46 protein-coding genes and 1 tRNA gene (1 of these 47 running past the window's edge) are annotated in these 46,355 nt (G+C 43.7%); 3 read left to right on the forward strand and 44 right to left on the reverse strand.

The window, feature by feature from the left end:
* The 7 genes from cydC to MHH50_RS30525 all read right to left on the reverse strand — a co-directional run.
* On the reverse strand, positions 1 to 298 hold the 5' end (the start) of the coding sequence (cydC, locus tag MHH50_RS30495) for a thiol reductant ABC exporter subunit CydC (RefSeq protein ID WP_076305870.1). It extends 1,454 nt beyond the left edge of the window; 298 of the gene's 1,752 nt are visible here — the first part of the coding sequence; its start codon is at positions 296 to 298; its stop codon lies beyond the left edge, outside the window.
* Positions 295 to 2,061 carry a thiol reductant ABC exporter subunit CydD gene (gene cydD, locus MHH50_RS30500; RefSeq protein WP_340033827.1) on the reverse strand — a complete coding sequence of 589 codons (1,767 nt, stop codon included), beginning with the start codon at positions 2,059 to 2,061 and terminating at the stop codon, positions 295 to 297. The genes cydC and cydD overlap by 4 nt, the downstream gene beginning before the upstream one ends.
* A complete protein-coding gene (gene cydB / locus MHH50_RS30505; RefSeq protein ID WP_076278208.1) occupies positions 2,061 to 3,077 on the reverse strand; it encodes a cytochrome d ubiquinol oxidase subunit II in 1,017 nt (338 codons plus the stop codon). The genes cydD and cydB overlap by 1 nt, the downstream gene beginning before the upstream one ends.
* Complete coding sequence (locus MHH50_RS30510) at positions 3,064 to 4,467, reverse strand: cytochrome ubiquinol oxidase subunit I (RefSeq protein ID WP_076124303.1); 1,404 nt, start codon at positions 4,465 to 4,467, stop codon at positions 3,064 to 3,066. The genes cydB and MHH50_RS30510 overlap by 14 nt, the downstream gene beginning before the upstream one ends.
* A 222-nt stretch (positions 4,468 to 4,689) precedes the next feature.
* Complete coding sequence (locus MHH50_RS30515; RefSeq protein WP_036677829.1) at positions 4,690 to 4,917, reverse strand: cold-shock protein; 228 nt, start codon at positions 4,915 to 4,917, stop codon at positions 4,690 to 4,692.
* A 92-nt stretch (positions 4,918 to 5,009) separates the two neighbouring features.
* Entirely contained in the window at positions 5,010 to 5,210 is a 201-nt protein-coding gene (locus MHH50_RS30520; RefSeq protein ID WP_019914582.1) for a cold-shock protein, read from the reverse strand.
* Positions 5,211 to 5,629: 419 nt separating this feature from the next.
* Positions 5,630 to 6,877, reverse strand: coding sequence for a trypsin-like peptidase domain-containing protein (locus tag MHH50_RS30525; protein ID WP_076124305.1), 1,248 nt, complete (start codon positions 6,875 to 6,877; stop codon positions 5,630 to 5,632).
* 388 nt (positions 6,878 to 7,265) lie between these two features.
* Here MHH50_RS30525 and MHH50_RS30530 point away from each other — a divergent pair, with 388 nt between their 5' ends.
* Entirely contained in the window at positions 7,266 to 7,472 is a 207-nt protein-coding gene (locus tag MHH50_RS30530; protein WP_036677826.1) for a hypothetical protein, read from the forward strand.
* On the opposite strand, the gene MHH50_RS30535 is transcribed toward MHH50_RS30530, so the two are convergent.
* From MHH50_RS30535 to rpsF, 21 genes are all read right to left on the reverse strand, one after another.
* Complete coding sequence (locus MHH50_RS30535) at positions 7,441 to 8,247, reverse strand: MBL fold metallo-hydrolase (RefSeq protein WP_036677825.1); 807 nt, start codon at positions 8,245 to 8,247, stop codon at positions 7,441 to 7,443. The two genes, MHH50_RS30530 and MHH50_RS30535, sit on opposite strands and share 32 nt — an antisense overlap.
* A 14-nt stretch (positions 8,248 to 8,261) precedes the next feature.
* Positions 8,262 to 9,002 carry a two-component system regulatory protein YycI gene (yycI, locus tag MHH50_RS30540; protein ID WP_036677823.1) on the reverse strand — a complete coding sequence of 247 codons (741 nt, stop codon included), beginning with the start codon at positions 9,000 to 9,002 and terminating at the stop codon, positions 8,262 to 8,264.
* Between the two features lie 38 nt (positions 9,003 to 9,040).
* Complete coding sequence (yycH, locus tag MHH50_RS30545) at positions 9,041 to 10,333, reverse strand: two-component system activity regulator YycH (RefSeq protein ID WP_076124306.1); 1,293 nt, start codon at positions 10,331 to 10,333, stop codon at positions 9,041 to 9,043.
* The gene (gene walK, locus MHH50_RS30550) at positions 10,330 to 12,159 is read right to left on the reverse strand and encodes a cell wall metabolism sensor histidine kinase WalK (protein ID WP_036677817.1); all 1,830 of its coding nucleotides are present in this window, start codon (positions 12,157 to 12,159) and stop codon (positions 10,330 to 10,332) included. The genes yycH and walK overlap by 4 nt, the downstream gene beginning before the upstream one ends.
* The gene (gene yycF, locus MHH50_RS30555) at positions 12,159 to 12,890 is read right to left on the reverse strand and encodes a response regulator YycF (protein ID WP_076124308.1); all 732 of its coding nucleotides are present in this window, start codon (positions 12,888 to 12,890) and stop codon (positions 12,159 to 12,161) included. The genes walK and yycF overlap by 1 nt, the downstream gene beginning before the upstream one ends.
* A gap of 191 nt (positions 12,891 to 13,081) precedes the next feature.
* Positions 13,082 to 14,629, reverse strand: a complete 1,548-nt coding sequence (locus tag MHH50_RS30560; RefSeq protein WP_248548874.1) for a M23 family metallopeptidase — start codon at positions 14,627 to 14,629, stop codon at positions 13,082 to 13,084.
* A gap of 316 nt (positions 14,630 to 14,945) precedes the next feature.
* The gene (locus MHH50_RS30565; protein WP_339189048.1) at positions 14,946 to 15,590 is read right to left on the reverse strand and encodes a hypothetical protein; all 645 of its coding nucleotides are present in this window, start codon (positions 15,588 to 15,590) and stop codon (positions 14,946 to 14,948) included.
* Positions 15,591 to 15,780: 190 nt separating this feature from the next.
* A complete protein-coding gene (locus MHH50_RS30570) occupies positions 15,781 to 17,067 on the reverse strand; it encodes an adenylosuccinate synthase (RefSeq protein WP_076105178.1) in 1,287 nt (428 codons plus the stop codon).
* 211 nt (positions 17,068 to 17,278) lie between these two features.
* Entirely contained in the window at positions 17,279 to 18,640 is a 1,362-nt protein-coding gene (gene dnaB / locus MHH50_RS30575; RefSeq protein WP_036677807.1) for a replicative DNA helicase, read from the reverse strand.
* A 1-nt stretch (position 18,641) separates the two neighbouring features.
* On the reverse strand, positions 18,642 to 19,088 hold the full coding sequence (rplI, locus tag MHH50_RS30580) for a 50S ribosomal protein L9 (protein WP_036677804.1): 447 nt from the start codon (positions 19,086 to 19,088) through the stop codon (positions 18,642 to 18,644).
* Positions 19,085 to 21,091, reverse strand: coding sequence for a DHH family phosphoesterase (locus MHH50_RS30585; protein WP_076124313.1), 2,007 nt, complete (start codon positions 21,089 to 21,091; stop codon positions 19,085 to 19,087). The genes rplI and MHH50_RS30585 overlap by 4 nt, the downstream gene beginning before the upstream one ends.
* 11 nt (positions 21,092 to 21,102) lie before the next feature.
* Positions 21,103 to 22,020 carry a DUF2232 domain-containing protein gene (locus MHH50_RS30590; protein WP_076124314.1) on the reverse strand — a complete coding sequence of 306 codons (918 nt, stop codon included), beginning with the start codon at positions 22,018 to 22,020 and terminating at the stop codon, positions 21,103 to 21,105.
* Positions 22,021 to 22,026: 6 nt separating this feature from the next.
* Entirely contained in the window at positions 22,027 to 22,329 is a 303-nt protein-coding gene (locus MHH50_RS30595) for a MazG-like family protein (RefSeq protein WP_170914153.1), read from the reverse strand.
* A gap of 223 nt (positions 22,330 to 22,552) precedes the next feature.
* Positions 22,553 to 22,978, reverse strand: a complete 426-nt coding sequence (locus MHH50_RS30600) for a CBS domain-containing protein (RefSeq protein WP_036677795.1) — start codon at positions 22,976 to 22,978, stop codon at positions 22,553 to 22,555.
* A gap of 194 nt (positions 22,979 to 23,172) precedes the next feature.
* Positions 23,173 to 24,198 carry an LCP family protein gene (locus MHH50_RS30605; protein WP_076099795.1) on the reverse strand — a complete coding sequence of 342 codons (1,026 nt, stop codon included), beginning with the start codon at positions 24,196 to 24,198 and terminating at the stop codon, positions 23,173 to 23,175.
* 322 nt (positions 24,199 to 24,520) lie between these two features.
* Positions 24,521 to 25,465 carry a D-alanyl-D-alanine carboxypeptidase family protein gene (locus MHH50_RS30610; RefSeq protein WP_036677789.1) on the reverse strand — a complete coding sequence of 315 codons (945 nt, stop codon included), beginning with the start codon at positions 25,463 to 25,465 and terminating at the stop codon, positions 24,521 to 24,523.
* A gap of 84 nt (positions 25,466 to 25,549) precedes the next feature.
* Positions 25,550 to 27,268, reverse strand: coding sequence for an oligopeptide ABC transporter substrate-binding protein (opp4A, locus tag MHH50_RS30615; RefSeq protein WP_076191470.1), 1,719 nt, complete (start codon positions 27,266 to 27,268; stop codon positions 25,550 to 25,552).
* A 193-nt stretch (positions 27,269 to 27,461) separates the two neighbouring features.
* The gene (locus MHH50_RS30620) at positions 27,462 to 29,411 is read right to left on the reverse strand and encodes a DNA mismatch repair protein MutS (protein WP_340033828.1); all 1,950 of its coding nucleotides are present in this window, start codon (positions 29,409 to 29,411) and stop codon (positions 27,462 to 27,464) included.
* A 510-nt stretch (positions 29,412 to 29,921) separates the two neighbouring features.
* Positions 29,922 to 30,194, reverse strand: coding sequence for a 30S ribosomal protein S18 (gene rpsR, locus MHH50_RS30625; RefSeq protein WP_036651767.1), 273 nt, complete (start codon positions 30,192 to 30,194; stop codon positions 29,922 to 29,924).
* Positions 30,195 to 30,215: 21 nt separating this feature from the next.
* A complete protein-coding gene (gene ssb / locus MHH50_RS30630; RefSeq protein WP_036677780.1) occupies positions 30,216 to 30,722 on the reverse strand; it encodes a single-stranded DNA-binding protein in 507 nt (168 codons plus the stop codon).
* A gap of 48 nt (positions 30,723 to 30,770) precedes the next feature.
* The gene (gene rpsF / locus MHH50_RS30635) at positions 30,771 to 31,055 is read right to left on the reverse strand and encodes a 30S ribosomal protein S6 (RefSeq protein ID WP_036677776.1); all 285 of its coding nucleotides are present in this window, start codon (positions 31,053 to 31,055) and stop codon (positions 30,771 to 30,773) included.
* Positions 31,056 to 31,272: 217 nt separating this feature from the next.
* Between rpsF and MHH50_RS30640 the strand changes: the two genes are divergently transcribed.
* The gene (locus MHH50_RS30640) at positions 31,273 to 31,470 is read left to right on the forward strand and encodes a YjzC family protein (protein ID WP_036677774.1); all 198 of its coding nucleotides are present in this window, start codon (positions 31,273 to 31,275) and stop codon (positions 31,468 to 31,470) included.
* 366 nt (positions 31,471 to 31,836) lie between these two features.
* Here the strand turns inward: MHH50_RS30640 and MHH50_RS30645 are convergent.
* From MHH50_RS30645 to MHH50_RS30660, 4 genes are all read right to left on the reverse strand, one after another.
* Positions 31,837 to 31,927, reverse strand: a tRNA-Ser gene (locus MHH50_RS30645).
* Positions 31,928 to 31,970: 43 nt separating this feature from the next.
* Positions 31,971 to 32,183 carry a DUF951 domain-containing protein gene (locus MHH50_RS30650; protein ID WP_036677772.1) on the reverse strand — a complete coding sequence of 71 codons (213 nt, stop codon included), beginning with the start codon at positions 32,181 to 32,183 and terminating at the stop codon, positions 31,971 to 31,973.
* The gene (locus tag MHH50_RS30655) at positions 32,183 to 33,226 is read right to left on the reverse strand and encodes a mechanosensitive ion channel family protein (RefSeq protein WP_076282220.1); all 1,044 of its coding nucleotides are present in this window, start codon (positions 33,224 to 33,226) and stop codon (positions 32,183 to 32,185) included. Before MHH50_RS30655 ends, MHH50_RS30650 begins: the two co-directional genes overlap by 1 nt.
* A 21-nt stretch (positions 33,227 to 33,247) precedes the next feature.
* A complete protein-coding gene (locus MHH50_RS30660) occupies positions 33,248 to 33,493 on the reverse strand; it encodes a DUF3343 domain-containing protein (RefSeq protein ID WP_076124321.1) in 246 nt (81 codons plus the stop codon).
* Between the two features lie 119 nt (positions 33,494 to 33,612).
* On the opposite strand from MHH50_RS30660, the gene yyaC reads away from it, so the two are divergent.
* A complete protein-coding gene (gene yyaC / locus MHH50_RS30665) occupies positions 33,613 to 34,221 on the forward strand; it encodes a spore protease YyaC (protein ID WP_340033829.1) in 609 nt (202 codons plus the stop codon).
* Here yyaC and MHH50_RS30670 read toward each other — a convergent pair.
* The 12 genes from MHH50_RS30670 to rpmH all read right to left on the reverse strand — a co-directional run bounded on the left by MHH50_RS30670 (position 34,193) and on the right by rpmH (position 45,680).
* A complete protein-coding gene (locus MHH50_RS30670; protein WP_036677768.1) occupies positions 34,193 to 34,693 on the reverse strand; it encodes a DUF4446 family protein in 501 nt (166 codons plus the stop codon). The genes yyaC and MHH50_RS30670 overlap by 29 nt on opposite strands.
* 36 nt (positions 34,694 to 34,729) lie before the next feature.
* Positions 34,730 to 35,875 carry an aminotransferase class V-fold PLP-dependent enzyme gene (locus tag MHH50_RS30675; protein ID WP_076278203.1) on the reverse strand — a complete coding sequence of 382 codons (1,146 nt, stop codon included), beginning with the start codon at positions 35,873 to 35,875 and terminating at the stop codon, positions 34,730 to 34,732.
* 197 nt (positions 35,876 to 36,072) lie between these two features.
* The gene (locus MHH50_RS30680; RefSeq protein ID WP_340033830.1) at positions 36,073 to 36,915 is read right to left on the reverse strand and encodes a ParB/RepB/Spo0J family partition protein; all 843 of its coding nucleotides are present in this window, start codon (positions 36,913 to 36,915) and stop codon (positions 36,073 to 36,075) included.
* Positions 36,908 to 37,669: an AAA family ATPase gene (locus MHH50_RS30685; protein WP_036677762.1), complete on the reverse strand. Its 762-nt coding sequence runs from the start codon at positions 37,667 to 37,669 to the stop codon at positions 36,908 to 36,910. Before MHH50_RS30685 ends, MHH50_RS30680 begins: the two co-directional genes overlap by 8 nt.
* A gap of 178 nt (positions 37,670 to 37,847) precedes the next feature.
* Complete coding sequence (noc, locus tag MHH50_RS30690; protein WP_036677760.1) at positions 37,848 to 38,663, reverse strand: nucleoid occlusion protein; 816 nt, start codon at positions 38,661 to 38,663, stop codon at positions 37,848 to 37,850.
* A 414-nt stretch (positions 38,664 to 39,077) separates the two neighbouring features.
* On the reverse strand, positions 39,078 to 39,803 hold the full coding sequence (gene rsmG / locus MHH50_RS30695; protein ID WP_076218353.1) for a 16S rRNA (guanine(527)-N(7))-methyltransferase RsmG: 726 nt from the start codon (positions 39,801 to 39,803) through the stop codon (positions 39,078 to 39,080).
* A gap of 3 nt (positions 39,804 to 39,806) precedes the next feature.
* Complete coding sequence (gene mnmG, locus MHH50_RS30700; protein WP_036677754.1) at positions 39,807 to 41,693, reverse strand: tRNA uridine-5-carboxymethylaminomethyl(34) synthesis enzyme MnmG; 1,887 nt, start codon at positions 41,691 to 41,693, stop codon at positions 39,807 to 39,809.
* A gap of 39 nt (positions 41,694 to 41,732) precedes the next feature.
* On the reverse strand, positions 41,733 to 43,109 hold the full coding sequence (gene mnmE / locus MHH50_RS30705; protein WP_076124328.1) for a tRNA uridine-5-carboxymethylaminomethyl(34) synthesis GTPase MnmE: 1,377 nt from the start codon (positions 43,107 to 43,109) through the stop codon (positions 41,733 to 41,735).
* 109 nt (positions 43,110 to 43,218) lie between these two features.
* A complete protein-coding gene (gene jag, locus MHH50_RS30710) occupies positions 43,219 to 43,953 on the reverse strand; it encodes an RNA-binding cell elongation regulator Jag/EloR (RefSeq protein ID WP_036677749.1) in 735 nt (244 codons plus the stop codon).
* Positions 43,950 to 44,819: a YidC/Oxa1 family membrane protein insertase gene (locus MHH50_RS30715; protein WP_036677747.1), complete on the reverse strand. Its 870-nt coding sequence runs from the start codon at positions 44,817 to 44,819 to the stop codon at positions 43,950 to 43,952. Before MHH50_RS30715 ends, jag begins: the two co-directional genes overlap by 4 nt.
* A gap of 86 nt (positions 44,820 to 44,905) precedes the next feature.
* Positions 44,906 to 45,256 (reverse strand): ribonuclease P protein component, encoded by a 351-nt coding sequence (gene rnpA / locus MHH50_RS30720; RefSeq protein ID WP_036677842.1) that lies wholly within the window; start codon positions 45,254 to 45,256, stop codon positions 44,906 to 44,908.
* A gap of 289 nt (positions 45,257 to 45,545) precedes the next feature.
* Complete coding sequence (gene rpmH / locus MHH50_RS30725) at positions 45,546 to 45,680, reverse strand: 50S ribosomal protein L34 (RefSeq protein WP_036677745.1); 135 nt, start codon at positions 45,678 to 45,680, stop codon at positions 45,546 to 45,548.
* Positions 45,681 to 46,355: the final 675 nt, after the last annotated feature.

Raw genomic sequence — 46,355 nt, forward strand, 5'->3', positions numbered from 1 at the left:
AAATATTGTACAGGCGCACACGCATTTTAGAAAGAATCCGTAAAATGGTGTCATGCCCAATCAGCCGTTCCACGTAGTGAATGACTGCCCGGCTTGTTCCGAACGTACGTACACCGACAATCGGCACGTAGATCATCAGGATATTTTCGACCGGCGTAGACGCTTTTGAGATCAGAAATCCTGAAGTATACATCAATGAAGAGGCAGTAAAAATCGTCAACGCCCCAAGCACAATAATTAGCACAAAACGCCAAAAATACGACGATACATAGGGAGCAAACCATCCTTCACGTTTCAATGGATTCCCTCCAATTGCGACCCAATCAACTCATAATACGCACCCTTGCGGGCAAGTAACTCCTGATGGGTACCGATTTCTGCCACTTGGCCTTGCTTCATTACTACAATAATGTCCATATCGAGCATCCAGTGCAGGCGATGGGTAGCCAGAAAGACCAGCTTTCCTTCAAAAAGGGGCACCATCGTCTCCTTCAGCTCATATTCCGTTTCAATATCCAGATGCGCCGTTGGCTCGTCTAGAAGCATAATCGGACGGCTGCTAAGCAGTGCCCGGGCTAATGCCACCCGTTGCTCCTGGCCACCGCTGAACGAACGGCCGCCGCCACCAATCATCTCATCTAAGCCATGCGGAAGAGTATCCACCAAACCCGATAAACCCGTAGCTTTCACTGCCGCGGCAACAGCCTCCATAGAAGCCTCAGGGTAATAAAAACGTATATTATCAGCTAACGTACCGCTAAAAATATACGGACGCTGCGGGATATACGAGGTCTGTTTTCGCCAAGCCTCATCCGTTAATGCACTAACCGTAGTACCGTTAACCGTGATACTTCCTGAAGTAGGGTGTAAGAAGCCCCCTAATATATCCACTAAAGTAGATTTACCGGCCCCGCTCTCTCCGATAATCCCAATTTTGCTAGCTCCTTTAAATTGCAGGTTCAGCGCTTCCAGCGAAGAAAGCCCTGCTTCCTCATACTTCACGCTAACGTCATTTAATGTGAGCACGCTATTCTCATACCAAGTGAATATTTGTTCCGATGTTTTTGCTGCAGAACTGACAGATAGATCACCGTTAGGGACGATTACTTCAGCCTTCACCTCATCTTGATCTATAATGCTCTTCATTGCTTCAGCGGCTTCTTTCCCATCCAAAGTAGCATGGAAATCTGAACCTACCAATCTGACAGGCAGGAAATATTCCGGAGCCAAGATTAGAATCGTTAAGCCCGTAACCAATGTCATTTGTTCATTTACAAGCCGCAAACCAAGACTTACCGCTACAGAAGCTACTGACAGCATAGTGAAGAAATCCAGGGCGAACGATGACAAAAAGGCCACTCGCAGCGTACGCATGGTCGCCGAGCGATAACGATCGCTGACAGTAGCAATGCTGTCGCTATGACTACGGCTGCGTCCTAGAAATTTTAATGTTTCTAGCCCACGTAATGAGTCTACAAAATGATTAGATAATGTGCGATACGATTTCAATTGCCGATCCATTTGCTTACGGGCCGTCATCCCAATCAAAATCATAAAAACAATAATAATCGGCATAGTTACCGTAAGAATAATCCCGCTCGTAGTGTCCATCGTAAAGACGTAAATAAGCACCAAGATCGGTGTAACAGACATCCCTACCATTCTAGGAATGATCGCTTCCAGATACGTGCGGAATTTAGTTACCCCTTCCAGCACCAGTGTAACAAGATCCCCGGTTCCACGCCCGCCCACCATTCTAGGGCCAAGCTGGAAGAGCTTGTCCATCATTTCCCTCCGCATAGTGCTGCCCGTTGCTTCCGCGAAGCGGTAAGAGACACGGCTCATCAGCATAGCACAAGCATGGCGCACAAGAAATGCAAGAAGGAACAATAGCGCAGTGCCCCATTGTTCCTTCAGAGGTTCTCCCGCAAATAGCGCAGAGATGACTTCTGCCAGCGATTTAGCCAGCAGAAGTATGGACAAGCTTTGCACCAGGGTAAGGAAGCCTACAATCAGAAAGACTGGCTTAACTCCTTTATACCCAAGCAAGTTTTTATCCATTAGTATTCAAGATGCTCCTTCTCGTGAACCCGTTTATGAAAAACAAAGTAACTCCAAATTTGATATCCCAATACGAACGGAAGGATAGTCAGTGCCACAATCGTCATTACCTTCAAAGAGTAATGGCCGGAAGCCGCATTAGTGATCGTCAAATTAAAAGCTTGATCAATTGAACTAATCATAACACGCGGGAACAATCCTACAAAGATAGAAGTTACCGAAAGCGCCATTACCGCTCCTGTCATTCCAAAAGCGTAGCCATCCTTCTTCTTCGTCATGAAGTAACCGGACAGTACAAAGGCGATAACTCCCAGGGCTACAATAATCATAAGAATCGTTCCACGTTGCTCGAAAATATCCGTCATATTATAAGTCATAATCACAAAAGCAGTAAATAAAACTGCGAGCGGGATTAGCAATTTTTGAGCCAACTTGCGAGCGCGAGCCTGTAGATCCCCCACTGTACGCAGTGTTGTGAACATGAGACCATGCACCAGGCACAGAAGGACAACAGTAAGCCCTGCTACTACAGTGTACACATTCACGATATCTGTGAACCCTGCATACATTTGCATCTCCCCATCAATAGGCAATCCTTTGATAAAGCTTGCAAATACTACTGCCAAGAGGAATGGTGGAAGGAAGCTGCCGATAAAGATACAAGCATCCCAAGTTCTTTTCCAAGCCAATGAATCACGTTTACCTCTGAATTCAAAAGCGACACCACGCGCTATCAAAGCTAATAAGGCAAATACAAAAGGAATATAGAATCCACTAAACAGCGTTGCATACCACTCCGGGAAAGCCGCAAACATTGCACCCGCAGCTGTGATAAGCCATACCTCATTCCCATCCCAGAAGGGTCCGATCGAGTTAATCAGAACACGGCGCTCTGTATCATTTTTAGCGAGAATTTGTGTTTCCATCCCTACGCCGAAATCGAAACCCTCCAGGAAGAAGAACCCTATAAACAGAACTGCAATCAGCACAAACCACAATTCATTAAGAGATATCATGGGAACCCTCCTCGTTATATGGATCATTCGAATCGCCGTGATCGTTATCCATCGCATAAGGACCTTTTTTAATCACTTTAATAAACAATCCGACCAACACTAATCCTAGAATTAAATAAATCGTTGTAAAAGAAATCACGGAGAACAGAACTTGACCACTTGTAATATTAGGCGACACACTGTCTTCCGTTGTCATCAGTCCGAATACCGTCCATGGCTGACGCCCGAATTCGGTCATAACCCAACCGGCTGTATTCGCAATCGGAGGAAGCAACAAGCCCCATAACATAAACCGCATAAACCAAGTGTTCGGACGGTCCATTTTTTTGCGCCACATTAAGTACATAGCGTACATTCCCAATACAATCATTAACGTTCCTGCTAGAACCATGATCCGGAAACTCCAGAATGTCGTACGTACAGGTGGAATATAGTCACCGGGGCCATAGGTTTGCTCATACTCCGCTTGCAGCTCAAGCATACCTTTAACTTCACCGGAAAATTTACTGTATGAAAGGAAACTCAGCATATAAGGAATTTGAAATTCTCCACTACTAATTTGATTCTTTGGATCAATGTTTGCCCATACGGTCCAAGGTGCCGGGTCACCACTCTTACCCCACAGTCCTTCGGAAGCTGCCATTTTCATTGGTTGAGTTTCAACCAAATATTGCGCTTGGGCGTGACCAGCAACAGCTACACCAATAGAAGAAATAATCCCTACGATGGCTGCAATCTGAAAAGACTTCTTAAAGAAAGAAACCTCTTGTTTCTTCAATATTTTATAAGCACTAATACCAGTTACAAGAAAAGCACCTGTTGCATAAGCAGCCAGTACTGTATGTGGGAATTCAACCAGCAATTGTCCGTTCGTAATAAGCGCGAAGAAATCATTCATTTCTGCACGTCCATTATTTATCTCAAAACCCACAGGATGCTGCATAAAAGAGTTAGCCGCTAGAATCCAGAATGCAGATAACATCGTACCGAATGCTACCAGCCAGATGGACAGTAAATGTACTCGCTTGGACACCTTATCCCAGCCGAATATCCATATCCCAATAAAAGTAGACTCCAGAAAAAAGGCTGCCAATGCCTCAACTGCAAGCGGAGCCCCGAATACATCACCAACAAAACGTGAATAATCGGACCAGTTCATCCCGAACTGAAATTCCTGCAAGATTCCTGTAACTACCCCTACTGCAAAATTGATGAGGAATAGCTTTCCCCAGAACTGCGCCATTTTTTTGTACTCTTCATTACCTTTTCTAACGTACATTGTCTCCATGATTGCAATCAAGAGCGCTAGTCCGATTGATACCGGTACAAAGAAATAGTGGAATATTGTCGTCGACGCAAATTGTACACGCGACAGCATTACTGTATCCATATTTGTCCCTTCCTTCTCCCCTTTTCGTTAATTATATTCTGTCAAAAATTTAAACTTCTTTTTGTGATAAATGTCACATAAAGATAGTCATTTGACGGTGAAATTCAAATGATTTGTGACAAAGATCACAATTTAGCATAAAGAAAGCAAAAAAAATAAGACGGTTTACCCGTCTTGAGTGGTTCGTCGTTCTATTAAATGCTTGACTCATTTAGGTATTGGTTAGATGGAAATACCCTTCTTCAGCGATTTGAGATCGCCATTCGAATTAAGCAATTGGGGTAGCATCTTCGTGCTGCGAACCATTGGAGAGTCACATAGACGGCAAGAAGGCGCATGTTCAAATGCGAAATTATCCCTCATCCATCCGTTGCATCCCTCATTGGTACATGCCCAAATTGCGGTATTTTCTTCCGGTATTTCTTCCAAAGGTTTCTTCCGGTAGTTCATTGCCGTTCCTCCCATCCTGTAAGTCAATAGTGAGTAACTAGATATAAAAAGACCGTCCCAACTTTCACAAGCTGGGACGGTTTCTTCTATTATTACAGTTTTACAACGTTTTCGGCTTGTGGTCCACGGTTGCCTTGAACAACGTTGAATTCAACGCGTTGGCCTTCGTCCAAAGTTTTGAAGCCGTCGCCAGTGATTGCGCTGAAGTGAACGAATACGTCGCTTCCGCCTTCAACTTCGATAAATCCGAATCCTTTTTCTGCGTTGAACCATTTAACTGTACCTGTTTGCATGTGTGTTACCTCCACAAATTTAAATTAATATGTTCTTTTTATCTTCAAACAAAGAAAAAATTCACACATTGAAAAAGGTTGTATTACCAAATATGACAGCCCTTTTCAATGCGAGAATTAGGGACTAAATGTATGATTGATATCATATTACCACACCTGATTAGCAAAGGCAAGCAAGCATCCGAATATATCCGTTTTTGCCCTAATAAGTATTACCTTCCAATGTAAGGGCTGCCACTTAGTGTTTATTCCCTAAATAGATCCTTTTTCTGGCATAATTATCATGGTTTTAGAAAAATAGCTTTTCCAAAAACGTTACTTTTATCCGCTTTTTCAAGAAGGTACCCCCTCGGAATCGAAGGGGTAGTCCGCTCTACTTGTCGTAACTGCTATATCATTATATACCGACTTCCAGCATATTATTCCTGTGGTTTTTCAAGAAGTTTAACTGTTGCCTGTTTGGCCTCGCCGTTTCGATAATAAGTAATTTTCAGATCATCACCGATCTTCGTATGATTATATAAGTACTTGCGAAGAGAAAGGGTAGATATGATTGATTGATCATTAAATTTGGTAATGACATCATTGAATTGCAGTCCAGCTTCCTTCGCAGGGCCAACGGCTTCTAGAACAACTACTCCATCCTTAACACTGTTCGGCAGGTTCAATTCATTGCGTTGATCTTCTGCTAGTGGAACGTACGGATTGTTCAAATCAACTGAATATACACCCAAGTACGAACGGGCAATATGTCCTTTTTCAGCCAGCTCATTAGCGATATCTATCACATGATTCGCAGGAATTGCAAAACCCAGACCCTCTACACCCGTATCTGAAATCTTCATTGTGTTAATTCCAATGACCTTGCCATCCAGATCCACTAATGCGCCGCCACTGTTTCCTTCATTAATCGCCGCATCGGTCTGTATCACTTCTTGTTCCCAGTCATATACTCCATCCTGATTAAGGGATACGGGAACCATCCGTTCAGTATAGCTAACAATCCCCGAGGTCAATGTATCACCAAGTCCTAGCGGATTACCGATAGCAATGACCGTTTCACCTAGACGAAGCTTAGAGGAATCACCGAGCTGCGCGATGGTATCGATTCCTTTGGCATCAATAGAGAGTACCGCAATGTCGCTTACTTTATCCGTTCCAACGAGTGTTGCCTTACGAGTCTCTCCGTTCACTGTAACTACTTCGAGATTACCGGAGTCTTCGATGACATGATTATTGGTAATGATAAATGCTTTATTCCCTGTCTTTTTATAGATCACTCCTGAGCCTAGTGCAGACTCATCCAGAATGTTTAATTCTTCATTATCTTCTTTATGATTGATAATACTTACTACTGCAGGGCGAACCGTGGCAGCAGCTTGAATAATCCGGTCAAATGGATCACTGCTGCTTGGGGCAACATTTCCAGTTGCTACAACCGGCTTCTGAGCAGTCTCATGACTCATCTGGCCTGTAAACATACTGAATAACAAAACTGCCACCACAGCGCTGACTAAGGAGCAAACGGCGGATATTTGCCAAGTAGATAAACCCTTACGCGATCTGCGTACAGAATGTCTACGATTAGCAAACGATCCCTTTGATGCTTCATCCCCTCTGGACCGCGAAACTTTAGTTGAATAGAAATCATCATCAAACAATCCCACCGAAAATCTCCCCCTTCTATTGCCAAGCGTTCACTGTTGGTAAGACCTGAACCTATAGCAACCACGTCCGAACCAAACCTCTGTAACCATTAGACTCCAAATATCACTAAAAAGTTTCACTTTATCCATTAACCCCACAAGAGTTTCGATCAATCGTTAGATTATGATAATCTTTTAATATATCTTCTCTATTAGGAATATTTTGCAACTTAAAAGACTACAATAAAATAGAAGTGTCCCTAAAATTTTAGCATTGCTCATCACGCTTTTAATTGTATCACAGGCAACCTGCAATTCGGGATTTTCCTCAGCTAAAACACCTGCGAATTTTTTACAGTTTTCAGTTCTAATTACACTATATATTCACACTATTAAAGGAGGATTAATTATGAGTTCTTTTTCAACAAGTATGGATTTAGTCGAGTTTATCGGTAAGCTAGGTGACTTAAAGGATGAACACTACCACATGACCCTTGCCTTTAGCGCAATGATCGAATTGATGATTGAAAAAGGCCTAATCTCCCGTCAAGAATTAGATCGCAAGACCGCTGAACTTGATCAGCTTATGACTGGCTCAGCTTATCCCATGGCGTAGGTTGATCATAATACGTATCACACAGTCTGAACTCACTATCTTTGAAAAAACAGCCCCGATCCTCCATTGCGCCGCGTACCGACATTTTTGCCAAATCCATCATATTGTGATCCCGGCTTAAATGCGCCAGATAGGTCCGTTTGGTCCGCCCTGTAAGAATTTCGCTAAGCGCAGCTCCAGCTGCCTCATTGGAAAGGTGACCCATGTCGCCTAGGATGCGCCGTTTCGTATTCCACGGATAACGTCCCATTCTCAGCAATTCGATATCATGATTCGCCTCCAGCACCAATACATCTGCATCTGAAATTGCATCTCTTACCTTATCACTAACATAGCCCAGGTCTGTAGCTACACATAACTTCTCTTTTCCATCATAAAAATTGTAACCCACTGGCTCCGCTGCATCATGAGAAATCGCAAAGGATTCTACTCGCATACTGCCGAAATCCTTGTGCTGGCCAGACTCCATGATCATACGGTTATACTCCGGTATTTTACCAATTCCCTTCTCGATAGCTCCCCAGGTATTGGTGTTCGCATAAATCGGAAGATCGTATTTACGGGCCATGGCCCCGAGTCCCTTGATATGATCGGAATGTTCGTGTGTAACTAGAATCCCGTCTATATCATTACCCGTTAGTTCACGCATGGCCAACAGCTCATCGATCCGCTTGGCACTAAAACCTGCGTCAATCATAAGTGTTGTCTCCCCGTTTCGTACCACCGTTACATTGCCGGTAGAACCACTGGACAGTACTGTAAATGAAATCCCCATTTTCCTTACTCCTTCTACTCTGTTGTCTTAGGACTGATGATGTCCGCACTAATAGCATCCACATAATAGGCATTGCCGTTCTCCAGCATAAACCGCCACATCGGCGAAGCTACCTGACTTTCCGAGTTGAACAGCTCACCGTAATATCCCAGCTCAATCTCCTTCACTACGGAATCTGCCGGGAAATACTTCTCTATCAAACTACTAAGTGCTTGCGATGCTGGAAGCACCTTCTGTTCTTTATCGCTGCTGCTTGTCCCTATTTCAATCTTCGGCCAGCGGTAAGCTACGATTTTTTGATCACTGTTAATCAACTCTAGCCTAACACGGAACAACGACCACTGATTTTGAACCAGCGGATGAAGAACGAACTTCCCAACCTCACTTTCCTGTGAATCAAAGCGATAATTGGAAATGTCAGGAATCTTATCCTCAAGCGCCTTGCTAAGCTCTGAGAAGGAAGAATAGATCAGCTTGCTGTCTATAGGTACATCTAATTTAATTGGTGGTTCAGTCTGTTCTTCAGCAGAATAACGATAAGTAATGTTAGGAAGCTGCGGGGTAGAAGCCGGAATGGGACACAATACACGAATCCCTTTCTGCTCCATTACGGCTTGGGTCTCAGCAGACAGGGAAGTAAAATCAAGATTAGCACTAACCTGATCGCGTAAATCGACCCACAGCTGGTAACATAGCAGCAGATTCAGACCTAAAAAGGCGCAAATCAGTACATTTTTAGCTCTTCCCCAATCCATACCCGAACCTCCTAAATGTTATATGAACCACTTGCCCATTAATTCAAAGTAAGCACGCTGCCATCACTAAGTGTAACTTTCCAGACAGGTATCAGCTCCAGATGATCTTCCTTCACCTCAGGCACATAAGCAGGCGTTAAATCCTTCACTGCCGAAGTTTTACTGACCAGAGACAACCTATACTCCAGATCCGCACCTCCAGATAGCTCCACTACCTTTTTTACGGCCTTACTTTCATCTATATAGATTAGAGAACGTTCATAAGAGGATACTGTTCCCTGCTGCAGTTCCAGATTTATTACACCATACTGTAATGATGAATGGCTCATTATCGGATAGGAGCCGTACGGATAGGAGCCATAATATTGTTGAAAAGAGACCTTTCTCTCCTGTCTCCCTTCCTCTGTAGCCTCCAAACGGTAAGTCCCATTCCATCCGCCATGCTGGTTCACAAATTCTACAGCTTCCAAAGCATCCTTGGCAGGGGTACTTTCTCCAGCTGGAAGAGCCGCAGGGTCGCTATAGCTCATCCAGTTCTTACCCTGGTCCACCTGAAGGCTTCGTTTGCTATCCGTATAAATCTCCGAGCCGTTTTTCTCCCGGATATATCTAGTGCTTCCAACATCGAAGAAAAGATTACTCTGCATTTGCTCTATGGTGTACATCCCGGAAGGCATGTCTACCTGAACCAGAGAAATCTTACTGTCCGGCACATAATAATCCCCGCTTACGGTCTTGTAAGGCGTCCAATTCTTACCGAAATCAACATGCTGTTGCACATCCTGAACCGTTAAATCCGCTTTTGCCGCTTCGTATATGATGTCGCCTCTCGTACTGAAGAAAATAGCATGGGCCTTGGAATCGTTCTTAATGTTATAGATCCAAATGCGATCGATGCTTTCTCCTTCAAAAAGGGAATCTGGCGATAACTGCATCACCCGCTGCAATAACGTTACCGGAATGCCCGCTCCGAACGAAAGCTCAATCCCAGGATTCTCATTGCGGATCTTATCCCAATCATAATCCTGTACCGAGTGCCGCTGAAAGCTTTCGAAGCCACGACCTTTTAAGCGATTCATGATCAAGCTATAGAACGTAGAGTCCGGATAAAAAAGCGTATGCTTGCCTTCCCCCATATGGATGATCATTTTGTCAGGGTATAACAGGTTCTCTACCTTCTCTTCCGGACCCATATTATCTGTCTTCACATACAGGTTCTCAGAAAGCACCGCAGAATCAGCACCAGGCAAGCGGTAGATCAAATAATAGCTTTCAACCAGGCTTCCGAGCACGAGCAAAGCTAGAATGCATGATTTGATTCGTTCCTTCACGCCTCACTCCCCCTTTGCTCGTTCAAAGGCAGGGTAAAGGTTACCTTTGAACCTTCATTTAGCTCAGATTGCAGGGAAATGGAGCCCCCATGTGCCTTCACAATTTCCCGGGCAATGGAAAGGCCAAGTCCGGTGCCTCCCATGTTCCGCGAACGTGCCTTATCCACGCGATAAAATCGTTCGAAGATCCGCTCGATATCTTTTTTCGGAATCCCTATCCCCGAATCACGTACAGAAATGGAGAGCATTCCATCCTCATTCTTCAACGCTTCCAATTCAATTGTACCGCCTTCTGGCGTATATTTCAGCGCATTGGAGACCAAATTCCCCAAGACCTGGTCAATTTGATCACGATCAAGCCACGCCGTAGTAACATCTTTGCGGACCCTTGTACTGATATCGATACGCTTTTGCCGAATTTGAAAAGAAAAACGATCCGCCACATCCTCCAGCATCTCGGTAATATCCGTCTGCTGAATTCGAAGAAGAGCTTCCTTGGAATCCAGACGGGAAAGATGCAGCAAATCCGTAACCAGACGAATCATCCGTTCCGTTTCGTTGCGAATCACCCCAACAAACCGAACCGCCAGCTGCGGATCTTCAAGTGCTCCATCATCCAGTGCTTCAACATAGCTTTTAATAGTGGTAAGTGGTGTTCTTAGCTCATGCGAAACGTTCGCCACGAACTCCCGGCGTGATTCCTCCAGATTCTCCTGTTCGGTGACATCCTGCAACACAGCAATTGTGCCGGCAATGCCCCCCTCACGACGATGAATGGGAGTAAACGTCACTCTTACGATATTAGAATCTTCTCCACCCATATGGGTCAGATGAAGCATTGCAGATTGGGCATTGCCTTTAGCCAGAGATCCGCTTTGTTCGTAATCTAAGCCCAACAGTTTATCTAGAGGAGCGCCTTCCGGCAACGGACCTTCATTTCCGAGCATCAACGCTGCCCGCCGATTCATCAGAATCACTACTCCGTTCTCATCTGTAGCCACAACACCATCACTCATGTTCGTCAGAATAGAGGTAAGCTTCTCCTTCTCCTCTTCATTCTGCGAGAGTGCTTCCCGCAATCTACCGGTCATATAATTGAACGCCTGACTGAGTTGTCCAATTTCATCATTGCCCAATACGGGCATTTTACGATTGAATCGGCCTTCAGCGACCGCCGTAGCATGCCTCGTCATTTCCTTAATAGGCTGCGTGATAGTGTGCGCCAGAATGACGCATAAAACAACCGTTAACGCTAGAGCTAACAGCAAACCTGAGATAAATACACTATTGATCCGGCCCATCGTGGCGTATAGATCCTTCATGTCAGCAGCAATATAGATTGCGCCCACTACCTTGTCCCCCGAGAGCACAGGCTTAGCCACAACCTTTTTCCGCACATTATCATCCGCAATAATATATTCCTCGTTATCACTGATGCCCTGCAAGGCCCGATTCACAACTGTCTGGGTGTTACGCTGCCCGACATAATCATTCTGCGAGGGAACAGAAGTGGTGATGATTTTGCCGCTGGCATCCAGTACCTGAATTTCAGCCCCGTTAATGTACAGATTATTGACCATCCCGCGCAGACTTTCCACAGCCGTTTCCTCATCAGCCGTTCCAGCCTCACTACCAAATTTATCAGCAGTCAGGATGGACAACATCTCAGCACGTGCTTTAAGGTCCTTGGTGAAATTATCTGTTAACGAGTTCTTCATCGAGCTGACAAAATAAACCCCGATCAACTGCATAGCTATCAGAATCAGCAACACGTAAATAATAATAAGTTTTGCCTGAATTGTCCGGATAAAGGACCGCCACTTCATCACAGTCCTCCATTTTTAGGGCTATGCATCAAATAGCCAAGTCCACGCCGAGTATAAATATATTCGGGCTTGCTGGGGTTCTCCTCAATTTTCTCTCTTAGACGACGGATCGTCACATCAACGGTCCGCACATCACCGAAATACTCAAATCCCCACACTGCCTGCAGCAAATGCTCCCGAGTCATCACCTTACCGGCATGTTTGATCATATAGTAGAGCAGCTCATATTCACGATGGGTCAAGTCAAGCGGCTCCCCGCCCTTATAGACCATATACATATCTGTATCTATAAACAGATCAAAATGATAAATGCCCTGCTTATTCTCTGCTGGTTCACTCGCCATCCCCTGTGGTGACGGTTTATGCTGTCTCCGCATCTGGGCTTTAACTCGGGCCAGCAATTCACGTGTACTAAAAGGTTTGGTCACATAGTCATCAGCACCAAGCTCCAGGCCAAGTACCTTATCAATCTCTCCGTCCTTGGCTGTAAGCATAATGATAGGAATGTCCAAGTGCGCAGAACGCACCTCGCGGCAGACGTCCATGCCATCTTTGCCGGGCAGCATAAGATCAAGCAGCATAAGATCGGGCCTTTTGGACAATGCCAGCTCCACTGCGCTGTTACCATCAAAAGCACAAATAACCTCGTAGCCTTCTTTTTCTAAATTAAATTTCAATATATCAGCAATAGGCTGTTCATCATCTACTACCAGAATCGTTCCCATCTGCATGTCCCAGCTTCACCTTCCTATCCTTACTTAATGATCATTCCTTTATTTTAACATACCTGTCTAACCGTCACATCCTACGAAATAAGCAATCCCCCTGCCCAGCAAAAAGAAACGGCTTTGCCGTCACTCGTAGATTAAAAAAAATAAAAACCGCCCGATTAAAATCGAGCAGTTAAAGGATTAAGTATGAATTATTGCAAATACTTCATTGGATTTACAGCAGTGCCATTCTTCCGAATCTCAAAATGCAGATGTGTACCCGTCGAACGTCCGGTGCTGCCCATTACGCCAATCTTGCCACCCTGCTCCAAGCGTTGGCCTGTAGAAACCGAGATGCTTTTTAAATGACCATAATAGGTCTGGTATCCGTTGCGATGATCCACAATAACTACATTCCCGTATCCATTCTGCACCCCTGCAAAGATTACGGTCCCGGCATCAGAAGCTTTTATATTCCGATTGCTAGATACCATATCAATACCCTTATGGGCACGGCTCCAACGCTCACCGAAGCTACTTGTCAGGGTTGCCCCGCTTACCGGCCAACTGAACATGCCTGTTCCTTCACCAACAACCTTCGTTCCCCGATAAACAACTTCTGGCAGCGAGGCTTTTATAACGGTCTGGCCTAACCATTCTTCTTGAACAACCGTGCCATTTTCCTTTGTTACCCGATACTCCATTTCTTTAAGTCCAGTTTGTCCTGGACGAACCACTTTGCTTTTGCCTGCCGCTAGCTGATCGCTCGAACGCACAACCACTTCCGGCTCAGTCACTATCTGCTCAGTCACTTTTTCCACAGTTACTACTGTAACATCTGGTTGGGGTACCTTCAGCTTTAGTGTATCTCCAATCTTCAACGTCAGCTCTTTCACGTTAGGGTTGTTACTATAAATCTCTTTTTGGGTGATTTCAAACCGTTTGGCAATCCCCGAAATCGTATCACCCTCTTGAACGGTATAAAGAAGAGGCGCCTCTTTACCTTCAGTAAGTGTCTGGACCGCTGCCTCCACATCCAACACTTTATTAGGATCTGCTTTGATAGGAACGATAGAAATATCTTCACTAATCTCTACCGACTCTACTTGCTCTGGAGCCTTCGATTTTGCAGCAGATGAGCTGGAAGCAGCTGTTCTCGTTAGCTTACTAGCCGTCGTTGCTACTTCTGCTTGTGGGACATAATGATTTTTTACCCCTTCGAGCACAGCATTAGCAGTTTCCTGATCCTTAACTATGCCAACGGCCTTGCCATCTACCATCAATTGCACGCCTACCGCATAAGCTTTCAGCATTCCATCTAGTTTAGTAAGTGTCGCCTCACTATCAACTTCTGGCTTGTATGCCTTCTGCTCTTCTATTGTTATGCCCTCTGTTTGCAGCACCATGGTTGAATTCGGATATTTCTCCTGATATTCTCGTTGTTTCTTCTCGTATAGCTGGTTAAGCTGCGTCTGATCGGTAAGTCTTCCGACTTCTTCGCCCTTCACCAACACTTGATAATAGGTAACCGTGTTAGCGGCTACATACTTTTTCTCTGCTCCAACCAAAACCGTAGCTAGAAGCACAAGGCCGACAGATCCCAAAATCCAAGCACGCCGAAATCTGCGAGTACCTTTCTCTTGTTGAAAGTGTTTGGAGTCGTGATCGAAATTGTGGCTCTGTTGAACATTCGCCTCGGATTCTGCTGGATGTCCATCCTGCAGCTTGCTCATCCGACGCATGAACTTAAATCCCTTCATGAAACTCTCCCTTTCAGTCCGCTTTTACTTCCGACAAAAGCGGCCAAGCTAATTGTACGACCTCGATTATATAGATTACGTCCATGTAAATTTCTGCGTATACTAGTGCTTAATTCCTGCTTCTAATGAACCTATAAAAAGGTTGTTAAGGAGGTTACAAAAATTTAACCTCTTGAGGTCCTTGTTTACTGTACCATAGCTTAGAGAAAAATTTCAACTTTAGACATGACAAAAAACCCGCCAAATACGCGGGTTTTTTGCGCAAATATGAAATTTTAACCTTTTTCTTGTGTCTATAAAGTGACAATTATAAAAGCTATTGCGTAGATTCTGTAGTTGGTGTAAGCATTTTCATTATGCTCTCATATTCGTCTGCATCAACATATTTTGCAATTACCTGTTGCAGCTCTTTAACCTCATCTTCTGTTAATCCATCCTCCATCGCTGTTGAAATTTTTGCCATCTCATCCTGGGGTAGTTTGGACATCAAAATATTGAATATATTTACCTTCTCTTCCGATGGAAGATTATCTTTGAAGTCACTGAGTGCCTCAGGTGTCATTACTAATTGTTGGTCACCAACACTTCCACTTCCGTTATCAGTTGAACTTTCGGTTGTAACTTGCCCCATAACTGGTAAGGCATCAGTCGGAGTATTATCATCTACGGGCTCGCCCTTGCCTTTAGCTGGCGAATCCGTGCTTTTGTCGGTCTCCTTGCTAACTGTACTCCCTGTGGTTACTTCTTTATTGGCTGTATCCGAGTCAGATTTGTTATCCATGCCAATGATGCTCCGAATCATTCCTCCAAATCCCGGACCGGGAGTATTCACTTTAATATCGAAGCTAGCCAGTACCGACTGAATATAAGCATTTACAACCACGCCCGTTGTTAGAATTGAAAGAGTGCTGGCAAGTACCACAATCAGACATACGCTAAGTGCTCGCTTCACGATCTTCATCTTCATTTCTCCTCTCACCTGTGTTCAAGTCTATCTGGTAGATCATGTACATGTTCTTCTATACATCCAGTATTGACTAGAACCGGCCTTGGGAAACGTCTAGGTATAAATCTAGGCCCCAAAAGAGAGAGAGATAGTCCTCAGAACAAAAAAAAGAGCCTCTAACGAGGCTCCTTAGTATAACTAGGTTTTAGATATAAATTGGCAATACTTGATTCGTCTGCTCACGGTTACGACCCACTGAGAAGATAGCAATCGGAATACCTGTAAGCTCAGATACACGTTCAACATATCTGCGTGTATTTGCTGGAAGATCATCCAACGTTTTTGCAGAAGTAATATCTTCGCTCCAGCCTGGAAGCTCCTCATATACCGCTTCACATTCTGCCAGCATTTTGAGGCTAGCAGGGTAATGAGTAATTACCTCACCACGGTATTTGTAGCCTGTGCAGATCTTCACAGTCTCAAGTCCGCTAAGTACATCCAGCGAGTTAAGAGATAGCCCTGTGATTCCACTTACACGACGAGCGTGACTCACAACTACACTGTCGAACCAGCCTACACGGCGTGCACGTCCGGTAACTGTGCCATATTCATGACCTGTTTCACGGATATAATCACCTGTTGCATCATTCAGCTCTGTAGGGAACGGGCCATCTCCAACACGAGTGGTATAGGCTTTTGCAACCCCAATAACCTGTTTGATTTTGGACGGTCCCACACCAGAACCTATGCACACCCCACCGGCAGATGGGTTGGATGAAGTAACAAACGGATACGTGCCTTGATCGATATCAAGCATTACTCCTTGCGCACCTTCAAACAACACTTTGCGATCCGCATCAATGGCATCATTAAGAATAACAGAGGTGTCTGTTACATAATTACGCAGCACTTCTGCATATTCCAGGTATTGAGTCAGAATCTCTTCTACGTTAAGAGCTTCGGCACCATAGACCTGCGTAATCACTTGGTTCTTCTCTTGCATCAAGGGGCGGAGTCTCAGTTCGAATTCCTCAGCGTCCATCAAGTCAGCAATACGGATACCGTTGCGTGCTGCCTTATCCATATAACAAGGACCGATACCTTTACGTGTAGTACCAATCTTGTTCGGACCCTTACGGTCTTCTTCGAGAGCATCCAGCACCATATGGTATGGCATAATGACATGAGCACGATCACTGATCACTAAGTTCTTAGTATCAAAACCGTTCTCATGAATATAATTAATTTCTTGGATCAAGGCAGCCGGATTAATAACCATTCCGTTACCAATTACACAAGTTTTCTCTTTATAAAATACACCCGAAGGGATCAAGCTGAGCTTAAACTTCTCACCGTCAATCAGAATCGTGTGACCGGCATTATTGCCCCCTTGATAACGGGCGACCACATCTGCACTTTCCGCTAGAAAGTCAGTGATTTTCCCTTTACCTTCGTCTCCCCATTGTGTTCCCACGACGACTACCGTTGACATGTTCATTCCTCCGTAGGTGCTACTTAGCACCATTATTTTTCATAATATGGACCCTATACGTCATTCTTATGTACGTGGCCCTCCGGACGCCAAGCAGATTTAACCCGCTAAAGGACAATTCTCAGTGTAACAGCGGTTTTTTTCAAAGTCAAATAAAACGAACGATTACACAAAGAAATGTGCAATCGTTCGGGAATTATACATGTCAGGTTTAACCAGCAAATGGTTCCGCATGTGCTCGCTCGTAGTTAACGAACTTGTTGAAATTTTTAAGAAAGACCAGTTCTACCGTGCCTACGGGACCATTACGCTGTTTAGCTATAATGATCTCAATAATATTCTTCTTCTCCGTATCCGCATTGTAATAATCATCACGATACAGAAACGCAACAATATCGGCATCCTGCTCGATAGAACCCGATTCACGCAAGTCACTCATCATTGGACGTTTATCCTGGCGCTGCTCTACACCCCGGCTTAACTGCGACAGGGCAATAACCGGCACATCTAGCTCACGGGCAATCTGCTTCAGTGTACGAGATATATCCGATACTTCTTGCTGACGGTTCTCTCCGCCTTTACCGCGGCCCTGAATGAGCTGCAAGTAGTCGATGACGATCATGCCAAGTCCTTTTTCCTTCTTCAGTCTCCGGCACTTTGCACGAATATCGGTTACCGTGATACCTGGTGTATCGTCGATATAAATCTCCGCTTCAGATAGAGACTGAATACCCATCGTCAGCTTGGACCAATCATCATCACTCTTGAAGTCACCGGTACGCATAATATTGGCATCTAAGTTGGCTTCAGCACAAATCATCCGCTGTACCAGCTGTGGCGCTGACATTTCCAGACTGAATATCGCAACAGTTTCTTTAGCGCGTACTGCCACGTTCTGTGCAATATTCAGGGCGAATGCAGTCTTACCAACAGATGGACGAGCCGCAACAATGATCAGATCGTTACGTTGGAATCCGTTAGTCATATGATCTAAATCCACAAATCCGGTTGGGATACCTGAGGTACCCCCCTTATTTTGATGAAGCAACTCAACCTTGTCGAACACTTCCATCAAGACATCGCGGATCGCAATAAATCCACTGCCGCTCCGCCGGTTGGAGATTTCAAGAATGCGCCGCTCTGCATCACTCAGCATATCGGCTACATCTTCACCGCCAGTATAACCTTCGCTCACAATTTGCGTGGCTGTGCGAATCAAACGGCGCAGCATGGCTTTCTCTTCGATAATCTGGGCGTAGTATTCTACGTTAGCAGCAGTAGGCACGGCATGCGCCAGCTTAGCTAAGTAGCTAACCCCACCAATATCTTCAAGCTCTCCTTTGTCCTGCAGTCTGGACGTAAGTGTAACAAGATCAATCGGCTGGCTCTCTTCTCCGAGCTGCACCATCGCCTCAAAAATCATTTGATGCGCTTTATCGTAGAAGTCTTCGGTATTCACCCGTTCCATTGCAGTAATGAGCGCTTCATCCTGCAACAGAACCGCACCAATTACCGCCTGCTCGGCTTCAAGATTCTGCGGGGGAACCCGATCGAAAAAGAGATCTCCACCCATGTTACTCCTCCGTTACCTCAACCTTAAGTGTGGCCTTTACTTCAGTATGCAATTTTACGCTTACTTGAAATACTCCTATATGGCGAATTGGCTCACCTAATTCAATCTTGCGCTTATCAATAGTAATTCCTTTGGTGGAAGCCAGTGTCTCAGCAATCTGTTTGCTTGTAATAGCACCGAATAAACGTCCGCCTTCACCTGATTTTGCTTTCATTGTCAGTGTTAGCTCGTCAAGCTTCTTACCCAATTGCTGTGCTTCTTCTTTTTCGTTATCTTTACGGCGTTGTTCAGCAGCCGCTTGATTCTCCAGCGTCTTCACGTTACCTTCCGTTGCCGGACGAACCAATCCACGTGGCAATAAGAAGTTAGAAGCATAACCTTCGGATACCTCTTTAACCTGACCTTTTTTACCTTGACCCTTAACATCTTTTATGAATATGACCTTCATTCGAATAACCCCTCTTTCGATTCGATTTCAGCCAGCACCTGCAGTAATCTGGCTTCTGCTTCTTTACATGTTCCTTCAAGCTGTACCGCGGCATTGGACAGATGCCCTCCGCCGCCTAATTTCTCCATCACGACCTGTACATTCATACGTCCTAGTGATCGGGCACTAATGCCAATCAGGCCGTCAGGCCGCTCGCTGATGACGAATGAAGCGACTACGTTGGTCATCCCAAGCAGCGTGTCCGCAGTCTGAGCAATAAGAAGCTGCGGAATTTTCATGCCTGGTGCCGTAACTACGAGCGCGATTTGGTCATACACCATCCGCGCATGTTTGATAATTTCGGCTTTGGAAATATACTCCTGTAAATCCTCCTTGAGCATGCGCTGAATAAGTACGGTATCGGCACCATTCCGGCGCAGGAAGCCTGCGGCCTCAAAGGTACGCGACCCCGTATGAAGCGCAAAATGCTTCGTATCCACCGTGATCCCCGCTAACAACATTGTAGCATCCAGCGGACTGATCTTTACCTTCTCATGAATATACTGAAGCAGCTCTGTCACCAGCTCACAAGTCGATGAAGCGTAAGGCTCCAAATACACCAATACAGCATCGTTAATGAACTCTTCACCTCTGCGGTGATGATCCACCACTACAATTCTGCTGGCATATTGCACTAGCCGCGGCTCCATCGTCATAGACGCCTTATGTGTATCCACAACAATAAGCAGGGTATGCTCTGTCATGATCTGTAGGGATTGCTCCGTTGTGATGAATGACTTATACAACTCATCATCCTTACGAATCTGCTCCATCATGTTAGTTATCGATGGATTAGGAGTCTCCATCACAATGCTAGCCTCTACATTATACATCTGCGCAGCCCTTAACAGGCCGATTGCAGCACCCACAGCGTCGATATCCGGTGTCCGATGACCGAGGATCAGCACACGATCGCTCTCCTGCATCAGATCCCGCAAAGCATGCGCAATGACCCGCGCCCGCACTCGGGTACGCTTCTCAGCAGCATTACTCTTGCCACCGTAGAAGGATAACCGTTGGCCTGCTTTTACAGCCGCCTGATCACCACCTCGGCCAAGCGCCATGTCTAGACTGGATTGGGCCAATGCCCCTAATTCACTTGCAGAGTCTGCGCCAAAGGCCAGACCAATACTCAGTGTCATGGGTACCTTAAGATCAGCAGTCATTTCTCTGACTTCATCTAGAATCACGAAGCGGCTCTCTTCCAACGCTTGCAGGCTACGGTGATTAAGCAGCATTAGATAACGTTCCGAGGACAACCGCCGCAGATAAACCTCAAACTGCTTACTCCATTCAGTGATTTCACTCGTCACCTTAGCAATCAGCGAGGTTCGCTGTTGATCATCCATCCCTTGAGCGGATTCATCCAGGTTATCCATCATCACTATGCCGATCGCCAGCTTCTCATCCTCATACCGCTCACGTAACACCACAAGCTCAGTGATATCATACAAGTAAAGAATACGCTCACTCGGAATAATGACAGCTTGATAAAATCGTTCATCCACGGTGATCTCAAGACGGGTGTCATGGAGCACACCTTCTTTGGCGACCTCCCGCTTACCCGCTGCAGCACCTGTGAAAAAAGACTGCATATCAGGCAATAATTCTTGCAGTGATTCCCCAACTAAAGACTTGCGTGCGAAAATATCGCCGGCATATCGGTTATTCCATTCCACCGTTCGATCCTCGCTAAACAGAATGATTCCAAGCGGCAGCATGCTGACTGCTTCGCCCTCTACCCGCTTAATGCGGAAAGATAGCCCATTAATATATTCCACCAGATTACGGCGGAACGAGATCTCCGCTTTCAACATATAGAAGCATAAAGTACCTGAGAGAAACAGGCCGGCGACCCCAAGCGCCCAGTTATAAACACTGACAATTATAATAAGGACCAACAGCAGCATGAACGCCCATACGGTATGATAGCCGTGCCAGCGTCTTTGCAGAAATTTAGGCATGAACTCTCACCCTATCGTTTCGATTTGGTCACATACTCCCGCAGTGGGAACGCAAGATCAATAATACCAATAATGCGCAGCGGCGGCAGTAAAATAACCGGTATCGCTAACAAAACGGCAGACATCTTGTTCCATTTGCGTTCATGCGCCAGGAAGAAGAAAAATCCGATGGCCTGAATCATAAAGCCAATTCGCAGCAGTGGCAGAAGATTGGCAGAAATCATGAGGATGAAATTGTTCTCCGACCCTGAGAAGAAGAGCTGTAGAACAACACCAATCAGATAGTACCAGATAAACGATCTCGAAAGTCTCCATTCACGTGCAGGCTTCATCTTAGGTACTGCATAATTCATACTGTTCAGAATCGGGCGGGCAATAGAATGCGTAATCACAGCAATCATGAAGGAGCTTACGATTAGAGTCATAGGGATCATTTGAACCGTCATATGACTTATCTTGTTTACATCCTCAGTTGAAAATCCAATATCAGTGAGCAGAGGATTGGTAGTTCCGAGCTCAGACAGAGGTGAATTAACCATTTGCAATACATCGTTCACATAGGTAGACAGGTCAAAATTAAATAATGCCGTACCCAGCAGCAAAAGCAGCAGGAACTGTGCAAGAATCGTAACCGTACCTGCGATCACGGTAGACATGGCCGGGGCATGTCTTTTATACCAGCGCCCCATAACCAGAGCCGGTATTAAGAAATACGCAGCTATCAACAGATAAATTGGTGTAATCAAGCCTACAATCAGCAACACCGGCAATACATGCAGCACAAATTGTCTCGTGTTCAGGGTAGTAAACAACACTACTGCCGGAACAATCATAAAAAGGGTAGTGATGATGAGGAGTGGAGTCGTTAAACTAAGCAGCAAAAGTAAGTATGCTACGCTCCAAGCCACAGATGACCAGCGAAATTTCAACAGTATTCACCTCTTACGCATATGTTCTTCTAAAGCAGATATATCTTGGTACCAATCTTCCAGTTGATGCCCTTCCTGCTTGTGCTTTCTAAGCTTCTCCAGTAGCAAGTCATCTAAAGAACGATAAGGAATCCCTAGTCTGCGGCCCAAAATATAAGAGCTCATAATCAAGCTAGCCAGACTGTCACCGACACGGGTAGTACTGCCTTCCCATAACGCTTTAAATAACCTTGAAACTTGATCAATCACTTCGGTTTTCAGCCATTCAATTACCTTGGCGCGCTTGGCTACATCCAGATCCTTCGGCACATTGGACACGTCTCTCTACCTCCGGCAAAAAGCTTTATTCTCCATTATAGCATAAAAAATTCGGTGTCACACTGGACGCCCCGCGCCCCTTAAGTATGCTTCAATCCATGCTGACTATGCCTCTTTTGGGAGAGGAGCTTTCTTTAAAAAAGACCCGCATTCCGTTATCGCCGGAAATACAGGCCTTGTTCCGATAGCTTCTATAACCGCGAATACACTGGGACTATAATGATTCCTGTGATTGTCTTGTTACAAATTTCTCGCAATATTCTATGACTTGACTCCGGCGAACAATTCCAATAAACCGGTTCATATCATCGACCACAGGTACAAAGTTCTGCACCTTAGCCAAATTAATTAGATCTTCCATATCCGCATCAATTGAGACCGGCTTGTTATTCATACGTAATGGAACGTCCTTCAGCAAAAATTTTGAAGCGTTCTCAAACGAAACCTTACCCTCCGACTCTTTCATGTACCAGAGCAGATCACCTTCCGTTACCGTGCCGGCATACTCTCCATTACGGTTAAGAATCGGGACTGCTGTATAGCGGTGAAACTCCATCCTCTCAAGCGTTTGGCGCAGCGTAGAATCGAGCGTTACGCAGGCCACCTCCTGTTTCGGAAGTAAAAAAAATGCAATATTCATCTCTTGATCCTCCTCAAAGAGTTCCGAAGGAATTACGGTTCTTTAACTTCCTTTTACTGCCATGCCAATGTGATTATACGTAGCAGCTAAATAATAGTTCCAACTCATTATAACATGAAGACAGTAAGCAGCAGCCATGAGAATGTTTATGGCTGCTGCAATTTATTTATATGAGTTTAGCTTTCCAATTAGAATTACTGTGTAACTGCTGTTGCTTTGGGCTCGAGTGCATTACTTGCTTTTCCCGGCTCAATCAGTTGATCTACAGGTGTTCCTGCATTCATCCAATTATCAATCAGCGCCTTAGCTTCGCGCAAGTCCTCTTCATCAACGATATCATAATAAAGTCCGTCAATACGTTTTCCTTCGCCCATTACCGTAAAGCTTGAGATATCCATATCTTTGCCGCCCATAAATTTCTTGGCCAGACTAATAATCATTGAAGGCTCAATATCGGTCTTAAAATTATCGCCCATAATATCCAGCAGCTTAGGAATATTGCCGATTTGGCTGATCGATAACATTTTATTAGCTACGACATCAATAAAAACCTGTTGGCGTTTGGTCCGGTTAAAGTCACTATCTTCACGGTAGCGTGTATAGTTGAGTGCTTCTTGACCGTTATAATTCGACTTTCCACCCTCGATCGTAAACTTTTCATGGTCCTTACCCTTGTTTACAATGTCCTTCTTGATTGGCAACGGAACGCCTCCAATAGCATCAACGGCATCCTTGAGCCCTTGAAAGTTAATGGTGGCATAATACTGAATATCATGCTCCAGCAGTGCTTCCAGAGTATCCTTAGCCATTTGCTGCCCACCAAAAGCATAAGCATGGGTAATCTTATCTTTTTTATTATCGTTATGCCCAATAATCTCGGTATACGTATCACGTGGAATAGAAATAAGCAGAATTTTGTAATCCTCAGGGCGAACAACAGCATACATCATAGTGTCTGAACGTGCGGTTTCATTGTCGCGTTGATCAGTCCCGAGCAGCATCAGCGAGAATGGATCGCTTTTGTATACAACCGGCTCTGGCTTAACCTTATTCTCATCCTTAAGTGGCTGGTAAGATTCTTCTTTCAGCTTGCTTTCTACCCGATCGGACAAAAAGAGATCAAAGGCTAATACGGCCAAAGAATTCCGAAAGAGAAAGCCTCCCGCTATAACAACGACGAGAACAATTAGCGCAATGTATCTTTTCTTTATTTTTTTCATCTTTGATTCCTTCTTTATTGTAGAATAATTACACATACCATATATTTACAATGCCTCCTGATCGTTCTCAGGCAGTCATGGTTTTATTTCTCTCGGCGGCGAATTTACTGTCCCTTATTCCATTATCTTATTGTCCCCCCTTTCAGGAAATTCGGGTCATTCTAAATTATAGAAAAAAGTTTTTTTGCGTTTCTAAAATAATATGGGATAAAACAATATTTCTATTGTAATCACTAAATGGATAAAAAGAAACAACAAATACCGACATGAATAGGGAAAAAGCACCATACCAAGTAATAATTACTGGTATGATGCTCCAAATTTAACTTCGAATTCCAAGGGCATGTATAATATGTTTTACCCGTTCTCCATAATGTAAACCGCGGAAAAACCCATAATCGAACAATTTAGCAGCACCCTCAAATCGGCTGCCATAGGTCTCTGCCCCCATAACGACCGCAATAAGCCGGTGCCCCTCTCGCTGGGCTGATCCCGCAATACAATATCCCGTCTGGCTATCATATCCAGTCTTCAACCCATCTGCCCCATCGTATGCGTAAGCGCCGCCCATACCTGGAAGCATAAGGTTGCTATTACTAACATATAACCCTTTATCCTTTAATTGCATCTGAGTACGACCGGAAATATTCAGTACATCAGGATGATTATGGATTAGCGCAGCTGCCAATTTGGCTGTATCCCTCGCTGTCATCATCGTCTGGCCACCGATATGCGTAGGCTGACGAATGATACCAAGATCCTTGCTCGACAATCCAGAGGCGTTGGTAAATACCGTATTAGGAGATAAACCTAAACTACGTGCTCTATCATTCATCATAAGTACAAAAGAATCCTCTGATCCTGCCATATATTCTGCCAATGCAACTGCAGCATCATTAGCAGAATAGATGGTAATGCCTTCGAATAGCTCCCTTACTGTATAGAAATCTCCTCGTTTTAATGAGAGACTCATACCTCCCATTTGACTGGCGTAAGCACTAATAGGGACTCTATCCTCCCACCTAAGGGTTCCAGAGGTTATGTGATCCAGCACAATCATTTCAGTCATTAATTTAGACACACTGGCCGGTGGCATAGGCACATCGCCGTTTATATTGACCCATATGTCTCCACTATCCATATCTAGCAGCACTGCTGAACCCGCGTCAATATCCGGTTTAAAGCCCAGCTCGATAGGCCTCCACACCGTAATTAAGACAACGACTATCAAAGCTGCACCAGCCCATATCAATATCCGTCTCTTCATCGTTGTCATCCTCCATAATATATATGACGAATGAAACAGCAATTTGATTTCACTTTTTGCGTAATTTTTTTTATTTTTTTTAATTTAGTCCTTTATCCACCATTTATTAGGCTCAATTATGGAGCCCAAAGAATCAACACGCACACCTTGTAGACGTTTATTAACAGCAGTAATGCTTTCTCTTTCCGCAAAAAAGATCATTGGAACCTCTTCATTCACTAGCTTCTGCCATTCATAATAGATTTGTTGTCGATAATCTCTATCATATGCCTTCATACTTGTGCCATCGCGAATCAATTCTTCATTCCGCTCCGAGGACCAACGTGGGTAGTTCCACAAATCATTCTCCCTCCAGAGACCTGAAGGATCAGGATCATTAGCTAATCCCCATACCCCGTTAAACAACTCAATGGACGGATCATCAGCCTCTACTGCTTCATAGAAGGTGTTGAGCTCTTTTAACGCCCCACCATTAAGCTGCACATCGAGTCCCACATTTCGCCAATCCTCCAGAATAGCAGCAGTTCGTAACTCCGCTGAATGACTGCCTAGCATAGAATCATAATGAATAACTAACTTTTCTCCTTTTTGATCCTCACGCAGCCCATCTCCATCAACATCTACAAAACCAGCCTCATCAAGCAGCTGCTTCGCTTTTTCCGGATCATAGGGATACGTATTAATCTGACTGTCAGGGATCTTCGCCCAGCTTGCACTGGAAACCGGAGTTTCTATAGGCTTGCCTAACCCATGAGAAAATGATTGAATGATCCCCTCCCGATCAAGTGCATAATACATCGCCTGACGTAATCTTTTATCCGCAAATTTAGGGTTATCCATTACGATTTTTTCAGCTTCACTATCCCAATACCCAAATTTAAACCCTATATACTCATAAGCAAGCTCATTTGATTGTAAAATATTAATATTATCGAGTTCGCTCAGCTTTTCATAAGTATCTCGTGGGGCATTCTCTATATCAATTACGCCTTGTTCAAACAGGCTGATGATTTCCTTGTCATCAAATACCTTATACAACACACCATCCAATAAAGCCTTACCTTTATAGTATTGATCAAAGCGCTTCATCTCCACCCGCTGGCCAGGTTCAATAAGGCTCACCTCAAAGGGGCCAATCCCAATCGGATTTTTTCGCATCTGATCACTCTCAGGCATATCCTTAACAGCGACTCCAGTATAATATTTTTTATTCATCGGATACGGCCATAGATTATCAATCGTATTTACGCGGGCAGCTGTCATTGTTATTTTCAAAGTATAAGGATCTATAACCTTAAGACCTGTTATATTCTTCGCCTCACCTTTATGATAGGCTTCTGCACCTTGAATCATTTCCACACTATAATAACGCGATCCGGTGTAGTCTGGACTAGCAATAGTCTCCATCGCAAATTTCCAGTCCTCTACGGTCAGTTCATCTCCATTATGCCAACGGATTCCCGGTTTAATTTTAAAGGTAAATATTCTATGATCCTCGGACTCCTGCCAAGTGGCGATATTAGGAACCGTTGATAAATCATCATCTATCGTAAACATGGCCTCAGTAATAAACTCCAGCACATGAAAGTCATCTTCACCTTCATAAAAAGCAGGCTCAAAGAAGCCCATAAACGGCGATGAGTATCCATAAGTAACTACTCCGCCAGTCTGTGGCTTTTCGACCACCTCATTGTGATGTAAAGATAATGAATTACTGCTGGTACCTGCTCTGCTGCATGCTGACAATACAGTAGTCATCACGAGCATTGTTAACAAGAACCCGCATATCTTCTTATTCTTCATGTGTTCCTTCCCTTCTCTAGTTGAACGTATATCTACATATAAGCTATGGAATAAATATTTACTGTAACAAAGTTTTAGAATGGTTACAATAACTTCTAAGCTTTAGGCCTATACTCCTGCTTGAATTTACGCATATTTCATAGTATTTATAAAAAAAGAGGGACCTACCTCATAGGCAGATCCTTTTATTACATTATTCTTCATCCTTATGCGTAATTCTCAGGCCTTCGACATGCTTACGCTGCATCAATTTCCGCTTTTTACGGGTATCCTTGCTCTCAAAAATTATATCAAAGTCATATTCCTCAGGATACAGCTCATCTTTGGATAGATATGGTTTTAAACGTTTATGATTAATCCGCATTTTTTGCTTCTGGATCATCACTCCGACCATTCCTAAGTGATCTCTTTTCTCATAAACAATGCCTATCCGCCCTAGTGAAGTTACAAGAACAGCATCACCAATTTCATATTGGGTCTGCTTCTCCTTATCGCTCAGTGATTCGGCAGACTTTTCTTCTTTTTCAAAATCCTCTATAACAGGTGCAGTCTTCCCTTTCTCCCCCTCTTTGCTAAAAAGACTTGCCCATGCCGACCCATCACCTTTCTGTAGCCTTTGCTGCTGCGCCTCAACGATCTCCCACGAACGCTTGATAACGTTATCCTGGATACCCAGCTTTTTGGCAATTTGCAGAGCGTAACTCTCCCCCGCTTCTCCGATAGTCAGACGATACAACGGCTGCAGCGTTTCTTTGTCGAATTCCATTCTTGCATTTTGAAAACCGGCTGTCGCAGCGGCAAAGGCTTTTAGCTCATTAAAATGGGTTGTGACGATAATATTGGCCCCTTTACGGCTCAGCTCTTCCAGAATGGCGATTGAGAGGGCGATTCCTTCACCAGGGTCTGTACCTGCCGCCAGCTCGTCAATGAGCAGCAGCACCCCTTTAGAAGCATCTCTCAGCATTCCCTCAATACTCTTCATTTGTGCCGAAAATGTACTCAGTGATTGGGCCAAACTTTGTCCGTCTCCGATTACACTGATCACATCCGTAAAGACCGTAAACTCACTCCCCTTCTCGACCGGAATCAACAGCCCGGATTGAGCCATGAGGGTCAGCAGCCCGAGGGTCTTGAGCACCACCGTTTTCCCGCCTGTATTTGGACCTGTAATGATTAGGGATTTATATCCCTTCCCTATCTCCAGGCTAATTGGAATCATGCCCTGCAGCATGGGATGTCTGCCTCCGTTCATCCTTAGAAAACCCCTATCATTTAGAGTAACCTCAGATGCTCCCAGCGTTCTTGCATATTTTGCTTTGGCAAAAATAAAATCATAGGTGCCTGTAACCTCGATATTTAGGCGCAGTGCAGTTTGTTCCTGTTCTACCATGCTGGTCAGCATACTGAGGATCACAGCTTCTTCACCCGCCTCTTCTCCTAATAACAAATCCAGCTCAATCTGCATGGAGGCGATCTCATCTGGTTCGATGAACACCGTCTGTCCACTTGTGGATTGATCAAGTACCGATCCCTTTATTTGCTTATGATACTCCCGCTTTACGGGGATAACGTAACGTCCACCACGCTGACTATAAATATTCTCTTGCAAAATCGATTGATGGCGCGACATGATCCCGTCAATTTTTTTATGAAGACGTTCTTTAGCTACGCCAATCCGTTTACGAACCCGCTCTAACCCCTTACTAGCTCCATCATCAATCGCCCCAAAGCGAATACAACGATCAATTGCTTCCCGCACATGATTTAATTCCAGCAGCGAGGAAGCATAAGCAGCAATCCGGGGAGCACTTTGCTCTTTAGAAGCCATATATTTGCGCAATTGACTACAGCTCTTTAGAAATGTAGCCACTGCAGTGAAGTCTTGCTCACTGTACAAATATCCAGTCCCCATTAGTGACATGATCCACTCAATCCCCTCCAATGAAGGAATCGGTATACTGGACCCCCGCTCGAGCAGCTCTTTAGCTTCAGACGTTTCCTCCATCGCTCTTTGAATCGAAGGCAAATAGGTCATAGGCATAAGCTCTTCTACAGTTTTCTTTCCTACATAAGATACCGCATGACGGCTAAGCTCGGTTTTAATAATTTCGTATTCCAACGTGTTTAGACTTTGTAAATTCACAGCAAATCCTCCTTATTGATCTAACTTTTTTTGGAACTAAATCTCCCTAACGCAAAAAGGACAAAGAATGCCACTATGGCAGTCCTTGCCCTTCTTTTTATGCTATTGTTCTCTGGCGTCTTAAGGTCCCCATAAAAGCCAGGGTGGCCGAAAAACAAAAAAACCGTGCTCTAAGAGCACGGTTAATTACAAAGAGAACAACAGCCGTAAAGAGGCCATATGACGCTTCGTGTGTTCTTAACTAAATCATCCACTGTTAGAAACAACAGACCTCTGCGCGAAACGAACTCAAATAGAGCACGTAAACGCCAAAAGACGAGCCTGCTAAAGCCTTCCTAATCCAGTGTTATGAAATTGCTAGTTAAGAACGGTCACCAACATCAATATTTCCCCTTTTGTTATAGGATAGCTGTAATTTAACACATTCCAGATGGAACGTCAACGTAATCCACACGCTGGCTTTTCACAACAAAAAAGCAGCCGGTTTCCCGACTGCTTCTATAAAACGTCCTATTCCGTTGTGTAAGGAAGCAACGCGATTTGACGCGAGCGTTTTACAGCAATGGTAAGAGCGCGTTGGTATTTTGCACTTGTACCTGTTACACGACGTGGCAAAATCTTTCCACGTTCGCTGATGAACTTCTTAAGAAGTTCAGTATCTTTATAATCAATGTGAGTAATCTTGTTCACAGTGAAAAAGCAAACTTTTTTACGCTTGTTGCGTCCACCACGACGTGCTGGTCTTTTGTCGTTGTCAGCGCCTTCTCTTGGTTTAAAAGCCATATTCTTTTCAGTCCTTCCTAATTAAAATGGCAAATCATCATCCGATATATCAATCGGTTTACCATCGCCCGAAAAAGGATCTTGAGTATTGTTGTTACGCGAGAAATTATTGTTGTTATTTCCGCGTCCAGCGTTACCACCGCCACCATATGCTGGCTCTTCAGGCATACTACTTGCACCACTTGAAGTATTTCCACCTTCACGGCTTTGTGAAGATTCCAGGAAACGAACATTATCAGCAATAACTTCAGTTACGTATACACGTTTACCTTCGTTATTCTCATAGTTCCGCACTTGGATGCGTCCTTCCACTGCTGTCAGACGACCTTTGCGCAAATAATTGGCACAGGTTTCTGCTAGCTGTCTCCAGGTAACAACCGGGATGAAGTCTGCCTCACGTTCACCGTTCTGGCCCGTAAAGTTACGATCTACGGCAAGCGTAAATTGAGTTACGGCAACACCAGCGGGAGTATAACGAAGTTCCGGGTCACGGGTCAACCGTCCGATCAAAATGATACGGTTCAACAATTCTGGTCCCCTCCTTTAGAGCGATTCATTACAAAGCTTGTCAAGATCTTAAGCAACGTCGTTCGTAATGAGATAACGAATAACTTCGTCAGAAATCTTCATAAGACGTTCTAATTCAGTAACTACTGCAGGTTCTGCATTGAAGTTAACCAAAACATAAACGCCATCACGGAATTTCTTGATCTCATACGCAAGACGGCGTTTACCTTGCACTTCGTGCTTTGTAATTTCCCCGCCATTGGAGATGATGCCTTGGAATTTATCGACTGCTGCTTGAACAGCTTCTTGTTCAATGTCAGGACGAATAATGTACATCACTTCATATTTGCGCATAATTTTCACCTCCTTATGGTCTGAGGCCCCTAATCACGTCAGGAGCAAGGAACGAGCACAAACATAGACTCGCACCTGATTAATATACCAAAACGAGCAGCAGAGTGCAAGCAATATTAATACCGGACAACCTTCCACCCTCTTTTTACATGAAAAAAACCCTACCTGCGCACAATAATCGGTGAATTCATCTGCACTTAAGGAAGGAGCGATAATGATGGGCGAAAAGACAGAATATGAAAAAGGCGACAAGGCCCCCAATCCAGGCATGTATACAGAGGTAGGTGAAGCGCGAAGCTTCCATACCGAAATTCAGAATCCACAGCATATTAAAATGGAAAAAGGAGACACCTTCCCCGAGACCAGTAACAAAAATCGGAAGTGGAAAAAGGTTGAAAAAGCACGTGTACATTAAATAAAAATAAATGTGTATAAAAAAAACGACATTACACATACTATACTCAGGCAGTACAAAAGAGAGGTGTGGTTCCGTTGGCCGTCGTAGACGAACACAATCACAGGATATCTGATTCAGCATCTATTGTTAGCTGGGAATAGTAGTGGGTTATTGTCTAAAAAGCAGTAACCTCAGCAACGCCTAAATCACTTTAGTCGCTATATACAGAGAAATTCCAACATCATTGATGTACTGCCTCTTGAAGAAGGACCCGAAAGGGCCCTTCTTTTTGCATGTTATGATCTTTTGCAAACAGCTCAGTGGACACAAAAAAACCTCCGTTACAGGAACGAAGGATTCATTAAAATGTTATATTATGCTGAGTGGCGGAGAGGGTGGGATTCGAACCCACGCACGCTGTGACACGCCTAACTGATTTCGAGTCAGCCCCCTTGGGCCTCTTGGGTACCTCTCCGCAGCAAAAATAATTGTATCATGCAGACATGCCATTTGCAAGCTTAATTATTGTCTGTATTTCCCTCTGCAGAACGCAGTACCTTCTTCATATTCTTCTCGAATTTCGCCCGGGGAATCAGAACACTATGCTGACATCCTGTACACTTAATGCGGATATCCATCCCCATACGAATGATCTCCATCTCATTAGAACCGCAAGGGTGCTGTTTCTTCATCTGTACAATATCTCCAAGCTGAAAAACTTTACGTTCCACTACCCTTCCCCCTTTTTCCCCTCTTGTGTAGCTGCGATTTGGCGTCTTGATCCAGTGTCAGGCGTATCCGATACTTCCTGCTCATTTTCTGTTTTTTCCAGTTCAATTTCAGCCTTTGCTTCTTCTTCTTCTGCCTTCAAACGTGCTTCCTCTTCGGCTTGAGCAGCTTGGGCCTGCTCTAGACTGCTGAGTTTCTCTAGTGCCTGCTTAATATCATTCTGAATCTGTCTCTCCGCAACCTCTTTTGCATTAGGTAAACAGCTAGCCGCTATACGAATTACATATTCCGAAGTACTCATGGACTGTATACCGAGCACATTAGGATAAGCAAGAACATTAGAGTTACGCTCTTCTATTCCTTTTAGCGCTTCTCCAATCAAACCTAGCGTGGCCTCCAAGCTCCGCTCCATTTTTACAGGAACATCAACTACAGCCAATGCATTCGAGAGAGAATAATTGGTCACGTTCGTGATTAATCCATTCGGGATAATAAATACTTCTCCAGTTGTGCTTAACAGTCTGGTTGTTCGCAGTCCAATTAATTCTACCGTTCCTTTATAGGTCCCCGTTTGAATTACATCACCCACTGCAAATTGATCCTCTAAAATAATAAAGAAACCTGTAATAACATCCTTCACCAAACTTTGTGCCCCAAAACCCACTGCTAAACCAAGCACACCCGCTCCAGCCAACAATGGTGCCAAATCGAAGTGGAACTCAGAAAGCACGAGCATGATCATCACAAAATTACAGATAACTGTCACTACATTTTTCATCAATTCCCCAACCGTAGTAAACCTTCGTGTGTTGGACAGAAGTCTGCCACCGGTTTTACGCTCAAGCGAACGATCAATAATATTAGAAACAATTTTAATAATAACCCGGGTTAAGAGAAAAATAACAAGAATCCGTAGACCCGCAAATAATACATCCGCCCACATATCAGCATCGGTAAACCAATTCCACACCTTATCTTTAAAGCGAATGGCATCTTTTAATGTATCCGCACCGGGTGTATCAGCCTCCAGTATCCACATATTCATCGCATGTACTCCTCCCTACCCCTAAATCAGTATGTAGTTCTCGTTGTGTTTTCCGTAGATGCCGCGTATTTCTATTTCTTGCTCAACAATAATTCTTTTCACCTCTTCCAGCGCATTTTGAAAAAACTGAATTGAAATTGCACAGCCTGCGGTGATCTCCTTCGGAGTTGGAAATATATCAATTTCTATTTCAGCATACTCAAGCAGCATTTCAGCACGAAGCGCCTGCTGGGTGGAGTCAAACGCTATTAACATCTCATCCTGCATATACGTCAAGCCTCTCCATAGGTTTATCGTCCTATCTCTTGCTGCTGGAGTATAAAACCCCTCTTCTATCCATATACTAGATACCAACAAATAGAATCACCCTTAGAAAGGAAGATGGTATGAACTCCTCATCCAAGGCTACAGCAGCGCAACAAACGTCCTGTTTAAAAATATCACATACAGATCCCGATATCTATTCCGCAATTACTCATCGGCTACTTTTTCACTTTTCACGCACGCGTCCAGAGACTCAAATTATCGTCATCTGTGTAGGCACTGATCGCTCCACCGGAGATTCTCTCGGTCCTCTTGTTGGTACTGCATTATCCCGTTTTCATAGTCCATTGTTTCATTTATACGGTACCCTTGAAGAACCGGTTCATGCCGTCAATCTTGAAGAGACTTTGTCTCTAATTAATGAAAAATATAATAACCCGTTTGTCATCGGAATAGATGCCTGCTTAGGTCACTCTACTAGTGTTGGCTGCATCCAAGTCGTTGAAGGTCCCCTCAGACCAGGGGCTGGCGTAAATAAACAATTGCCGCCGGTTGGAGATATCCATTTGACTGGAATCGTTAATGTCGGCGGCTTTATGGAGTATTTCGTATTGCAGAATACACGGCTAAGTCTAGTCATGCGATTATCTGATATTATCGCTACAAGTCTATATTCTGCTCTAAAACAATGGAACCTGCATGCTACTTCTGCTGCAACGCGAGAGTTATAACTTCTTTTTCTTCAGGCGATAAGGCATATTGTGATTCCCCATTTTGCATAGGCTTGGAGTAAATATATGAGTTCTCACGATTATGAAGGCTGGTTAATACAATGCCACTGCTATTGTCATCCAGAATAGCCACCGAGAAGCTCAAATCATTACCACGTTCACCGAAGGCATTATAACGCTTCAGAGCGATATTTGACTTCATGCCGCGGATTTTGACTTGGGTAGCTTCTATCAACGCTTTTTGCTCACGTTGTTCTTCTTCCAGCATGTCGCTTTGGTTCTTCAGATCAACCAGAAGGCCTTCCAGATCCTCCACACCGCTTCCTGCCATCATGGCCTCATATTTGCGCCGTATAGTCCGCAGCTTAGCTCCCTGGGCGATTACAGTCACTATCAATACTAGCATAATTACTACGAAACCAAACACAAACCACTGCAACTGTTCATTAATTAATTGATTCATTTCAGACATGAATGGACCATCCTTTTTATTTATCTGCTGCGGGCATCAGCCATATAACTCATCCATAGCAGCTAGCATTCTGCTTATATTATGCTCTGTTGTATCTACGCCTACACTCGCCCGAACAGCACCACTTTCTAGTGTATCAACAGCCTTATGTGCCAGTGGGGTACAATGCATACCCGCTCTGACGGCTATTTTATACTCACGATCTAGACGGTGGGCTATATTCGCCGATTCTTCCCCATCCACTACAAACGACACAATTCCAGTTCTCGGAGCCCCTAATGTGGGCCCTAATAGTTTAATGTTTGGAATATGGGACAAGCCCTCCATCAGCAGTTGAGTCAGCTTCCACTCTCTTTCGTGGATAACGTTTGTCCCTATCGATTTTACCTTTTGAACACCAGCTAGTAAACCAGCAATTCCTACCGCATTTTGCGTTCCCGCTTCATACCGATCTGGGCGAACAGAGGGTTGTTCACTATTCTCAGATTGACTGCCTGTCCCTCCATGCACTAAGGGCTCGAGATCCAATTCAGGTGATATATATAGCCCACCAGTCCCTTGTGGTCCAAGCAATCCTTTATGCCCAGGAAAAGCTAATAAGTCAATATTCATCTTTTTCACATCAATATCAAGCGAGCCTGCACTTTGAGCAGCATCCACTAGAAATATAGCACCGTTTGCTTTAGCTAGATCTCCGATTTCACCAATAGGAAGTATACTACCTAGTAAATTGGAGCTATGATTACAAATTACCATTTTAGTGTTTGGTCGAAACGTTTTGCCCAATTCGTTCAAATCCAATTGCCCTGCTCGATCCACCTTCAGATAATCAACACTTATCCCTAGTGACTTACGCAAATATTCCAAAGGTCTCCGCACAGAATTGTGTTCAGTCATTGTAGAGATTACATGATCCCCTGCTTTGAGCGTACCTCTAATCGCCATATTTAATGCCATCGTAGTGTTTTGGGTAAACGCTATGTCTTGTGCATTAGAAACCCCAAACAACTCCGCCAGCAAACTCCGGGCTCTCACCAACACCCGTCCGCTTCCCATGGCCAGCGAATAATTCCCTCTGCCAGCATTTGCTCCCGACTGCAAAGCATTCATCATCGCAGCTGCCACCTCTGGAGGTTTAGGCCAGGACGTAGCCGCATGATCCAAATATACGAAGTCTTCCATAACCCCGCTCCTCGTCCCATACTCTTTTTCATTAAGAAGAAACAACGTTGTCGCCCTTTATTGATAATAACCTTATCTGTAGAAAATATAAGAATAATATTCAGCTGCACTTTATACATCCTTATATTTTGAAAAAACATACCCCTACTCATCCGATTACGGATAGCTCAGGATATGTTCTTGGCATAGATACCCATTTAGTTACCCAATAATTCTAACAATCTTTCTAAGTCCTGCGCACTGTAGTAATTTAGTTCAATCTTCCCTTTTTCCTTACCTTGTTTTATCTTAACCGTTGTTTTAAACCGTTCACGTAATACTTCCTCTACATTATCAATATAGGGATCACGTTTAACAACTTTAATCTTTGTACCGTTCGTTGGCTTTCGATCCAGATTTTTCACTGTTTCTTCAAGCTCTCTTACGCTCCATTGCTGTTCCACGCATTGTTCAGCCAATTGTTTAATAACTTCCGGTTCTTTCAGGGCAACAATAGCTCGTGCATGTCCCATAGACATTGTTCCACGTGAAACATATTCTTTTACTTCTTCCGGTAAAGTAAGCAATCTTAGGAAGTTAGCGATGTGTGATCTGGACTTTCCAACTTTAAGTGATAGCTCTTCTTGTGTGAGTGAAAATTGATCCATCAAACCTTGATAAGCAACTGCGATTTCCATTGCATTTAAATTTTCACGTTGCAAGTTCTCAATCAGGGCGATCTCCATGACCTGTTGATCACTTAGATTTCTTACGACTGCTGGAATCGTAGGTTTACCACAATATTGCGATGCCCGGAATCTGCGTTCACCGGCAATGATTTCATACCCCTTCAAAACACTCCGTACAATGATCGGTTGAATCACGCCATGTTGTCTGATGGACTCAGCCAATTCCTGGATTGCTTCTTCATTGAAATCCTTGCGTGGTTGATAAGGGTTAGCCCGTAATTGAGCTAATGGGATTTCTACTACCTTATCATCTTCATTAATAGATAAAGAAGGAATCAGAGCATCCAGACCTTTTCCTAAACGTTTACTCATAAGAAATCACTTCCTTTGCCAACTCTAAATACACTTCTGCTCCCTTTGAGCGAGGATCATAAGTAATAATGGATTGTCCATGAGACGGTGCCTCACTTAAGCGGACATTCCGAGGAATGATAGTTCTGTAAACTTTTTCCTGGAAATACTTTTTAACCTCTTCGATGACTTGGATCCCTAGATTCGTACGGGCATCCAACATGGTTAATAGTACTCCCTCTATTTTTAAATGCGGATTAAGATTTTTTTGTACTAGACGCACGGTGTTTAAAAGCTGACTCAACCCTTCGAGCGCATAATATTCACATTGAATCGGAATGATTACCGAATCAGCAGCTGTAAGGGAATTGATCGTCAAAATCCCAAGGGATGGAGGACAATCAATGATGATGTAGTCATAATTATTTTTAACCGCATTTAGGGCTTTTTTCAATTTCAACTCTCTGGAAATCGTTGATACTAATTCGATCTCCGCCCCTGCTAATTGAATGGTCGCCGGGATGATGTGCAGTCCTTCATTTTGAGTTTCAAGTATCGTTTCTAGAGGATTTACTTCATTAATGAGAATGTCATATATACAATTCGCTACGTCCGCCTTGTTGATGCCAACGCCGCTGGTAGTGTTACCTTGAGGATCGATATCAACTAGAAGCACTCTTTTTCCTAATGTAGCCATACCGGCACCTAGGTTCACAGAGGATGTTGTTTTACCGACACCGCCTTTTTGATTTGCTATGGCAATAATCTTGGACACTAATTTCACCTCGAATAGTTAGGAAGAATCTTCTCGTAGATCGCAAGTACAAACGGCCAAACTATGTTACTTTATATGAGCTAAAACTCTAAAATGCAGGACTGAGCAATACATCCTGGTTTAAGTCACACAAAAGGCGGCCAATCACTTTAAGGCCGCCTTCAGCTTTTGAAACAATTTATCTTTTGGGGATCTGGATTACAATCTCGTAATGGTCACCACGGTCATTTTCTGACGTTTTGATTTCCATACCTGAGCCTGACACCATATCAATAGATTGACGAATTGTATTAAGAGCTAGACGAACATCCTTGGTATAGGAGACCCGTTTTGACTTTTTAGTTTGCGAAACTTGTTTATAGAAAGCAATACGAGCTTCCGTCTGTTTAACATTTAATCCTTTTGCAATAATCTCTGCCAAAACTTTTAATTGCATTTCCACACTATCCAGTGATAAGAGTGAACGCGCATGTCTTTCGGAAATCTGACGTTCCATCAACGCTGTCTTAACCTCTTCAGGTAAGTGGAGTAAACGAATCTTATTCGCAATAGTCGACTGACTCTTGCCTAAGCGTTGTGCTAAGCTTTCTTGTGTTAATTGATGAAGATCAATTAACTTCTGATAAGCGACAGCTTCTTCTATGGAGGTCAAACCTTCACGCTGTAGATTTTCTATGAGCGCAATAGATGCAGCCTGAGAATCATTGAACTCACGGACAATAGCAGGGATCGTCTCTAAACCAAGCTTTTTAACTGCCCGCCAGCGCCGTTCACCTGCGATGATCTCATATATGGAATCTCGCATACGTACAACAATAGGCTGAATGACACCATGAGTTTTAATTGTCTGACATAACTCATCAATTTTGTCATCATCGAATATAGTCCGTGGTTGGTAAGGACTGCTAACGACCTCATGAACTGGTATTTGTTTGATTTCTTCTCCGCTGCTCCGCTCGTTAAACCCAAATAGCTTGGTAAATTGTTCTTTCATTCCGTTCATAACCACCTAATTTCGTTATAGTACGATCTTCTTGACCTTCTTCACGGAAAGCATATCGTACAGCAATCTAAAACATTCTGATATTATGGAATTACCTGTAATGAACAGGCATCATAATCTCTCCTTCTTTCGAACAAGAGTACAGAGAAGGAGTTATATACAAAATTAAAGTCTACTATGCTATTCTATCACTTTTCTCCACATAATCATATTCTCCGTAAAGACCTATTTTTCCTGCATTTTTACAGGTGCAACAGCCAAATCAGCTTATAAATCTAATTTTTATCTAATTTGATATTTATCGATTTTTGTTATCATCATCTTCATAAAAAAAGAGCATTCCCTTTGTTCAAAGAGAATGCTCCTAAAGGAACTTTGAGTATCGGCAATGTTTCACGTGAAACATTATTTTATCAATGGCATTTTGGCAGGAATTCCCGCTTTTCTTGGGTATTTAGCTGGTGTTGCTCCTGTCTTCCGGATCATAACAATATGTCGATCCGACTCCTCCACTGGTAAGCTGAACGACTCCACTTTGCTGAGTTCAGCACGAAGCTCTTTTAAGCTGTACTTAGCTTCGCTTAATTCCTCTGAGGGATCGCTGCCCTTCATTGCAGCGAACACCCCATCTTTGCGTGTGAAGGGAAGACAAAATTCATTCAATAAAGACAGTCTTGCTACCGCACGTGCTGTAACCAAATCATAGGCATCACGATGAGTGAACTTGCGCGCGACATCCTCTGCCCGCCCATGGATCAATTGTACATCAGTTAATCCCAATGTCGTACTTACATGCTGCAGAAATGAAATTCGTTTATTGAGCGAATCAACAATCGTTAGCTTCAAATGAGGAAAACATATTTTAAGTGGGATTCCTGGAAACCCAGCTCCTGAACCGATATCTGCGAGATTGGTGATCTCGTTAATATCAAGGAAAAAAGCTAATGAAATAGAATCATAGAAATGCTTCGTATATACCTGCTCTCGCTCAGTTATACCCGTGAGATTCATTTTTTCATTCCAGGTTACGAGTTCCTTATAATACAGATCAAATTGTGCTAACTGTTCTGCTGTAAGGGATATGCCTCGTTCCTGTAATAGTTGTGTGAATTGAACTTCCGTATTATCCATAGCTTATCCTTTCGCCGCGGTTACCCGGTTGTAATGCTCAAGATATACAAGAAGAATGGAAATATCAGCAGGTGTAACTCCCGCAATCCGAGAAGCCTGCCCGATAGAGATCGGGTGAATCTTAGTCAGCTTCTGCCGCGCTTCCATCGCTAATCCATGGATTTCATTATAATTAATGTCATCTGGAATTTTTTTCTTCTCCATCTTTTGCAGGCGCTCCACATGTTGAAGTTGTTTTTCTATATATCCGGCATATTTAATTTGGATTTCTACTTGCTCCTTCATTTCTGCATCCAGCATCTCTGGTGATGGTGATACTTGATCAACAAAACTATATACAAGCTCTGGGCGCCGCATCAGAACAAGCAAATTACTGCCATCTACAATAGGTGCCGATTCATATTGCGCTAGTACTTGGTTTACATCAACAGGTTTAACCTTTGTTTCTTGCAGACGAACAATTTCACGCTCCACCCGTTCTTTCTTATCTGTGAAGTTATCGAAACGCTCCTGTGTGATCAAACCAATGTCATAACCGATAGGTGTAAGTCTTAGATCTGCATTGTCATGGCGAAGCAACAAACGATATTCTGCACGTGAAGTAAGCAGACGGTAAGGTTCATTCGTTCCCTTAGTCACGAGATCATCAATGAGTACACCAATGTATCCCTGTGAACGATCTAGGATTACGGGTTCTTTGTCTTGCACTTTGCGTGCTGCATTAATTCCAGCCATAACCCCTTGGCCTGCTGCTTCCTCATAACCGGAAGTGCCATTGATTTGTCCAGCAGTGAACAGACCTGGAAGACGTTTGGTTTCAAGAGATGGCCATAGCTGTGTAGGAACCATTGCATCATATTCAATAGCATAGCCGTTACGCATCATCTCTACCTTTTCCATACCAGGAATGGAACGTAAGATAGCTAGCTGTACATCCTCAGGAAGACTAGTGGACAGACCTTGTACATAGTATTCCGATGTATTTTTTCCCTCTGGCTCTAAAAAGATCTGATGCTTAGATTTATCACTGAATCTTACGACCTTATCTTCTATAGAAGGGCAATAACGTGGGCCAGTTCCTTCGATAATACCTGTGAACATCGGCGCACGATGAAGGTTATCATTAATAATCTGATGAGTAACCTCAGAGGTATACGTTAACCAACAAGGAAGCTGTTCGTTATCGGATGATTTCGTTTCGAACGAAAAGAATTTCGGTTCATCGTCCCCTGGTTGAATTTCTGTCTTAGAGAAATCGATCGTATCACGATGTACACGTGGTGGAGTACCTGTTTTAAAACGAACCAATTCAAACCCAAGCTCCCGTAAGTTCTCAGAAAGCTTCACGGATGGCTGTTGATTGTTAGGTCCACTTTCATATGTTAGCTCACCCATAATCACTTTACCACGCAGGTAAGTACCTGTTGTCAGGATAACAGTCTTACTATGGTATTCGGTTCCGGTCTTCGTAACTACACCTACACAACGTCCATCCTCAACGATTAAACGCTCAACCATCCCTTGACGAAGTGTCAAATTAGGCGTTTTCTCCATAGTTTCCTTCATTGTATGTTGATAAAGGAATTTATCAGCTTGTGCACGTAAAGCATGTACAGCTGGTCCTTTACCTGTATTCAGCATACGCAGTTGAATGAATGTCTTATCTATATTGCGGCCCATTTCTCCGCCAAGCGCATCAATTTCACGCACTACATGTCCTTTGGCAGGTCCGCCTATGGACGGATTGCAGGGCATGAATGCAACCATATCCAGGTTAATTGTGATCATTAACGTACTGCAACCCATCCGGGCTGCAGCCAGTGCTGCTTCACAGCCAGCATGACCAGCGCCAATGACGATAACGTCATAGTTGCCTCCATCATAACTCATGTCCTGTTTCCCCCTTGAAATTATATTAAATCGTGAATCTTATTTTCCTAAACAAAATTGTGAGAATATTTGGTCTAACAAAGAGTCAGCTGCAGTATCGCCAATTATTTCCCCAAGCTGTTCCCATGCGAGCCGTACATCGATTTGAATCATATCAATCGGTATATACTGTTCTGCAGCATCGTATGCATCTTGAAGTGATTTATAGGCTTTTTTGAGCAGGGCTATATGTCTCACATTACTCACATATGTCAAGTCACCCGATTCCAGCTTTCCACCAAAAAAGAGTGTCGAAATGGCATCTTCAAGTTTGTCTAGACCTTCCTCTTCCAGAACGGACATCGGTACAATGTTAGACTCTTCAAAAAATGAGAGCAACTTATCCTTATCCAGTTTGGGCGGTAAGTCCATTTTATTCATGATTACTAGGCACTGTCTACCGTGGATTTGTTCCATCAATGCCAATTCATCCTCATGCAGCTCTTCATTAGCATTCAGCACAAGTAGAATCAGGTCGGCGTCACTAACTGCCGCTTTGGAGCGCTCCACCCCAATTTTCTCAACAACATCCATCGTTTCACGAATTCCCGCTGTATCGAGCAGCTTAAGCGGTATATTATTTATCGTTATAAATTCTTCTATTACATCACGTGTTGTTCCTGGAATATCTGTTACAATCGCTTTGTTATCACGCGCTAATGCGTTTAGCAATGATGATTTACCAACGTTCGGACGTCCGACAATAGCTGTCGTAATCCCTTCACGAAGTATTTTTCCTTCATTAGATGTCTTAAGCAGCTTTGTTATTCCCTCCATAACCTCACTGCTTTTATCTTTAATAAATTCAGCTGTCATGGATTCTACATCATGTTCTGGATAATCTATATTCACTTCAATATGAGCCAGCATCTCAATAAGTGTATGGCGTAAAGCATGAATTCGATCCGATAAGGATCCGCTAACCTGTTTTAAAGCTACAGAAAAAGCCCGGTCAGACTTAGAGCGAATCAGATCAATAACAGCCTCAGCCTGCGATAAATCGATACGTCCGCCCAAGAAAGCACGCTTGGTGAACTCCCCCGGCTCGGCTAACCTTATCTCCTGCTGCAGAAGTAAGTCCATCACTCTTCTTACAGAAATTACACCGCCATGAGCACTGATCTCTACTACATCCTCTGTCGTAAAAGAACGTGGTCCTTTCATAACGGTTACCAACACTTCTTCCATCTTCTCTCCGTTATCAGGACTGACGATATGTCCGTAATGAACGGTATGCGATTCCGCTTCAGTTAATGGAACTCGGCTACGAAATAATGGTGCCACTTGGGAAATAGCCTGTGGGCCACTTACCCGAATAATAGCAATTCCTCCCTCGCCTAATGCCGTCGATACGGCAGCAATGGTGTCACTAAGCATGCTGTTTTTCACCCCAAAACTTATATTTTTTGAATAGAAACGTTCTTTTATTTTTAAAAAAACAATGACCCCTTACATTGGTCAAGGAGTCATTGCATCCATATAGTCTTTACTTCAAGGTTATAACGACGCGGCGATTTGGCTCTTCGCCTTTACTGAGGGTACTCACTTGCCGGTGATCCTGTAACCTGGAGTGGATAATCTTGCGCTCCTGAGGAGACATTGGCTCCAATACAACCTCTTTACGAGTGCGAATTACACGTCCGGCTAAACGATCAGCCAGCTCTTCAAGCGTTTTTTTACGGCGCTCACGGAAGTTCTCTGCATCTAACACAAGCCGTATAAAACTGTCGGAATAACGGTTAGCTACAATATTAGCCAAATACTGTAGAGCATCGAGAGTTTGTCCTCTTCTGCCAATTAACAGTCCCAAATCTGGACCGGAAATTTGCAGAATCGTGGATTCCTTGGTGTGGACGATTTCTACCTCCACTTCGAGCCCCATGCTCTTAGCGACATCCACAATGAAATGAACGGCTTCTTGGTAAGCTTCCTCCACCGGTTGTCCGGAATCTTGGCGTGGCACACCGCCGATGGCCTCCTGTTTGCTCTCTCTTGCTGACTGTTGAGGCAGTGACGGAGCACTCGCCGCTGATGCCGGTGCGGCTTCGGCTATCAAGGTTAGTTCAACCTTGGCACCTTTCGCACCGATCAATCCCAGGAATCCTCTTGATGGCTGCTCAAGTACGTTGACCGTTACCCGGTCCTTTTGAACTCCAAGCTGGGTCAGTCCCCGTTCTACAGCTTCTTCAATGGTTTTCCCTGTTGCGACGACTTTGCTCATTTTGACTTTTTGGCTCCCTTCGATGACTTGTTGCCGCCTTTGCTCTTCGGAGCAGGACTGGAGTCATCTGTACTTTTTACAGCACTTGCGATTGCCAATTTGTGTTTATCGTTGTTGCGGTATAAGAAGTAGTTCTGAATAATAGTGTAAAGGTTACTGTACACCCAGTATAATGGCAAGGCTGCAGGGAAGTTGTACGACATCACGAAGATCAGAACTGGATAGATCATCATCATGAACTGCATTGGCCCTTGTTGTTGCACTGGGTTCATTTTGGTCATCATTCTAGTTTGAATAAATGTTGTTAATGCTGCTAGCACTGGTAAGATAAACAGATGATCCGGTTTACCTAGCTCCAGCCACAAGAAGGTATGCTCCCGTAGATGTGGATTATAGTAGATCGAGTTGTAGAGAGCGATAAAGATAGGCATTTGTACGATCAGCGGTAAACAACCCGCCATTGGGTTAACCTTATTTTCTTGGAACAAACGCATTGTTTCTTGCTGCACCTTTTCAGGTGTGTCTTTATATTTTTTCTGGATCTTTTGGAGTTCCGGTTGAATGGCTTGCATTGCACGCGAGCTCTTCACCTGTTTAATAGTAAGCGGAAGAATCAACGTGCGGACAATAATAACCATCACAAGTACGGCTAAACCATATTCTCCGTTAAACCAATCTGCAAACTTGTCCAAGGCAATGGCGAAATAATACACTACATTACTTTGCCAGAAGCCTCCATTCTTCAAATCCTCCGTAGTGTGCGTGACAGCAGTCGACGGAGCGCATCCCGACAGAACAGCTAACGACAACACCATTACCGTGATGAGGAGAAACCATTTTCCTCGTCTAGTCTTCATTAGAGACACTTCAAAACCCCTCTCTTAAACATTCCATTCCACCGTAAATCATACCATAATTATGAATACAAATAAACAAGCCTCTTAAGCACCCTTTATTTGCGGGAAGCCTTGAGTAGCTTGGCTTTACGAAGCACATGCAGCACACTTTTTTCGAGCTCTGCATACTCCATGGAAAGCGCTCCTTTTCTTACGATAAACACCATGTCTAAGCCACCTGCAATCTCAGGTTCATGGTGACGGACGATTTCCTTAACTAATCTTCTCATACGGTTACGGACAACCGCGTTTCCGACCTTTTTGCTAACAGACACACCTACTCTAAATCGCTCTACCTCTTTTTTGCCAAACCAATACACTACAAATTGATGATTCGCAAATGACTTCCCATGGCGGTATACACGACTGAAGTCGGCACGGTTTCGTAAACGTAACTTTTTGTGCACGGGAATCTCCTTCATAAAAATCCGGTTTAAGTGTCCCTCCGAATTTTTTCTTCTAATAGTATAGGCATTTGCAAGCAGCCATAAACGACCACATTTGCTGTGCTGAAATTAAGCTTCTATATATAGTAGGAAAAATAATTTCAACTTCTCACAAAATATTTCTCAATATACGTTAAATAGCCCCGCAAAGTGTAGCTAGCGCATTAAGCGAGATCCTAGACTTTTGCAGAGCAATAATAATAAAAAGCAGTAAAAAAAGACCACCGCAGTGGTCCCTTAGTGGCCTAACTTACGCACTCAAAACTTTTCTGCCTTTCAAGCGGCGAGCTGCCAGCACTTTACGGCCGTTTTTCGTGCTCATTCTTTTACGGAAACCGTGAACCTTACTACGTTTGCTCACATTTGGTCTAAATGTCGGTCTCATAATTGCACCTCCCTTACAGGAACTTAATTACTGTCATATAAGCAGAAACGGACTAAGCCGTCCTTATAGTAGGGACAGTATCTACAAGAATTATCATTTTTATATATCGAGACATATCCTTACAGAAAACACCTTTATATATTTAAACATATTTTATGAGCAAAAGTCAACCTAGTAACCGGCTTGTTCCTCCCCCTCAAGCTCAGGTGTTTATCCACAACTCTCCCCAGGAAAAAAGTAATCCACAAGATATGACAGTTATCCACCTGTGATCAAAAAATAAAGTCGACTACTCACAGTTGAGCACAACCTGTGTATAAAATTATCGAACCTTTGGCGTAAAGTGTCGAACCGTAAACAAATTATCAACAATATGTAGTGGTGTTCCTAATAATTGTACACAAGTGCTTGAATTTGTGGATAAAATAGCCCTGCTCATTGAAAAACAAGGGGCGTTTTGCTATGATGGTATTACTTTTGAATGTGAATAGATTTGTTTGTTCTCTTAATTATCAACAAGCTGTGGATAAAGTTGTGAACAAATCAAATTTATCCATATTTTTTTGTCTCTTCATATTGCCTACTGGGGATAAATATCAGCACCAACCTATTTTCTTCGACATTTCCACTTCATGGCTGATGCCACATTTGGAAGATTTAAAGGAGTGACAGTCT

It is taken from the genome of Paenibacillus sp. FSL H3-0302 (genome assembly GCF_037982245.1).
Lineage (GTDB): Bacteria > Bacillota > Bacilli > Paenibacillales > Paenibacillaceae > Paenibacillus_AQ > Paenibacillus_AQ odorifer.

What these genes read in the sequence shown, in the direction of transcription:
- cydD (WP_340033827.1), bottom strand. Translation starts at nt 2,061, where the DNA reads ATGGATAAAAACTTGCTTGGGTATAAAGGAGTTAAGCCAGTCTTTCTG.
- cydB (WP_076278208.1), bottom strand. Translation starts at nt 3,077, where the DNA reads ATGATATCTCTTAATGAATTGTGGTTTGTGCTGATTGCAGTTCTGTTT.
- MHH50_RS30510 (WP_076124303.1), bottom strand. Translation starts at nt 4,467, where the DNA reads ATGGATACAGTAATGCTGTCGCGTGTACAATTTGCGTCGACGACAATA.
- MHH50_RS30515 (WP_036677829.1), bottom strand. Translation starts at nt 4,917, where the DNA reads ATGAACTACCGGAAGAAACCTTTGGAAGAAATACCGGAAGAAAATACC.
- MHH50_RS30520 (WP_019914582.1), bottom strand. Translation starts at nt 5,210, where the DNA reads ATGCAAACAGGTACAGTTAAATGGTTCAACGCAGAAAAAGGATTCGGA.
- MHH50_RS30530 (WP_036677826.1), top strand. Translation starts at nt 7,266, where the DNA reads ATGAGTTCTTTTTCAACAAGTATGGATTTAGTCGAGTTTATCGGTAAG.
- MHH50_RS30535 (WP_036677825.1), bottom strand. Translation starts at nt 8,247, where the DNA reads ATGGGGATTTCATTTACAGTACTGTCCAGTGGTTCTACCGGCAATGTA.
- yycI (WP_036677823.1), bottom strand. Translation starts at nt 9,002, where the DNA reads ATGGATTGGGGAAGAGCTAAAAATGTACTGATTTGCGCCTTTTTAGGT.
- walK (WP_036677817.1), bottom strand. Translation starts at nt 12,159, where the DNA reads ATGAAGTGGCGGTCCTTTATCCGGACAATTCAGGCAAAACTTATTATT.
- yycF (WP_076124308.1), bottom strand. Translation starts at nt 12,890, where the DNA reads ATGCAGATGGGAACGATTCTGGTAGTAGATGATGAACAGCCTATTGCT.
- MHH50_RS30560 (WP_248548874.1), bottom strand. Translation starts at nt 14,629, where the DNA reads ATGAAGGGATTTAAGTTCATGCGTCGGATGAGCAAGCTGCAGGATGGA.
- MHH50_RS30565 (WP_339189048.1), bottom strand. Translation starts at nt 15,590, where the DNA reads ATGAAGATCGTGAAGCGAGCACTTAGCGTATGTCTGATTGTGGTACTT.
- MHH50_RS30570 (WP_076105178.1), bottom strand. Translation starts at nt 17,067, where the DNA reads ATGTCAACGGTAGTCGTCGTGGGAACACAATGGGGAGACGAAGGTAAA.
- dnaB (WP_036677807.1), bottom strand. Translation starts at nt 18,640, where the DNA reads ATGGGTGGAGATCTCTTTTTCGATCGGGTTCCCCCGCAGAATCTTGAA.
- rplI (WP_036677804.1), bottom strand. Translation starts at nt 19,088, where the DNA reads ATGAAGGTCATATTCATAAAAGATGTTAAGGGTCAAGGTAAAAAAGGT.
- MHH50_RS30585 (WP_076124313.1), bottom strand. Translation starts at nt 21,091, where the DNA reads ATGCCTAAATTTCTGCAAAGACGCTGGCACGGCTATCATACCGTATGG.
- MHH50_RS30600 (WP_036677795.1), bottom strand. Translation starts at nt 22,978, where the DNA reads ATGAATATTGCATTTTTTTTACTTCCGAAACAGGAGGTGGCCTGCGTA.
- MHH50_RS30605 (WP_076099795.1), bottom strand. Translation starts at nt 24,198, where the DNA reads ATGAAAAAAATAAAGAAAAGATACATTGCGCTAATTGTTCTCGTCGTT.
- MHH50_RS30610 (WP_036677789.1), bottom strand. Translation starts at nt 25,465, where the DNA reads ATGAAGAGACGGATATTGATATGGGCTGGTGCAGCTTTGATAGTCGTT.
- opp4A (WP_076191470.1), bottom strand. Translation starts at nt 27,268, where the DNA reads ATGAAGAATAAGAAGATATGCGGGTTCTTGTTAACAATGCTCGTGATG.
- rpsR (WP_036651767.1), bottom strand. Translation starts at nt 30,194, where the DNA reads ATGGCTTTTAAACCAAGAGAAGGCGCTGACAACGACAAAAGACCAGCA.
- rpsF (WP_036677776.1), bottom strand. Translation starts at nt 31,055, where the DNA reads ATGCGCAAATATGAAGTGATGTACATTATTCGTCCTGACATTGAACAA.
- MHH50_RS30640 (WP_036677774.1), top strand. Translation starts at nt 31,273, where the DNA reads ATGGGCGAAAAGACAGAATATGAAAAAGGCGACAAGGCCCCCAATCCA.
- MHH50_RS30655 (WP_076282220.1), bottom strand. Translation starts at nt 33,226, where the DNA reads ATGAATATGTGGATACTGGAGGCTGATACACCCGGTGCGGATACATTA.
- MHH50_RS30660 (WP_076124321.1), bottom strand. Translation starts at nt 33,493, where the DNA reads ATGCAGGATGAGATGTTAATAGCGTTTGACTCCACCCAGCAGGCGCTT.
- yyaC (WP_340033829.1), top strand. Translation starts at nt 33,613, where the DNA reads ATGAACTCCTCATCCAAGGCTACAGCAGCGCAACAAACGTCCTGTTTA.
- MHH50_RS30670 (WP_036677768.1), bottom strand. Translation starts at nt 34,693, where the DNA reads ATGTCTGAAATGAATCAATTAATTAATGAACAGTTGCAGTGGTTTGTG.
- MHH50_RS30675 (WP_076278203.1), bottom strand. Translation starts at nt 35,875, where the DNA reads ATGGAAGACTTCGTATATTTGGATCATGCGGCTACGTCCTGGCCTAAA.
- MHH50_RS30680 (WP_340033830.1), bottom strand. Translation starts at nt 36,915, where the DNA reads ATGAGTAAACGTTTAGGAAAAGGTCTGGATGCTCTGATTCCTTCTTTA.
- noc (WP_036677760.1), bottom strand. Translation starts at nt 38,663, where the DNA reads ATGAAAGAACAATTTACCAAGCTATTTGGGTTTAACGAGCGGAGCAGC.
- rsmG (WP_076218353.1), bottom strand. Translation starts at nt 39,803, where the DNA reads ATGGATAATACGGAAGTTCAATTCACACAACTATTACAGGAACGAGGC.
- mnmG (WP_036677754.1), bottom strand. Translation starts at nt 41,693, where the DNA reads ATGAGTTATGATGGAGGCAACTATGACGTTATCGTCATTGGCGCTGGT.
- mnmE (WP_076124328.1), bottom strand. Translation starts at nt 43,109, where the DNA reads ATGCTTAGTGACACCATTGCTGCCGTATCGACGGCATTAGGCGAGGGA.
- jag (WP_036677749.1), bottom strand. Translation starts at nt 43,953, where the DNA reads ATGAGCAAAGTCGTCGCAACAGGGAAAACCATTGAAGAAGCTGTAGAA.
- rpmH (WP_036677745.1), bottom strand. Translation starts at nt 45,680, where the DNA reads ATGAGACCGACATTTAGACCAAATGTGAGCAAACGTAGTAAGGTTCAC.